Below are 56,676 nucleotides of genomic sequence, written 5' to 3'. Positions count from 1 at the left end.
GATCGATCTGACGCTCGAGCGAATGCTGCGCATCCTCGATGCACTCGAGCATCCAGAGCGCAAACTGCCGCCGGTGATCCATGTTGCCGGCACCAACGGCAAGGGCTCCACGGTCGCATTCCTGCGGGCGATGCTGGAAGCGGCAGGCCTGCGCGTTCACGTCTATACCTCGCCGCATCTGGTGCGGTTCAATGAGCGTTTTCGTCTCGGCAAGGTCGGCGGCGGCGTGCTCGCCACCGACGAGCAGTTGCGAGCGGCGCTCGATCGCTGCGAGCGCGCCAATGGCGGCGTGCCGATCACGATTTTCGAAATGGAAACCGCGGCGGCGTTCTGCCTGTTCGCGGATCATCCGGCGGATGTGCTGTTGCTGGAGGTCGGGCTCGGCGGGCGGCTCGATGCGACCAACGTGATCGACAAGCCGGTCGCGAGTGTCATCACGCCGATCGGCATGGATCATCCGGAATTTCTCGGCGATACGCTGGCCAAGATCGCCGGCGAGAAAGCCGGCATCATCAAGAAAGGCGTGCCGGTGATCTGCGCCGAGCAGCACGCCGAGGCTGAGATTGTCATCGAAGCTGTTGCGAAGAAGCTGCGAGCGCCGCTTCATGCCGCGACGCAGGATTGGCACGTCAGCATCGAGCGCGGGCGGCTGGTCTATCAGGACGAGCGGGGATTGCTCGATCTGTCGGCGCCGCGCCTGTTCGGGCGTCATCAGTTCGGCAACGCTGGTCTTGCGATCGCGACGCTGCGCGCGATCGAAGAATTCAAGATCGATCAGGCCGCGTTCGAGCAGGGCATCGCGCGCGCCGAATGGCCGGCGCGGATGCAGCGCCTGGTGTCCGGCGCGCTGGTCGCGCAGGCGCCGAAGGATTCGGAAGTATGGCTCGACGGCGGCCACAACGCCGATGGCGGCCGGGTTGTTGCCGCAGCGCTGGGCGATCTTGAGGAGCGGGTGTCACGCCCGCTGGTGATCGTAACCGGGATGATGGGTAACAAGGATGCCGGTGGCTTCCTTGCCAATTTTGCCGGCCTGACCCGGCATATCATCGCAGTGCCGATTCCCGATCAGGACAACGCGATGGCGCCCGATATCCTCGCCGACGCCGCGCGCCGTCTGGGGATGCGTGTCGAGATCGCCGAAAGCGTCGAAGCCGCACTGCGCCGGATCGCGGCGCTGGCCTATGAGGTGCCGCCGCGCATCCTGATCACCGGTTCGCTTTATCTCGCCGGGCACGTACTGGCGGAAAATGGCACGCTGCCGACATAAGTTCAGCGCGACAGTTATTCTGCAGATAATTTGATGAATCGTCATGGCCGGGCCTGACGATGCCTTTGTGAAAATGCGCAAAACAAAACGGCCGGTGTTTCCACCGGCCGTTCGAAAAATTCTCGCGAAGCGAAATCAGACCGCCGCGGTGATCCACTGCTGCAGCTTCTGCTTCGGCGCGGCGCCGACCTGACGCGACGCCATTTCACCGCCCTTGAAGATCATCAGGGTCGGGATCGACATTACGCCATACTTCGACGCGGTCTTCGGGCTTTCGTCGACGTTGAGCTTGACGATCTTGACCTTGTCGCCCATCGCGCCTGCGATCTCGTCGAGCGCCGGTGCGATCATGCGGCACGGGCCGCACCATTCCGCCCAGAAATCGACGACGACCGGGCCGTCCGCCTTGAGAACTTCTGCGTCGAAATCGGCGTCGGAAACCTTGCCCACACTCATGTCATGCCTCGTTGGATGAAAAGCGCGCGATGGGAATCGCGCGCCGGGAACGTAGGACCAACCTATGAACGCACTTCTGCCGGGTCAAGGTTGGTCACGATGACATGATAGCGGGCCAGCTCCGCGTGCAGCGCCGGAGCCAAAATCTCCATCATTTCAGGGCCTTCGGCCCAGAGAAGAAAACAACGCACCGGTCGGCCGGGATAGAGCCCGGCGAGAACCTGCCGGTAAAGCGCGAGCTGGCGGACATAGTCGCGCGGCGCGTCGTCGGCGGTCCGGGGCAGCGTGTGGTTGGTCTTGTAATCGACGATCAGGATTTCGCCTGGCGTCACCACCAGCCGGTCGATCTGGCCCGCAACCAGCGCCGGCGGCCGGTCGATTCGCTGCACCCGACCGGCAATTGAGACCTCGGCGCGGCTACCAAGGGCGAACAGCGCCGCAAAGCGAGGATCGTCGATCAGTGCGATGATCTGCGCGGTGAGCGCAGCGCGATCGTTGCTGCTCCAGCCATCCGTGTCCGGTACGTTGCGTTCCAGAAACTGGTCCGCCGCCTTGCGCCGCTTTTCGATTGCAATGTCCGGCAGCGATTGCAGCAGCCGATGCACCAGTGTGCCGCGCTTGAGCGCGCGGGCGCGGGCCTCGCGGGTTTCGCCCTTGCGCTGCCCGCGCGGTTCGTCCTCGTCGACATCCGATGGCCGCAGCAGGATATCGGCCGGCGTGTCCTTCACGGCGCGGGCACGCAACCATGTTGGCAACGACGTTGACATTGCTTCCGGCGGCAGCGACCCGATGACGGGCTCAGACATCGTGTCAGCGAGATGCTGGTAGCGCTTCACAGTTCCGTGGCGCGTTTCGATCTCGGTCACGGCGAGGTCGGAGGCTTCGAGGCCCTTGGCGATCAGGTCGTACCACGACAATGGACGCACATCCTTGCGATTGCCGGGTTGGACGCCGCCGACGATCAGGCGATCGGCGGCACGGGTCATCGCGACATAAAGCAAGCGGCGATATTCGTCCTCGGTTTCCTCCTTCATCGCCGCGCGTGCAGTGGCGACGGTGGCCGGATCGTCGGCCTTCTTGCCAGCCCAGACCACGATGCCGGGAGCGCTCGGCGCGGCATTGCCCTGCGGCAGGCGCACGAGATTGAGGCGCTGGGTGTCGGCGGGCGATGACGTGGTGTCGATCAGGAACACCACGGCCGCCTCAAGCCCTTTGGCGCCATGCACGGTCATCACGCGAACCTCGTCGCGCGCGATTTCCATGTCGCGCTTCACCTCGGTGTCGGCCGCTCGAAGCCAGGCCATGAAGCCCTGCAGCGACGCCGGTGCCTTGGTTTCATACGTCAGCGCCAGTTCGAGGAATTCGTCGAGCGCGTCATTGGCCTCAAGTCCGAGCCGACGCAGGATTTTCGCGCGGCCGCTGTCGACGTCGCCGCCAAGCAGCCAGGCAAAGAAGGCGAACGGCGTTGTCTGTGCCGCTTGCGCAGTGCAGACCTCGAGCCGGTCGTGAGCCTCCTTCAGGCGCGCGTCCTCCGCCGCATGGTGAGCGAGCGCATCGCGCAGCGTACCCTGTCGATCCGGTGCAATCCTCAGAAGGTCGTCATCAGTCAGCCCGAACAGCGGGCTTTTCAGCGCCACGGCCAGCGCGAGATCGTCATTCGGCAACAGCAGCGCGTCAGCGAGATTCATCAAGTCGATGACCGCGATGTGTTCAGTCAGTTTCAGGCGGTCGGCGCCGGCGACCGGAATTCCCGCACGCTTCAGCGCTTGAATGACGGCGTCGAACGCGGTGCCGCGCCGCCGGACCAGAATGAGAATGTCGCCGAAACTCAACCGCCGCTGCCTGCCGGCCGAGCCGGTCATCGTGCCGGCGGCGATCAGTGCGGCGATCTCGCTTTGCACGCGCGCCGCCAGCCGGACCTCGGGATCGGATTCCGACAGTGTATCGAACGGCGCATCCCAGCCTTCGATCTCGCGCGCCTCGGCGGGCTGCTCCAGTTGCCACAGGTCGATCATGCCGGGCGCGGCATCGGTCAATGCCATGTGCGGCGGCATGCCGCCGGTATCGGTGGTGATGCTGCGATAAATCAGTTGGTCGCGGAATGTGCTTTCGACTGTCTTCAGCACGCTGTTGCCGGAGCGGAACGAGTAGGTGAACGACACGCGCTCGAAAGCGAGGGCGGCGGCCTTGAAACGGCGCTCCAGATCGCTCCGCCGATTATCGAACTCGCGCGGCTTGGCGCCCTGGAACGAGAAGATCGATTGTTTCTCGTCGCCGACCGCGAAGATGGTGCGCCTGACGCCATCGCGGGCACCGATACCCGTGGTGAATTCGGCGATGATGCGCTCGACAATATCCCATTGGCGGGGACTGGTATCCTGCGCTTCGTCGATCAGCACGTGATCGACGCCGCGGTCCAGCTTGAAATGAACCCAGGCCGACGACACGCTGTTGAGCATCTCCAGCGTCTTGTCGATCAGATCGTCATAGTCGAGCAGCCCGCGCGCTTGCTTCTCCTGCCGGTAGTTGGCGGCGACGGCGGAGGCGATGGTGAGCAAGGCGCGGGTGCGGTCGCGCTGATTGATGGCGCGGCGCTTTTCGAGAAGTGCGATGACCCGTTCGCACTCACGATCGAGCCGTGCGGCGAGGCCGGGGTATGGGTCGCTGATCTTCTTCGTCACCAGCGATTTTCGTGGCTCCATCTTGTCGGTCAGGAAGACCGTCAGGTAGCGCTCGATCTGATCCTGGCCTGTCGTTGCCAATGCTGCGCGAAGCCGGGTGGCCTGTTTGCCGTCATTCGCGCCTCCGGTTTCAAGGGTGGCCGCAACGCTCGCCCACTCGCTGCATGGCAGATGTGGTCCGTCGAGAATGTCATTATCGATATCTTCGAGACGGTCGCCGGGCCCGACGCCGAGCGTCTGTGCGACCTGAACCATCGCGGCGTCGATCGAGCCGGCACTGTCAGACCACGCCATGAAATGCTCGCGGCTCAGGCATGCCTCGCGCACGACGTCCTGAAATGTGACATCGGCGGCCTGCGTCATCGCCAGCGTCAGCGCGCGGCCGAGCGGTGAGTCTGGCGTGTTCGCGGCCTCCAGCAGCACGCCGAGATTGGCGCGCTCCATCATGTCGTTCTGGTCGCGATCGTCGAGCACCGCGAAACGCGCCGGCACATTGGCCTCGAACGGAAACTGTTGCAGCAGCCGCGTGCACAGCGCGTGGATGGTTTGCACTTTAAGCCCACCCGGCGTTTCCAGCGCGCAGGCGAACAGTTCTCGGGCGCGCTTGCGTGTCGCGACGTTCGGGCGTGCCGCGCCGGTAGCGAGAATCGCAGCGTCGAGTTCGGCGTCGTTCAACGCCACCCAATGGCCAAGGGTTGAGAAAACGCGCTCGGCCATGTTGGCGGCGGCCGCCTTGGTGAAGGTGATGCAGAGAATCTTCTCGGGTGAAACGCCAGCCAGCAGCAGCCGGATCACGCGATGGACCAGGACGTGGGTCTTGCCTGCCCCGGCATTGGCGGCGACGAAGGCGGAGATGTCGGGATTCGACGCCTGTGCCTGCTTGGCGGTGATGGCGTCTGGAATGTTGCTGCGCGGAGCCTTCATTCGGTGCCTCCGCCCGAACCGCCGGTTGCCGACCATTCCTTGATGCGCGCCAGATCGTCATAGCGGCCGTAGCGGTTCGACCACATAGACAATGCGAGCGAACGGTAAGGCTCGTCCTCGTTCTCGAATTTACGGATCAAAATTTCGAGTTTTCGCAGCGCCTGATCCGCAGCCTCGTCGGGGAATTGCGAGTCGTCGGACGATCTCATACGCAATTCCAGCACGCGCTCATCGCCCGGCGGGTTGTTGCCGCTGAGTTTCACATAGACCAGCTCGCTGACCGAAGAGGCCGCCGGAATATTCCTGAAGCCGCCTTGTCGCAGGATCGCGGCCTCCAGTGTGAGCTGCGGTGACAGGCCCATGAACACCTGCTTGCCGGTCGGCGGCTGTCCGGTCTTGTAGTCGACAATGGCATAGGTCCGGTCGCTGCGGTGTTCGATACGGTCGGCGCGCGCGGACAGTTTGAATTCGCGCCCATCGTCGAGCGGAATAGGGATCGTGCCGTAGATTTCAGCGGCGGCTTTCGTCATCTCGGTTCGCCGCGCGACCTCCCAGCCAGCGAACCACGCCGCGATGCGCTGGAAGCGCGGCCACCACAGCGCCCGCGCCTCGGGGCGCTCCATCAGCGGCGCGAAATGTCTGGCACCGATCTCGATCAGTGCGCCGGGAATATCGGTTGGCAGGGCGTCTGAAAATTCCTGTGTGAATTCGCCGAGCGCCTCATGGATCGCGGAGCCGCGGTCCGCCGCCGACAGCGGCATGTCGACCGGATCGAGCGGCACCAGTTTCAGGATACGCTTGGCAAAAATGGTATAGGGATCGCGCAGCCAGTCCTCGATCTCGGTGACGGACATCGTCAACGGCCGCAAATCGCGCTTCGGTTTCGGTGCTGGCTGCGGGACCGGCGTTACGGTCTCGGGATGATCCAGCGCATCGGCAAAGCGCGTGTAGTCATCGCCGCGCCGCGTGACGGCCTTCCAGCGCTCTTCTCCGGCCACGGCTTCGAGGCGATGCAGGAAGCGCGACGCCACCGCCGGTGCGCCGCCGGATTTGGCCGCATGGGTCAGAATCACTTCGTCGGTGCCGAGCAACTGCGCGAAATCGTGCGCCGACAGGCCGATGCGGCGTTCCGGCAGATCGAGACCGAGTTCATGGCGCATCGGGCGGCTCAGCCAGGGATCGATGCGCGGTTGCGGCGGCCACACGCCTTCGATCAGGCCGCCGAGAATGACGCGGTCGCAATGGGTGAGACGGGCTTCGAGCAGACCGTAGATGCGCAAGGTGGCGCCCGGCGCCTGCGCGCGCCGCACAATGCGGTCGGCGAAAGCGACGCGGAAGACTTCCGGGTAATCGCCGAGAGACACGGCAAAGCCATGGCCGGGCGTTGTTGCTTGATCATCAGGTGTGGCCGGCAGCAGATCGGCGAAGGCCGCGTCAAGCTTGTCGCCGTCCGGCCCCTCGAAGGCACACGCGGTGCCGGTGTTGTCGGTGGAGAGCGCCGCAACTACGGCGCGGTGGCGGGCGGCGAGCGCTGCGAAATCGATCGGCTTGCCGTCGCGAGTGTCTTCGAGCGGCTTGAGCGCAGTGGCGAGCGCGTCGATCAGGGTCTGCGCTCTATCCAGCCGGTCGTCGTCGAGTTGCGCGCGCGGTTCCGAGCGATGGATCGCCGATGGTTCCTTGCGCCTGAGTTTCGCAAGTTCATCGCGAAATCGCGAAAAATCGCGGGCAAGCCCGATGCTGCCCGCTTGCGGCCGGGTGCCGCGCAGCAGCGCGATTTCGAGGGTATGGATCGCATCCCGGCATGCGCCGTCCGCAGCGCCCAGCCGCAGCAGCGGATGCTTGAGCAAGGCGAGCAACGGCGCGGGTGCGAGATTTTCGGCGACGGTCTGCGCCGCCAGCCGCGCGAACAATCCAGCCGGGGTATCCATCAAGCTGTCGCCGCCGGAATCGTCGAAGTCGAGCGACCATCGGCCGAGCGCGGCCATCACGCGCCGTGCCAGCGCGCGATCCGGTGTCACCAGCGCCGCCGAGCGCTTATTTTCGTGTGCCTCGCGCATCGCTATCGCAATGGCCAGTGCTTCCATCTCTGGATTGGGCGCCCCGATCACGGTGAGATTATCGATCCCGTGCGAAATGCGTGCAGCGATGTCGGGTTTTGCTAACTGCGTCGACCATTGCGCACTCGACGTCGCCGGCCGCATCGCCTCCGACACCAATGTTTCACGGCCCAGCGGTGCCACCAGCGGCCTCACGTCCTTCCGGGTCATGCCGAAGCGCGCCAGCAGGCCATGCAGGGCAAACTGTGGATGGCTCGACAGCGGCGGTGTGAGGGATTTTCCCGTCGCGTCGCGCGCGCCGCCGATCGATTGCCACGATTCGTCGTCGAGTTCGGTGTCGAGACCCGGCAACACAACCGCGCCTTGAGGAAGCTGCGCGATGGCGTGGAGGAATTTTGCTGTCGCCGGCATCGAACCGGTGGAGCCTGCGGCAATCACCGGCCCGGTCTGCCGCGCCTTTAGCCGCGCCGCTTCCGCCTCGATCAACAGGTCGCGCCGCGCCGCCGGTTCGATCTTGCCGGACGCCGCGAGAACGCCGGGCCAGACATACTTCGCGATCCGCAGGAACTCGAGAGTCTTCTGCCAGTAGACATCGAGATCGTCGGGCACGAGACCGTCGAGCGCGCGCCAGTCGACGCCGCGTGTCGCCATGTCGTCCATCAGCCGCGCGAGATCGTCGGCCAGCGCCAGCGTTGAGGCCGGGCCGCCCGCCACCAGTGGAGCCGGGGCCGGATCGTCGGGCTTGAGCTGTTTCGCCCACGCAGCCACCAGTTGCGCCAGAGTCAGGCGACGCTCCAGGCCGTCGAGCGCCGGCGGAATGTCGAGGGCGGAGAATCCCGGCTGGCTCTGCGCCTGCGCGAATTCGATCTCGTCCTCGTCGAAGCTGCCGAGGGGGACGATGCGCGGCAGCAGCACGGCTTCGGTCTTCATCACGTCGAGGAAAATTTCGCGCGCCATGCGCCCGGCGCGCCGCGTCGGCAGATACAGCGTCACGTCGGCGAGCCGGTCGGGGTTCGCGCGCACGTCGAAGCCGTCGATCAGCCGCCCTTCGACAAGGGCGGTGATGACCGTGTGCAAAAACGGAGCTGAGGAGGGAACATTGAAAACGTGCATGAACGTCCCGATTCGATCAGGGCGCATCATGGCACGTGCGAGGTGCGAAGTGGGAGTATCGAATTACGCCGCGCTGGCGAGAAGGGCTGCCTCGGCGGCGCCGACAGCGTCCGGCGTGCCGACATGCATCCACACGCCCTCAAGCCGCAACCCGAACAGGCGCTCCTGTTCGTTGGCGCGATCGAAGATTTTGGTCAGCGAGAATTCGCCCTGCGGCGCGTCCTTGAAAATTCCGGGCGCCATGATCGCAGCGCCGGCATAGACGAACGGCACCACCTGATGCTCCTTGCGCTTGCGCAAGGTACCATCGGTCATCATGGCGTAGTCGCCGGCGCCGGCATAGCCGATGCTGCTCGCGGTCGGCGCCATCAGCAGAAGGATATCCATTTTCGCTGGATCGAAGGCCTCGGCGAGGCGCGCCAGATTTGGCTGGACGCTATCGATCCACATCGTGTCGGCGTTGAGATGAAAAAACGGTGCAGAGCCGAGCAGGGGCAGCGCCTTGACCACGCCGCCGCCGGTGCCGAGGACCACGTCGCGCTCGTCGGAGATGATAACGCGGGGCGCGTCGCGCGAGGCGACATGCCGGATGATCTGGTCGGGCAGGTAGTGCACATTGACCACGGCGGTTTTGACATCGACCTCCCGGAGCCGGTCGAGCACATGATCGAGCAGCGGCTTGCCTGCCACCTCAACCAGCGGTTTTGGCCGATGGTCGGTCAGCGGCCGCATCCGCACGCCGAACCCGGCGGCGAGGACCATGGCAGTTGTCGGTTTGACGGGCATTGTCGGGAATTTCTCACACAGCGTCACGGGCCACATCGGCGGGTGACGATAGCATCCACCGGGCGGCGGCGCATCGGCGCCTGTCTATCGGCCGAATGTGACGGTGGTGCGACTCGGCCGTTTTGAAGAATCTCGCGGTGAAATCAGACCTCGACGACCTGCGCGCCGGTATTCCGCCGGACCTTTTTCTTGCCGTCCGCGGGCTTCAGGAAACCGACGCCGATCTGTTCGCCATTGACCCAGGACAGCTCGCAGCGCCGATAGGCAAGGCCGGTCGAGGACAGCAGCAGGAAGAATTCCTTGAGGTTGAGGCCTTCCACCGAACCGTCGACCGTGAGCTTGGCGCCGGTTTCGGAAATGTCCTCGACGAGGCATTCACGGCGCCATGTGCCGTCGATGCCCATCATGTGCGCGGAGAATCCCCGTTCGAAAACCACGCGCTCGCCTCGTTGCCTTTCAGCCATTCTCGCTGCTCCAGCCAGTTGCTACGGTCTCCGGCGGGCAGTGCCGGGAAATTTGGGGCAAGGTAGCGGTGAGATGATGAACAGCGGGTAAAAAACGATGTTGTCAGGGCGCTGCGACCGGCGGCGGAACGTGGGCGAGGCTCCATTCCTTGAGCCGGGCCAGCGACGGATGGGCAAAAGCGCGGCTGAGATAGGTCCAGATCCGCGGCTGGTGCCGCAGATAATGCGGCTTGCCGTCGCGCCGGTTCAACCGCGCGAAAGTTCCCAGCAGTCGCGTATTCCGCTGGGCGGACATCGCCGCGTAGGTCTCGGCGAAGGCGGAGGGATCGAATGACGGGTCAGCGGCCCGCCGTCCGGCGACATAGCGCGCCAGCATCGCGAGCTCGATCGATTCCGGAACGTCGATGCGCGCGTCCTGCAGCAGCGACACGAGATCGTAGGCGGTGGGGCCGATCACGGCGTCCTGAAAATCCAGCACGCCGACCTTCCCGATGCCCGGCCGGTCGTCGAGCCAGATCAGGTTGGGCGAATGGAAATCGCGCAGCATCCAGGTCTTGGGCGCGGCATCGGCCTTGGTCAGCAGTTCACGCCAGATCAGGATGAATTCGGCGTGGGCGCGCGGCGGCAATTCGACATCGCGATCGGGAAGATACCATTCGAGCATCAACCCGACTTCGGTCATCATGGCTTCGAGGTCGAAGTGCGGAATGTCATAGTCTGCCTGCGGCGCAAGCGGCAGGGTCTCGGGCAGCGCTTCACTGTGCAGCGTTGCCAGCATGTCGACCGCCGCCTGATAGCGCGAAGCAATCGGCGCCGGTGGATCTCCCGTGATGAAAGTCGCGGTGCCGAAATCCTCGGTGATGAGAAATCCCGAATCGAGATCGGCATCAAGGATGGCGGGTGCGGAGAAACCGCGATCGCGCAGTCCGTTGGCCATGGCGACGAACGGCCTCACGTCCTCGGCGAGATGCACCGCCGCGCTGTAGCTTTTGCCGTCATAGATCGCCGGTCCGTCGGGCCGTGGCGGCGAATTCATCAGGATCAGCGACGAGTCGCGGCCGATCAGACGTGCGTAGGAGCGTGTCGACGCATCGCCCGGCATCCGCCGGCGCTTCGCCTCGGCGTGGCCCGACATGTTGATGAAGCGCCGCAGCGCGATCAGCCGCGTAACCTTGGGCGAGGCGTCGCCGAAGCCGGTGATTTCCGCCGCGCGTGCCGAGGAGCCAAGTGAGGGCCGATGGGTCAGCGCGATGTCGATGCGGCTACGCGGCAGCATGTTCGGCGCGCGCTCGGGCCATTCGATCAGACAAACAGTGTCTTCGGGCAGCGGCGCCAGCCCGATCTCCTCGAGCTCGGACGGATCGCTGATCCGGTAGAGATCGGCATGCAGCACCGGATAGGCGGACAGCTCGTAGGTTTGGGCGAGGGTGAAAGTCGGGCTTGGCACCTCGAAATCGTCGTCGCCGGCGAGATAGCGGATCAGCGCCCGCGCGGCGGCGGTCTTGCCGGCCCCGAGATCGCCCGACAAGGTGATGACATCGCCGGGGCCGATCAGCAGCGCCAGGTCGGCCATCAGTTGCGCGGTGGCGGTTTCGTTCGCGAGCGCAACCGAGAAGGTCGATGGGTCGCTCATTCGGCGGCGTTGCGGTGTGCGGTCTGGTCGATGGGGAATTCGCAGGCGACAGTGGTGCCCTGTCCGACAACGGAATCGACCCGCACCTTGCCGCCGTGCAGCTCGACGAATGAGCGCACCAGCGACAGGCCGAGACCCGCGCCGCGATGGCGCGAACCGTTGGCATGACTTTCGAACCAGTCGAACACCTTGTCCTTGACCCCCGCCGGAATGCCGGGTCCGGAATCCGTTACCGAAAAGATGACGCGGTCATGGCTGCGCTTGGCGCTCAGTGCGATCGTGCCGTTCTGTGGTGAGAATCCAACCGCGTTGGCGAGCAGATTGTACAGCACCTGCACGATACGCCGCTCGTCGGCGACGAAGGTTCCGATTGTCGGATCGATGTCGACGCTCAGCGCGATGTTTTCGCGCGCCAGCCGATCCTGAATGCCTGCGGCTGCATCTTCGACGGTTTTACGCAGGTCGACCGGGCCGAGATCGAGCGTCATCGCGCCGGCGTCGATGGTCGCGAGGTCGAGGATGTTGTTGATGATCGCAAGCAGCGCGTTGGTCGAGGTCGTGATGTAGCCGAGATATTCGCTCTGCTTCAGCGACATCGGGCCGGTGGCGGGGTCGTTGAGGAAATGCGCGAAGCCGATGATCGTGGTCAGCGGCGAGCGCAGTTCGTAGGACACGTGATGGACGAAATCGACCTTCATCTGGTCGGCGGTCTCGAGCGCTTCGTTTCGTTCGCGCAGCGCGCGCTCGACATTCACGGTGTCGGTGACGTCCTGGAACGTCAGCATCGTCGCGCCGTCGGGCAGCGGGATCGTCATGCAGTCGAGCACGCTGCCGTCGCGGCGCTCCAGCCGCAACTGCACCGACGAGCGATTGTCGATGCCGGTGATCGCACCGCGCAGCGCCTGCCAGGCCGCGTCGTCGTCGAACAGCGGCCGGCACCATTGTTCGATGGTTTCGATATGCGGCTGCTGCGTTAGTTCTTCAGCGGACAGCTTCCACATCCGTGCGAACGGCGGATTGAACAGCCGCGCCCGGCCGTTGCCGCCGAACACCGCCACCGCTTCAGCGAGGTTGTCGAGGGTTTCGCGCTGGACCCGTAACAGGCCGTCGTTCTGGCGCTGCAGTTTCAGGCCTTCGGTGACGTCGTCGAACAGATAGGTCACGCCGCCTTCGGGATTAGGCGTGGTGACGATGCTGATGGCGCGGCCGTCGGGCAGATACCAGGTGTCCTTTGTCGGCTCGACCGCACGATAGGCCTCGTGAAGCCGGTTCTTCCACGCGCGGAAATCCTGCTGCTCGGGAATTTTGCGCGCGGCGCGCAATTTTTCCAGCACACTCGAATCGTCGGGATTGGAATCGAGGAAGGCGGGGTCGAGATCCCACAGCCGCCGGTAAGAGTCGTTATAGAAGGCAAGCCGCTTGTGGGCGTCGAACACCGCAACGCCGGACGACAGCTGGTCGAGCATTCGCCGATGGGCTTCCGCCATCCGCACCAGCGCCGCGCCCAGCGCATCGGCTTCGGTGGCGTCGATGGCCATGCCGGCGCTGCCGCCGGCAACATTGAGGGCGTGAACATCGAAGATCCGGCGCTGGCCGCTGATCGCGACTGGAACCCTGGCGTGGTAGGGGCGGCCCTCGGCGAGCGCGCGCGCCATCTCGCCGCGGTCGGCGCTGTCGAGCAATTCGAGATTGCGTGTCATCGCGTCGGGAACGTTGGCCGCTTCGGTCGCCTGAGCATAGGCGGCATTCGCGAACGCCAGACCGCCGGTGGCGTTCTTCGCCCAGATCGGCATCGGTGCGACGGCGGCAAAGGCGCGCAGCGCGTCCGTCTCTTCAAGCAGGCGGCGATGACGGATGGTCATTTCCGCGAGTTCCAGCCGGACGCTGGAGAGTTCGCGAATCCTGACGATGGCCTGTCCACCGATGGCGCGGCCCATTGCTTCGATGGTGCGGCCCGCCGATGTGGTGAGATTGAGCAGGAAACCTTCGCCGGCCTCACGCAACGCGTCGATCGCGTGGTCGATTGCCAGGGCCTGCTCGGGCTGCAGCCAGGTTCCAAAGGCGAGGATGCGCTGCGGCGGGTGGGCCGCGCCCTGCGGCACCAGCAAAGCGACGTCGCCTGAAATGTCGGGCCGGTCCTCGCCCGCGGCCCACGAGATTAGCACCTGCGGTTCGGCAAACAGCAGCGCGCGGAACCGGTCGGATTCGGATTGCAGAGTCTGGTTCTCCGCGCGCAACTGCGATTCGATTTTCGCGGCGCGGACGCGGGTGCGCATCAGCAGAATGGCGGCGACCACCGAAAAGCCGAGCACGGACGCCGCCACGGCGAGTGCTGCGGCTTCCTGACGATGCAGCCCGGCAAACAACGCCATCGTGGTGTCGATCATGCCCGGTTCGGCGGCGTCGGCGGGTGATGTTATCGCGGCAAAGGCGGTGGCTGCGGCGAGACGGGCGCACAGGCGCGCGGTGCCGCCATGCACGATCGAAGTGCACGACAACAGGGTTCGACGCATCGCCCCTATCACGCCCGACATGGAGTGGTCCCAACCGCAATTCGCGAATCGAAAGACAATATCCCCAAGAGGACTCACCGGGTAAGAGTCCAGACCGTGAACGTGAATCGCGAGCGGTAATTAAGCGGGGCGTTAACGCTTGGTGCAGCGCATCCGGTCAATTTGAGGCAGGTTTTAGCGGCCGGTGGAACCGAAGCCGCCGCTGCCGCGCTCGGTCGGCGCGATCGAGGTCACGGCCGCCAGTTGCGCCTGAACCACCGGCGCGATCACTATCTGCGCGATGCGCTCCCCGCGCCGGATCGTGAAGGTGTCCTTGCCGTGGTTGATCAGCAGCACGTTGACCTCGCCGCGATAGTCGGCGTCGACCGTGCCCGGCGAATTCAACACCGTCACGCCGTGCTTCGCCGCAAGCCCCGAACGAGGCCGCACCTGCGCCTCAAAGCCGGAGGGCAGCGCGATGACCAGTCCGGTTGGGACCATGGCATATGTTCCCGGCGCCAGGTCGAGCGGTGCATCGTGCGGGATTGCGGCCAGCAGATCGAGGCCGGCGGCATCCGCGCTTTGATAGGCCGGCAGCGCAAGGCCATCGGCATGGGGCAGTTGCCGTACGTCGACAACGACGGGAACGCTCATGGGGCAGGGTCCTTCATCGCAGGGTCTTTCGTCGATTGGGCGATGCGCGTGACCAGCGCGGCGGCGACTTCGTCCTTGGTCATCACCGGCCACGAGTCGATGCCGTCGGCGGTGACGATATGCACGGTGTTGCGATCGCCGCCCATCACGCCGCTTTCGGGGGACACGTCATTGGCGACGATCCAGTCGCAGCCTTTGCGCTTCAGCTTCGATCTTGCGTTATCGAGCAGGTTTTCGGTTTCCGCCGCGAAACCGATGACGAGATCGGGGCGGTTTTCGGCGCGTCTGGCGATGGTTGCCAGAATGTCGGGATTTTCCACCAGCTGCAGCGGCGGCATCCCGGCCGATGTTTTCTTGATTTTCTGCGTCCCGGCATTGGCGACGCGCCAGTCGGCGACGGCGGCGGCGAAGATCGCAATATCGGCGGGCAGCGCCTGTTCCGCCTGCGCCAGCATGTCCTGCGCCGATTCGACATGGATGACATTGACGCCGGCCGGAGCGTCGAGATCGACAGGGCCCGACACCAGCGTCACGTCGGCGCCGGCTGCTGCTGCCGCGGCTGCGATGGCATAGCCCTGTTTGCCGGAGGAACGGTTGGCGATGTAGCGCACCGGGTCGATCGGCTCGTGCGTGGGGCCTGCGGTAATCAGGATCGATTTACCCGCGAGGCTTTGCGTCTGCGGCGGCCGCAGCATGACGTCGGCGACGTCGGCGATTTCCACCGGCTCCGCCATGCGGCCGACGCCGGCCTCGTTGGCCTCCGCCATCTCGCCGGCATTGGGGCCGATGAAAGCGATGCCGTCGCGCGACAACTGCGCCACGTTGCGCCGGGTGGCGGCGTTGCTCCACATCAGCGGATTCATCGCGGGCGCGACCAGCACCGGGCGATTGGTCGCGAGCAGGATCGCGGTCGCCAGATCGTCGGCGTGGCCCTGCGCCATCTTCGCCATCAGGTCGGCGGTGGCCGGCGCGACCACGATCAAATCGGTATCGCGAGCGAGGCGGATATGACCGGCATCGAATTCGCTCTGGGCGTCGAACAAGTCCGTGTAGCAGCGCTCATCGGCCAGCGCGCTCGCGGTCAGCGGCGTGACGAATTGCTGCGCGGCGCGGGTCATCACGCAGCGCACGTGAATGCGGCGCTCCTTGAGCCGCCGGATGAGGTCCAGCGCCTTGTAGGCGGCAATGCCGCCGCCGATGATCAGCGTGACGCGCGGCAGTTCAAGAGCAGTTCCCTGCGTGCGCCGGACTGTCCGGGGGGCAGCCATTGCCGGCGCGGCCTCGCGGCCCTCGGCGGCTTCACGCAGGATGACGCGGACTTCGTCCTCCACCGAGCGGCCGTGGCGGGCCGCCCGCAGCCGCAGGGCGGTTTTCAGATCGTCGTCGAGCTTGCGGACGGTCAGACTGGCCATGGCATCCTCAGAGTGCTCATGGCCCATACCACATGATATCATCGCCATCAAATATTGATTGCAATGCAATCAATTCAGGATTGCAAGGTCACGATCAAAATCCCGAGGAAACTCAGCGCGATGACCCAGAGGGCGGCGGCGACCCAGCGGGTTTTGCGGGCTTCGGCTTGGCCGATTTTCTCGATGGTTTCGGAAGACAGCACCAGCCCGTCGCGGGTCATGGTCTCGAATTGCTCGAGCACGGCCACCGAACGGGCGGCGATCGACGGCAGGCCGGACAGCACGCGGCCGAGTTCGCCGGCGCCGCCGAGCGCGCCCTGGATCTTGCCGAGCGGACCGAGATTGCGTTCGATCCATTCGCGCACGACGGGATCGGCGGTCTTCCAGATGTCGAGCTTGGGATCGAAGCCGCGCGCGACGCCTTCGACCACCACCATCGTCTTCTGCAGCAGGATCAACTCAGGGCGCGTGCGCATGTCGAACAGCCCGGTGACTTCGAGCAGCAGCGTCAGTAGCTTGGCCATCGATATTTCGTCAGCGGCGCGATTGTGGATCGGCTCGCCGATGGCGCGGATGGCTTGCGCGAAATTTTCCACCGAATGATGTGCCGGCACGTAGCCGGCCTCGAAATGGACTTCGGCGACGCGGCGGTAGTCGCGCGTGATGAAGCCCAGCAGAATCTCGGCGAGGAATTGCCGCTCCTTCATTCCGAGCCGGCCCATGATGCCGAAATCGACCGCGACCAGCCGGCCGGTGTAGTCGACGAACAGGTTGCCGGGATGCATGTCGGCGTGAAAGAAGCCGTCACGCAGCGCATGGCGCAGGAAGCTCTGGATGATCTTGCGGCCGAGCACGGGCAGATCGACATGAGCCGATTCGAGCTTGGCGCGATCATTCAGCGCGATGCCGTCGATCCATTCCATCGTCAGCACGTGGTGACTGGTGCGATCCCAGTCGACAGTCGGCACGCGGAAGTCGGGATCGTCGATCGTGTTCTCCGCCATCTCTGACAGCGCCGCGGCCTCGAGCCGCAGGTCCATTTCCATCGCCACCGAGCGCGCCAGCGTCTCGACGATCTCCATCACCCGCAGCCGTCGCGCCTCGGACGAAATTGCTTCCATCTTGCGGGCGGCATATCGGAACGAACTGAGGTCATAGCCGAAGCGCGCGGCCACGTTCGGGCGCAGCACCTTCACCGCGACGGCTTTGCGCGTACCATGGTCATCGACCTCGGCGCGATGCACCTGCGCGATCGACGCGGCAGCCACAGAATCTCCGAATGACACAAACGCCGAGGAAATCGGCCTTTCCAGCGAGGTCTCGACGACCTTGAGCGCTTCTGCCTGTGGAAACGGCGGCAGCCGGTCCTGCAAGCTTTCGAGATCGCGTGCCATCGTGACGCCAACGACATCCGGGCGTGTGGCGAGAAACTGGCCGAGCTTGACGTAGGTCGGGCCGAGCCGCGTCAGCGCTCGTGAAAACCGCGAGCCGCTTTTGGCGTCACGCCGCTCGATCAACCGGGCTATACGGATCGCGGCCTGCGCCGCAGGCGGCAGTGGCGACGGATCGACCAGCCCGAACACGCCTTCGCGCGCGAACACGAAGCCGGCGCGCGCGAGCCGCACGATATGAGCCAGCGATGAGATCACAAACGCCAGCCCGAATGCAGTGCGACGATGCCGCCGGACATGATGTCGTATTTGACGCGCGAGAAGCCGGCGTCGCGGATCATCTGTGCGAATGTTTCGGGTTTCGGAAACTGGCGGATCGATTCGACCAGATACCGATAGGATTCAGCGTCGCCGGTGACCGCGCGACCCATTTGCGGAATCACGTTGAACGAGAACATGTCGTAAAGCTTGTCGAGGCCCGGCACCGTAACGGTCGAGAACTCGAGACACAGGAAACGCGAACCGGGTTTGAGCACACGATAGGCTTCCTTGAGAGCCAGCGGAATGCGCGGCACGTTGCGGATGCCGAAGGCGATCGTATAGGCGTCGAAGCTCTTGTCGGCGAAAGCCAGCGCCTCGGCGTTGCCTTCGACGAATTGCACCTGATGTTCCAGATGGCGGGCGACGGCGCGCTCGCGGCCGACCGCAAGCATGTCGCCGTTGATGTCGCAAACCGTCGCCTCGAAGCCCAGTCCCGAGGCAGCGGCCGCGCGGAACGCGATATCGCCGGTACCGCCGGCGACATCGAGCAGCGCGAACGGAGCGTCGCTGCGCGGCGGATTGAGCGTACTGATCATCACGTCCTTCCAGACGCGATGCAGCCCGCCTGACATCAGGTCGTTCATGAGGTCGTAGCGCCGCGCGACGCTGTGAAAAACGTCGTTGACCAGCGTCTGCTTGTCGCCCAGGGGCACGTCCCTGTAGCCGAAATGTGTCGTGTCGTCCGGCCGTTCCATGATGTCCCGGTCTGTGAAATTCGCTTTTGCGGCGGGACCATAGCGCGCCGCGTCGCGCCGCGCTACATACCCTGTCGTGAAGCGCGAACCTTGCTCCGCGAGGTGTCAAGGTTAACGCCGCAACGCTGAGCAAGTTGCCGGGGATTTTCGATGGCGATCCAGTTCAATCGTGTGATTCCGACCCTGCGCATGTTCGACATCGCCAAGGCGCGGGAGTTCTATCTCGATTATCTCGGCTTCGTGGTCGATTTCGAGCATCGCTTCGAGCCGAAACTGCCGCTGTTCATGCAGGTGTCGCGCGGCGATGCCCGGCTGTACCTCAGCGAGCACCATGGCGACGGCTCGCCCGGCTGCCATGTCACCATCGAAATGACCGGCGTCGCCGAATACCATGCCGAGCTTGCGGCAAAGAACTACAATTACATGCGGCCCGGTCTCGAGCGGCAGCCATGGGGTGCCACCACCGTCACCGTCTACGATCCGTTCTCAAATCATATTACGTTCAGCGAGCCGTCGCCCGCCTAGCCTTGCCAGGAATCTTCAATGCCCGAATTGCCCGAGGTCGAAACCGTCCGCCGCGGCCTGCAGCCGGTGATGGAGGGCCAGCGGATCGCGCGGGTCGAGACCCGGCGCGGCGGCCTGCGGTTTCCGTTCCAGAAGGATTTCGTCGCTCGGCTCGACGGGCAGACGGTGACGGGGTTGGGGCGCCGGGCGAAATATCTGATGGCAGATCTCGCGTCCGGCGACGTGCTGCTGATGCATCTCGGCATGTCGGGTTCGTTTCGAGTCGCGCTCGCGGACGGCGAAACGACGCCGGGCGAGTTTCACTATGCGCGCAGCGAAGATCGCACGCACGATCATGTGATCTTTCACATGGCAACGGGTGCGGTGATTTCGTTCAACGATCCGCGCCGCTTCGGATCGATGAAGATCGTGCCGCGTGCGGAGATCGAGCAAGAGCCGCTGCTGCGCGGGCTCGGCCCCGAGCCGCTCGGCAACGAATTCGACGCCGCGATGCTGGCGCGCGCCTGCGCCGGCAAGAAGACATCGTTGAAAGCGGCGCTGCTCGATCAGCGCGTCGTCGCCGGGCTCGGCAACATCTATGTCTGTGAGGCACTGTTTCGCTCGCATCTGTCGCCGCGCCGTCTTGCCGCGACGCTGGCGACAAAAAAGGGCGAAACCACCGATCATGCAAAGCGGCTGGTAGGCGCGATCCATACCGTGTTGAACGCGGCGATCGAGGCGGGCGGATCGTCATTGCGCGATCATCGCCAGACCGATGGTGAACTCGGCTACTTCCAGCATTCGTTCCGGGTCTATGATCGTGAAGGCGAGAAATGCCCGACGCCGAAATGCAAGGGCACCATCAAGCGCTTCGTGCAGAACGGCCGGTCGACGTTCTGGTGTCCGACCTGTCAGAAGTGATGCTCTCTCCTTCTCCTCGCTTGCGGGGAGAGGTGAATTCTCCACTACTTTCGCACGCAGATAATCCGCAGCACCGAGGCTTTCGGATCTGAGCGTCCCGTTGCTGCCGCGACATGGTGTGCACGCAGGAACACACCCACGGTTGTCGCGCTCACCAGTGACGATTGACCGGTGGATGCCGCTGGCCCTGCGACGACCGTCGGCTTCAGCCGTGCCACGCCGGCAAATGTACCATCCGCATTCGTCACCGGCGCGCCGGCGAATCCGGAATCGGGAGTGGGTGACAGCGTGATGTTATCGCCGGCCGTTGTCGTTGTCGCTTTGAGCGAGGTGACGATGGCACGGCCGCCCTGATGCTCGGGGTCGGCGATGCCGGTGACGATCACGTCTGGCTTCGCGGCGTCTCCGCCTTCGATCGCCAGCGGTTTGAGGTCCGCCGCGCCGTAAATACGTAGCAACGCGAGTCCGTGCGCCTCGTCCTGCGCCACCCGGTCGGCATTGCCGCGACCGTTGACAACGATGGAGGTGCAGCCATCGACTGCCTCACGGCTGGCGAGGATCGCGCCGTCGGCGCTAACGATGATGCCGGTGGAATACTCGACCTTCGGAGGTGGCGGTGGTCCACCGGCCTGCAGGGAAAACGGATCGAACGCGCTCGACATCGCCACCACCACCGGCGCCATGGTGCCTTCGGTGGCTTGATCGTACAGTACGGTGAGAACGCGAACCTCGTTGCCGCGAGTCTGCCCGCGGATGTAGAATTTTTTCAGGCCCTGTGTTCCGGACAGGACGAAGAAATCCGGCTTCACCACGCTGTAGTCGATCTTGCGGGTCGCGACTTTTCGTTCGCGCGCGGCAACGGTCGCCGTGGTTGCACCGGCTTCCCTGCGGCGCTCCAGCGAGATCTGGATGGTTCCCGTACTGGATGCCCATGTGGTGCCGTCGGCGGTGCTGGTGATCTTCGGTGCCAGTTTGGCCGGCAAGCCGATGCGCGCGCCGGTGACGGGATCGGTGGTATATTTCCAGCCGACATTGGCGCGTCGTTTTCGCGCCGCGTCCGCCAGCGCCGCGCGCTCCTGTGGGTTGAGCACACCGGTTTGCTTGCCGCGGTGATCCTTCTGAAACGATTTGATCGCAGTGACCATGCGGCTACTGGCTTCGCCGTCGATCAGGCCGTTATAAGCACCTGTCCATGCCAGATCGGACTGGATCGATCGGCGGTCGGCCTGCGTCATCGCGCTGGCGGTATCGATCGGCGTTTGCAGCTTCGGCCGCGCCGCGCCGACGGTGCCGTCCGGAGAGACCGGGACAGTGGCTATCGGCTTGGGCTTGAGCGCGGTTGATTGAGCGGCCGGAGCGGTGTGGCCATGCGTGATGGCAACGAAGCCTGACGCCGCTATCGCGACCAGCGCGGGGGCGATCAACGATTTCATCAATATTCTCACGGCTGGACTCGAATTAAGTTAAACATACATGATGGGTCTGCAAAAGCACTGCGAAGGTTCGATGTCGGATCAACAAGCCATGACCACCAGCGCGATCGGTGTCGCGCACGACGCGGCCGCGTCATGCTGACGTCCGAGGAACTTGAGCGTTACGCGCGCCATATCGTGATGCGCGAAGTCGGCGGCCCCGGCCAGGCCGCGCTGAAGAAAGCGCGGGTGCTGGCGATCGGGGCCGGCGGCCTCGGCGCCCCGGCCTTGATGTATCTCGCCGCTGCCGGCGTCGGGACGCTCGGTGTTGTCGATGACGACACGGTGTCGCTGTCGAATCTGCAACGGCAGATCATTCACGCCACGCCGGATGTCGGACGGCTCAAGGTTGATAGCGCGGCGGATCGCATCCACGCGCTCAATCCGCATGTGATCATGCAAACTCACGCCATGCGGCTCGATGCATCGAATGCGCTTGCGATCGTCGGTGGCTACGACATTGTCGTTGACGGCTCGGATAATTTCACGACGCGTTATCTGGTGTCGGACGCCTGCTTTCTGGCGAAGAAGACTCTGGTCGCCGGCGCGCTCGGTGTGTTCGACGCCTCGCTGACCACCATCCGCGCGCATGAGAAGAATGCGGAAGGACAGATGAACCCGACCTATCGCTGCCTGTTTCCCGAACCGCCGCCGCCCGGCACCACGCCGACCTGCGAGGAGGCGGGGGTGCTTGGCGCGCTGGCCGGTGTGCTCGGCTCGATGATGGCGCTGGAGGTGATTCGCGAAATCGTCGGGTTTGGCGAGAGTCTGGTGGGGCGGCTGGTGATGATCGATGCCCGCGCCATGCGCTTCGAGACGCTGCGTTACGCGCGCGATCCGTCAAACCCGCTCAACGGCGACAAGCCGACGATCACCGATTTGAGCGCGCATCGTTAGCGAGCGCGCGCCGGTCTTCACACCATATTGGGTAAAATGCGATCCGGCGGCTTGTGGCCGTCGAGGAACGTGCGGATGTTGATGATGACCTTGTCGCCCATCTCGACGCGGCCTTCGATGGTGGCCGATCCCATATGCGGCAACAGCACCACCTTGCCGGCCTTGGCGAGCCGAACCAGCTTGGGATTGACCGCGGGCTCGTGCTCGAACACGTCCAGCGCCGCGCCCGCAATCTCGCCGCCCTCGATCAGCTTGGTCAGCGTCGCTTCGTCGATCACCTCGCCGCGCGCGGTATTGACGATATAGGCGTCCTTGCGGATTAGCTTGAGCCGCCGCGCCGACAGAAGATGGAACGTGGCCGGGGTGTGCGGGCAGTTGACCGAGATGATGTCCATGCGGGCCAGCATCTGGTCGAGGCTGTCCCAGTAGGTTGCGCGCAACTCTTCCTCGATCTGCGGCGCGACCGGCTTGCGATTGTGATAGTGGATCTGCAATCCGAAGGCGTGAGCGCGGCGCGCGACGGCCTGCCCGATCCGGCCCATGCCGATGATGCCGAGGCGTTTGCCGCCGATGCGATGGCCAAGCATCCATGTCGGCGACCAGCCGGGCCAGTCCTTGCCGTCGGTGATGATCGCGGCGCCTTCCGTTAACCGCCGTGGCACTGCGAGGATCAGCGCCATCGTCATGTCGGCGGTGTCCTCGGTCAGCACTTTCGGTGTGTTGGTCACGGTGATGCCGCGCGCCATCGCGGCCGCGACGTCGATATTGTCGACGCCGTTGCCGAAATTGGCGATCAGTTTCAGCTTCGTCTCGGGCTGGTTGAGGATGTCGGCGGTGATCTCGTCGGTCACCGTCGGGACCAGGATGTCGGCGGTGCGCACTGCGTCGGCGAGCTGGTCCGGCGTCATCGGCGTGTCGTCGAGATTGAGCCTTGTGTCGAACAGTTCGCGCATCCGCGTTTCGGTGCTGTCCGGCAGCTTCCGCGTCACGACAACAAGAGGTTTTTTCTTAACCGACATTGCTTGCTCTCACGACACTTCCATCCGGCTGTTCAGTCCTCATTAACCGGGCTGTTCGAATGTACAAATTCGGTGCCGGTCGCGGGAGTTCTCTGGAGCTTTCAATTCTTGGCTTGCGGTCCTCTCTAGCAGAAGGCCGGGCCAAGACAAGAACCCAGCAGCCTGGCGCCGCCGACGGGGATCGAGGGATGTATGCCAGCGGGTAAATGCCCGTGGGGCATAAGGAATTACGGCAGGGACGGAAAATGGGGTTGAGGTCACATATCGTCGCGGTGGGGCTCGCGGTCGCGTTCTTGAATATGTCGAGCTGGAACGTACCCGGAGGTGCAGCGCACGCCGCCAAGGACCCCGCCCAGACGACCGCCAGCGGCCTGCCGGTGCCGCGTTATGTCAGCCTCAAATCCGATCGCGTCAATGTTCGCGCCGGTCCGACCATGGATCAGGATGTGAGCTGGATCTACACCCGCGCCGGGTTGCCGGTCGAAGTCACGGCGGAATGGGAGAACTGGCGGCGGGTCCGGGATTCGGAGGGTGCGGAAGGCTGGGTCTATCATTCCCTGCTGTCGGGGCGCCGTACGGCTGTCATCTCCATGAAGCACAAGGACGAACTCGCGACGTTGTACGATCGTCCGGATAAGGACAGCGCCGTGGCGGCACGGCTGCAGGCTGGTGTCGTCGCGCACGTGAAGCATTGCGGGAACGGCTGGTGCCGCATCGTCGGCAACAATTTCGACGGCTGGGTCGAGCAGCAGCGGCTGTGGGGCGTCTACGCCGACGAAAAGATCGACTAGGCGCGATCAGCGGAAGCCGAAACGAAAAACGCTCCCTTCCCGGAGCGTTCGACATTCAGGGATGGAAGGAACTTCAGCGCTTCTTGCGCAGGCGGACAACCATGTCGATGCGGCTGATTTCATAACCCTCGGGGACGTCCGGCATTTTCTGCAGGACCAGATGCGGGTCCGGAATGTCGACCAGCTCGTGGTTGCCCTCGAGATAGAAATGATGATGCGACGACACGTTGGTGTCGAAATAGGTTTTGGTGCCGTCAACGCTGACCTGACGCAGCAGGCCGGCCTCGGTCAACTGGTTCAGGGTGTTGTAGACGGTGGCAAGCGACACCGGCACCTTGGCGTGGGTCGCTTCCTCGTAGAGCATTTCCGCCGTCAGATGGCGATCGCCCTTGCCGAACAGCAGCCAGCCCAGCGCCATGCGCTGGCGGGTCGGGCGCAGGCCAACCGATTGCAACATCTCGTTGACGTCATGCCACGGGCAGCCGGTCAGAACCGGCGCGTGGCCATGGGTCAGATGCTCGGCGTTTGCCCGGTCGGCAGCGCCCTGGTCTTGATCGGTGGCAGTCATTGCACTCATCATCCAACTCTGAGGCGGCTCTCCAATCGAAGAACGCGCCGCCTTCCGCGAAACACGTCGCTTGCCTGACAATATAGAAAAGGATGCAGATACATGCAAGTTTTTCGCAACTGATCAATGGGTTCGGCAGGGCGATTTGCCCCGATTCGGGCGATTTCACCGGCTTTGACGCCCCGAGGGCGTATGTTAGAGGTCGCTCAGCCGCGCGTGTGGCGTTTGGGAAGGAAAAGGGATGCAGGATCGTCGGGGCAGCTACAATTACGAGGAGCTGCTGGCCTGTGGCCGCGGTGAACTGTTTGGTGCCGGCAATGCGCAGCTTCCGCTGCCCCCGATGCTGATGTTCGACCGTATCACCGAAATCAACGATACCGGCGGCGAATACGGCAAGGGGCTCGTGCGGGCGGAGCTCGACGTCAAATCCGACCTGTGGTTTTTCAACTGTCATTTCAAGGGCGATCCGGTGATGCCCGGTTGTCTCGGCCTCGACGCGCTGTGGCAGATGGTCGGATTCTTTCTCGGCTGGACCGGCGGCGCCGGGCGTGGTCGGGCGCTGGGCTTGGGCGATCTGAAGTTTTCCGGCCAGGTGCTGCCGCACATCACGAAGGTTGTGTACAACATCGATATCAAGCGGGTCATGCGTTCGAAGCTGGTTCTCGGTATCGCCGACGGGTGGCTTTCGTCGGATGGCGAGATTATCTATCGCGCCAAGGACCTGAAGGTCGGGCTGTTCCAGCAGGGCGCCGCATTGCAGCCCGGAAACTGATGCAAGGCTTCCGGCAGGACAGCTTCAGGCGACATGGTTTCACGAACTGGCGGGGCGGCCGATTCATGACACTTCAGAATAATCATCCGAACGCAGCAGCGAGGACGAGGCGATCATGAGACGGGTTGTCGTCACCGGGATGGGGATTGTCTCATCGATCGGAAACAACACGCAGGAAGTGCTGGCAAGCCTGTTCGAGGCGAAGTCCGGAATTTCGCGTGCGGAAGATTATGCCAAGCTCGGCTTCCGCTCTCAGGTTCATGGCGCGCCGACGCTCAATCCCGCCGAGGTGGTTGACCGTCGCGCGATGCGGTTCCTTGGCGAGGGTGCGGCGTGGAATCACGTTGCGATGGAGCAGGCGATCCGCGATTCGGGATTGGAGCCGTCGGAGGTTTCCAACGAGCGCACCGGCATCATCATGGGTTCGGGCGGGCCGTCCGCTCGCACGATCGTGGAAGCCGCGGACATCACGCGCGCCAAGGGGCCGAAGCGCGTCGGGCCGTTCGCCGTGCCCAAGGCAATGTCGTCGACCGCCTCGGCGACGCTCGCCACCTGGTTCAAGATCAAGGGCGTCAACTATTCGATCTCGTCGGCCTGCGCGACATCCAATCACTGCATCGGCAATGCCTATGAGACGATCCAGATCGGCAAGCAGGACGTGGTCTTCGCCGGCGGATGCGAAGAGCTCGACTGGACGCTGTCAGTGCTGTTCGACGCGATGGGCGCGATGTCGTCGAAATACAACGACACACCGGCCACAGCCTCGCGTGCCTACGATGTCAACCGCGACGGCTTTGTGATCGCCGGCGGTGCAGGCGTCGTGGTGCTGGAAGAACTGGAGCATGCCAAGGCACGCGGCGCACGGATTTACGGCGAGATCGCGGGCTACGGCGCGACGTCGGATGGCTACGATATGGTGGCGCCGTCAGGCGAGGGCGCCGAGCGCTGCATGAAGATGGCGCTCTCCACCGTCAAGGCCAAGATCGACTACATCAACCCGCATGCGACTTCGACGCCGGCAGGTGATCCGCCGGAGATCAAGGCGATCCGCAACGTGTTCGGCACTGGTGACGAGTGTCCGCCGATCTCGGCGACCAAGTCGCTGACCGGCCATTCGCTCGGCGCAACAGGCGTGCAGGAAGCGATCTACTCGCTGTTGATGATGAACAACGGCTTCATCTGCGAGAGCGCGAACATCCAGGAGCTCGATCCGATGTTCGCCGACATGCCGATCGCGCGCAAGCGCATCGACAACGTCAAGCTCGGTGCGGTGCTGTCAAATTCGTTCGGCTTCGGCGGCACCAACGCGACGCTGGTGTTCAAGCAGCTCGATGCATGATTTTCAAAGGACAGACTGATTGACGTCATGGCCGGGCTCGACCCGGCCATGCGCATTTTGATTGCGGTACGGACGCGGCCGCAATGTTGGTCGCGGGTTCAGCATAGAAGGAAAAGTTGAACATGCAGGGACTCATGCAAGGCAAGCGCGGGCTCATCATGGGTGTCGCCAACGACCACTCCATTGCATGGGGCATCGCCAAGGCGCTTGCCGCGCAGGGTGCGGAACTTGCCTTCACCTATCAGGGCGAAGCACTTGGCAAGCGGGTGAAGCCGCTGGCCGAATCGCTCAACGCCGCGCTGATCCTGCCGTGCGATGTGGAAGACATCGCCAGTGTCGATGCCACTTTCGCCGCCATGAAAGAAAAATGGGGCAGCATCGATTTCCTCGTTCACGCCATCGGATTTTCCGACAAGAACGAGCTCAAGGGCCGCTATGCCGACACCACCCGCGCCAATTTCTCGCGCACCATGGTGATCTCGTGCTTCTCGTTCACCGAAGTCGCCAAGCGCGCCGCCGCGATGATGCCAAATGGCGGTTCGATCGTGACGCTGACCTTCGGCGGATCGACCCGTGTCATGCCCAACTACAACGTGATGGGTGTCGCAAAGGCGGCGCTGGAGGCTTCGGTGCGTTATCTCGCCGCGGATTTCGGCCGCGACAGGATTCGCGTCAATTCGATTTCGGCGGGCCCGGTGCGCACGCTGGCCGGCGCCGGTATCGGCGATTCGCGCGCGATGTTCGCCTTCCAGCAGAAACATTCGCCGCTCGGCCGCGGCGTCACGCTGGATGAACTCGGCGGTACCGCGCTGTATCTGCTGTCCGACCTGTCCGGCGGTGTCACCGGCGAGACCCACTTCGTCGATTCGGGCTACAACATCATCTCGATGCCGCATCCGGATGCGTTGAAGGCAGAGGTTGCCGCGACCGACGACAAGTAATTACCCCGCGGCCAGCGCGGTCGCGCGCTGGAAGGCGGGCCGCGCCGAGCAGGCCTCGATGTAACGGTCGAACGACGGCCGCGTCGGCACCATCTTGAACAGTTTGACCGCAAAGTTCAGGCCGCTGCCGATGATGACGTCGGCGGCCGAGAACGTGTCGCCAAGAATCCACGGGCCTTTTTCCAGCGCCTTGTCGAGGACGTCGAACACCTGATCGGCGTCGCCCCAGGCGGCCGTGCTGGACGGCACTTCGAGCTTGGTGAAAATCTGGATCAGCGCCGGCTCGATGCAACTCGGTGCGAAAAACAGCCATTGCAGATATTTGGCGCGACGTGGGTCGCCGACAGGCGGCGCGAGCTTTGCGTCGGGATAGCGCTCGGCGACATAGGCGCAGATCGCGGCGGCCTCGGCGATCGACACATCGCCATCCTTCAGGGCGGGCACCTTGCCCATCGGGTTGATGGCGAGATACTCGGGCGTCTTCTGCGCACCGGTCGAAATGTCGGTCAGGACACGTTCGTAAGGCTGCCCCGTCTCTTCCAGGATCCAGAGCCCAGAGAAGGAGCGCGAACGCGGCGACCAGTACAGCTTCATCATGTGACCTCTCCGAACGAATCAGCGGGCGGGAATCACTATCAGCATTCTCCAGCAGAGCAACGACTTCGGCTGGAAGCGAGCATCAAGGCGCCGCGAAATAGAACAATTTTATGAAACGGCGCAGGCGATTGGCGCAGACCGCTCATGACTTGTGCACAGCGCAGCCGAACATTGGCGCGGACGGTAACTTGATGCCAGAATAAGGTTCCCGACGATGGTCGCGGGGCAACAGGAGAATGGAAAATGTCGTCGCGAGAACTTGCAGCTGAGTTCTTAGGAACGTTCGCATTGGTCACGGCAGTTTGCGGGGCGGCACTGTTTTCCGCGCCGAGCGCGGGTCTCATCGCTGTGGCATTCGCGGTGGGACTATCGGTACTGGCGATGGCTTATGCCGTCGGCTCGATCTCCGGTGGTCATTTCAATCCCGCGGTGACGATCGGGCTTGTTGCCGCCGGCCGCTTCGACGCTGGAAAAGCGCCGGGCTATGTCATCGCGCAGGTGATCGGCGGCGCTGCTGCTGCTGCGGTGTTCTTTGTTGTCCTCGGCGGTGCGCCAGCGGGCAAGTGGAACGATTTCACGGCGATCTCGAATATCTACGGCGGTACGACGCATTTTACGATGTTTTCTGCCGGTCTGACGGAAATCGTCATCACCGCGTTGTTCGTGCTGGTAATCGTAAGTACAACGTCGCCGCGCGCGCCTGCCGGTTTTGCCCCGCTCGCGATCGGTCTGGCGCTGGTGCTGTTTCACCTTGTCGCGATTCCGGTCAGCAACGCATCGCTCAATCCTGCGCGTTCGACGGCGACCGCGATTTTCGGCGGCGCCGAGGCCTTGAATTCATTGTGGCTGTTCTGGGTAACGCCAATCATCGGCGGCATTGTCGGCGGGTTGATCGGCAAATGGCTGCATGCCGAATATGTCGGCGGTCCGACCAATCAGTAATTCAGGCGACTCGATCGCAAAGAAAAAGGGCGGCTGAAAAGCCGCCCTTTGTTTTGGTGACAGTGCTGCGGATTACTCGGCGGCCGGTGCGCTCTCGGCCTTTTGCTTGGCCTCGAGGTCTTCGCCGGTTTCCTGATCGACCACCTTCATCGACAGGCGGACCTTGCCGCGATCGTCGAGGCCGAGCAGCTTGACCTTGACCTTGTCGCCTTCCTTGACGACGTCGGAGGTCTTCTGCACGCGGCTGGCGGCGAGCTGGCTGATGTGAACCAGACCGTCCTTCGGTCCGAAGAAGTTCACGAACGCGCCGAACTCCATCACCTTGACCACGGTGCCGTCGTAGATCTGGCCGACTTCCGGATCGGAGGTGATCGACTTGATCCACTTGATGGCCGCGCGGATCGATTCGCCGTTGGCCGACGCCACCTTCACGGTGCCGTCGTCTTCGATGTTGACCTTGGCGCCGGTCTTTTCGACGATCTCGCGGATCACCTTGCCGCCGGTGCCGATCACGTCGCGGATCTTGTCGGTCGGAATCTGCAGGACCTCGATGCGCGGCGCATGTTCGCCGAGCTCAGCGCGGGCGGCAGTGAGCGCCTTCGACATTTCGCCGAGGATGTGGATGCGGCCGTCCTTTGCCTGGGCGAGCGCCTGCTTCATGATCCCTTCGGTGATACCGGCGATCTTGATGTCCATCTGCAGCGAGGTGATGCCGGCTTCGGTGCCCGCCACCTTGAAGTCCATGTCGCCGAGATGATCCTCGTCGCCGAGAATGTCCGACAGCACGGCGAAACGGTCGCCTTCAAGAATGAGTCCCATCGCGATGCCCGCGGTCGGCCGCTTCAAGGGAACGCCGGCATCCATCAGTGCGAGCGAAGCACCGCAGACCGACGCCATCGACGACGAGCCGTTGGATTCGGTGATCTCCGACACCACGCGGAGGGTGTAGGGGAATTCGTGATGCGCGGGCAGCACGGGATGGATCGCGCGCCAGGCGAGCTTACCGTGGCCGATCTCGCGCCGCTTGGTGCCGCCCATACGGCCGGTTTCACCGACCGAGTAGGGAGGGAAGTTGTAATGCAGCAGGAAGCGCTCTTTGTAGGTACCCGACAGTGAGTCGATGTACTGCTCGTCCTCGCCGGTGCCGAGCGTGGTCACGACCAGCGCCTGGGTTTCACCGCGGGTGAACAGCGCCGAGCCATGCGCGCGCGGCAGCACGCCGACTTCGGCGACGATCGGGCGAACGGTGCTTTTGTCACGGCCGTCGATGCGCTTGCCGGTGTCAAGGATGTTGTTGCGAACGACGTTCGCTTCCAGCTCCTTGAACACGCCGGCGACGCGCAGCTTGTCGAAGCGCGGCTCCTGCCCTTCGGGGAAGAAGTGGTCCATGACCTTCTTCTTCACTTCGCCGACAGCGGCGTAGCGATCCTGCTTGACAGCGATGGCGTAGGCGGCACGCAGCTCGGTTTCACCGACGCCGCGCATTTCCTTGTCGATCGCTGAATTGTCCTCGGTCTTGACTTCGCGCGGCTCCTTGGCGGCCTTCTCGGCGAGCTGGATGATCGCGTTGACGACCGGCTGGAAGTGGCGATGACCGAACATCACCGCGCCAAGCATGATGTCTTCGTTCAGTTCCTTGGCTTCCGACTCAACCATCAGCACGGCGTCGGCGGTGCCGGCGACGACGAGGTCGAGCTGAGTATCAGCCATCTCGTCGAGAGTCGGGTTGAGGATATATTCGTTGTTGGCGAAGCCGACGCGGGCCGCACCGATCGGGCCCATGAACGGCGCGCCGGACAGCGTCAGCGCCGCTGACGAAGCGACCAGCGCCAGAATGTCGGGATCGTTTTCCATGTCATGCGACAGCACGGTGACGATGACCTGGGTTTCGTTGCGCCAGCCATCGGCGAACAGCGGACGGATCGGACGGTCGATCAGGCGGGAAACCAGGGTTTCCTTTTCGGTCGGGCGGCCTTCGCGCTTGAAGTAGCCGCCGGGGATGCGGCCGGCCGCGTAGGTCTTTTCCTGATAGTCGACGGTGAGCGGCAGGAAGTCGATGCCGTCCTTCGCGGACTTTGCGGCAACGACGGTGGCGAGAACGATGGTCTCGCCGTAGGTCGCCATCACGGCGCCGTCGGCCTGACGCGCGATCTTGCCGGTTTCAAGCTTGAGGGGACGTCCGCCCCAGTCGATCTCGACTGAATGTGAATTGAACATTGAATATGTCTTTCATGGGTTCGCGGAAGCATGAAAGCCATGAACACAAAAACCATGCGCAAGATTGCGGGGCGCTGTTCGCGTTGCGAGGTCAGCGCCCGGCGATCCTGCCATGGTCTTCATGCTGTGAATGGCTTCCATCCTTCCGATGGTGCGGGCCATCTTGCTATCTCGGCCCGCGCGACGGGCACCTTGCCCGTCATCGCCCAGCCGCCGGATTGCTGCTGGACGCAACTCTGATCCAGACCGGGCTCGATAAGCCTGTGGCTCGATCAGTGACTTGAGCATGAACCTGTCACGCTCCGGTGCGGACTTTCCGGTCCGCAGATGCTGAATGCGCGACCCCGTCGGGATCATGCAAAAACGCGCGCATGATGCGCGCGTCATCGTCCGTCAGCGGCGGATGTTGTGCTTCTCGAGAAGCGCCTTGTAACGCGCCTCGTCCTTCTTCTTGACGTAGTCGAGAAGGGAACGGCGCGTGGAGACGAGCTTCAAAAGGCCGCGGCGCGAATGGTTGTCCTTGCCGTGGGTCTTGAAATGCTCGGTGAGGTTGGCGATGCGTTCCGAAAGGATCGCGACCTGAACTTCCGGCGAACCCGTGTCGCCGGCCTTCTTTGCATTCGTCTTTATGACTTCCGCTTTACGTTCTGCGGTAATCGACATCGTCAAACACCTTCTTTGCGGCCGGAACTGGCAACCAGTCCGGTCAGGTTGAACACACGCTTGGGGATGAGTTCGCCATTGCCTAGTTCGGCGAGGGCCAGAAGCCGCCCGCCGACGGTGACATAGACTGTGCCGCTTGAATTGGGCGCATCCCGTCCGCGCAACAAAACCGCTTGGCCCCTGTGGAGCCTTGCGGCATCAGCCCGTGTGACGGCCAGTGCCGGGATGTCGTCCAGCGCGGTCTCAACGGGCAAAAGCGCGTCGGCGAGGCTGCCCTCGCCAGACGCGGCTCTATCGCATAAAGCCTCCAGTTGTTCCAGCGGAATCATGTCCGCTTCGTCGAACGGGCCGCACAAGGTGCGCCTCAGCTCGCAGATATGGCCGTAGCAGCCGAGAATCCGGCCCATGTCCCGGGCGATCGCCCGGACATAGGTTCCCTTGCCGCACTCGGCTTCGAATACCGTTTTGTTTCTATCCGATTGATCTGTAATGGTTAATTCGTGGATCTCGACCGGCCGGGGCTGTAATGCGACGGTTTCGCCATCGCGCGCGAGGTCGTAGGCCCGCTCGCCCTGGATCTTGATGGCCGAATATTGCGGCGGCGTCTGCTCGATGGTGCCGGTGAACTGCGGCAGCAGTGCCTGAATCGCTTCGATGGTCGGGCGGTCCGCGCTGGTCTGGGTGACGCGACCCTCGGTGTCGTCGGTGTCGCGTTCCTCGCCCCAGCACACCGTGAAGCGGTAGCGCTTGCGGCCGTCCATGACATACGGAACTGTCTTTGTCGCCTCGCCGAGCGCGATCGGCAGACCGCCGGAGGCCAGCGGATCGAGGGTGCCGGCGTGGCCCGCGCGTCTTGCATTGAACAGGCGCTTCAGCACGGCGACGGCCTGGGTCGAGGTCATGCCGACCGGCTTGTCGAGAACGACCCAGCCGTGGACGTCGCGACGGTCGCGCTTCTGCTGACCTTGCGGCCGCTTTCCATGCTGACGCGGCCGGTCATCGTGCGGTCGTCCGGCGTGAGGATTGCCGCGCGAATCGGCGTCCGCCGGCGCGGAAAAATTATTTTCCGAAAGCTCGTTATTGTCGCCGACGCGCGCGCCGATCGTGGTGGGAGGTGCGTTGCCGGTCATCAATTATCGTCCGAATCCGTCTTGAGGTCGCGTTGAACCGCAGGTGTTCTCAGTAATTTCTCGATACGTTCCGCTTCGTCGAATCGCTCATCGGTGCGGAAACGGATGTCAGGTGCAAATTTCAGGTTAACGCGATGTGCGATCTCGCCGCGCAGGTACTTCTTGTTGCGGTCGAGCGCTGCGATCACATTGTCGATGTCGCGGCCGCCGAGCGGCATCACGTAGATCGTTGCGAGCTTGAGATCGGGCGACATCCGCACTTCGGGCACGGTGATGATCTGACCTTCGAGCGCCTCGTCATGCACGTTGCCTTGCGACAGGATTTCCGCGACGGCGTGGCGCACCAGTTCGCCGACGCGCAACTGGCGCTGCGAACCGCCCGATGTGCCGCCGCGAGGGTCGCTATCCTTTTTACCAGTTGCCATTGTGGTCCTTGCCGAAAATTCAAATCGTCATGCCCGCGCTTGTCGCGGGCATGGACGTCTTTCTGGATATTGCTGGCAAGACGTGGATGGCCGGAACTTCAATCGCGAGGACGCACTTCGCGCTTTAGTTCGGCCATGACGTCTTTAGCTTCTGTCGAGACTCAGAGCACCTGCAAGACTTGGACTTACAGAGAGCGCTGAATGGTCTCCACGCGATAACACTCGATAACGTCGCCGACCCGCATGTCCTGGTAGGACTCGAAGGCCATGCCGCATTCCTGTCCGGACTGCACTTCCTTCACTTCATCCTTGAAGCGTTTCAGCGTCGAGAGCTTACCTTCATGCACGACGACGTTGTCGCGGATCAGGCGCACATTGGCGCCGCGTTCCACGGTGCCGTCGGTGACGCGGCAACCAGCGATCTTGCCGACCTTCGAGATGTTGAACACCTCGAGGATCTGCGCGTTGCCGAGCATGGTTTCGCGCAGCGTCGGCGCGAGCAGGCCGGACATCGCCTTTTTCACATCATCCACCAGATCGTAGATGATGTTGTAGTAGCGGATCTCGATGCCGTCTCTCTTCGCCAGAGCCGTCGCTTCCTTGTTGGCGCGAACGCTAAAGCCGATGATCGCGGCGTTGAAGCCTTCCGCCAAGGTAACGTCGGATTCGCTGATCCCGCCGACGCCGGCATGGAGAATGCGCGCCGCGACTTCATCGGTACCGAGCTTCTCCAGCGATCCGAGAATGGCTTCGAGCGAACCCTGGACGTCGGCCTTGATGACCAGCGGGAAGTCCTTGCGGCCCGTGGTCTTGAGCTGCGACATCATTTGTTCGAGCGAACCGCGCATGCCGGACAACGAGGCCGCTGATTTCTCTCGCTTTTGATGCGCACGATAGCTGGTGACTTCACGCGCCCGCGCTTCATTCTCGACCACGGCGAGACGGTCGCCGGCTTCCGGCGGACCGTTGAAGCCGAGCACCTCCACGGGCACCGAGGGTCCCGCCTCGGTGATGGTCTGGCCCTGATCGTTGATCAATGCACGAACGCGGCCCATCTCGGCGCCCGCGACAATGATGTCGCCGACGCGCAGCGTGCCGCGCTGAACCAGTACGGTTGCCACCGGGCCGCGGCCGCGATCGAGTTTGGCTTCGATCACGGTGCCTTCCGCCGGACGATCCGGGTTGGTTTTCAGTTCGAGAATTTCGGACTGCAGCGCGATCATCTCGAGCAGCTTGTCGAGATTGGTCTTGTTCTTAGCGGAGACTTCGACATCGACCACGTCGCCGCCGAAGGATTCGACCTGAACGTCGTGTTGCAGCAGTTCGGTGCGCACGCGCTCGGGCTTGGCGTCCGGCTTGTCGATCTTGTTGATCGCCACGATCATCGGCACCTTCGCCGCCTTGGCGTGATTGATCGCCTCGATGGTCTGCGGCATGACGCCGTCATCAGCTGCGACCACGAGGATCACAAGGTCGGTGACCTTGGCGCCACGGGCACGCATCGCGGTGAACGCGGCGTGGCCGGGCGTATCGATGAAGGTGATTTTCTTGCCGCTTTCGGGCGAGGTGACCTGATACGCGCCGATATGCTGTGTGATGCCGCCGGCTTCACCGCTCACCACATTGGCGTGACGCAGCGCGTCGAGCAGCGAGGTCTTGCCGTGGTCGACGTGACCCATCACGGTCACCACCGGTGAACGCGGGGTGGTGTCGGTCGAATCGTTGATCGCGTCGAACAGGCCTTCTTCCACGTCTGACGCGGCGACGCGCTTGACGGTGTGGCCCATTTCCTCGGCAATCAGCTGCGCGGTATCGGCGTCGATCACATCGGTGATCTTCACCAACTGGCCCTGCTTCATCAGCAGTTTGACAAGATCGACCGAGCGCTCGGCCATGCGGTTGGCGAGTTCCTGAATTGTGATCGCTTCCGGAATGATGACTTCGCGGACGAGCTTTTCTTTCGGCTCGTTCGATTGATGGCCTCTGGCGAGACGCTGGGTGCGACGGCGGAACGAAGCGATCGAGCGCTCGCGCACATCGTCGGCGTTCAGCGCCGTGGAGAGGGTCAGGCGGCCGCGCTGCTTGGCCGGGCCGGGCTTGGCGGTCGGTTTGGGCGCAACGACGGGGCGGGCTGCACCGCCGGGGCCACGGCGAATCTGACGCGGACCTTCGTCCTCGTCTGAGCCATCGGCCGGAACCGCGGCACGCGCTGCCGGAGCAGTCGCGGCTGGACGCGCGGTGGTCGTGGTCGCCGGAGCTGCAGTCTTGGTTTCTGCCTCGCCAAAGCGCTTCTTGGCTTCGCGCTCGGCCTTGGCCTTGGCTTCTTCTTCCTGGCGGTGGCGCTCTTCCTCGGCCTTCTTGCGGGCTTCGGCGGCTTCGCGCTCCTGCTGTTCCTTGTATTCCTTGGTGTTGCGGCGGGCTGCTTCTTCCTCGGCGAGGCGGCGCTCCTCGATCTCACGCGCGCGTGCATCGGCAAGCGCATTGGCGCGTGCGCTCTGTTCGTCTTGCGTCAAGGTGCGCAGGACAACGCCGGAGGTGCGCGCTGCGGGTTTTGCCGGAGCAGCAGGCGGTGCCGACGGCGCAGGCTTGGCCGGAGCGGCCGGCTTGGCGGTCACAGGCGCTTCCGCTGCAGGCGCGGGATCGCCGGCCAGCCGCCGCTTGGTTTTCTTTTCGACCACCACCGATTTGGTGCGGCCGTGGCTGAAACTCTGGCGCACGACGCCGGTCTCTGTGCGCGGTTTCAGCGACAGAGTTTTGGAACCGACGCTCAGCGTCTTGTCACCAGGGTTTTTCGTATCGGCCATTCAACAGTCCTAATCTCGTTCGTGTGCTTGAAAGCCAAGCGCCAGTTTTAAGCGTGAATATCAAGCGTCGGTCGTGCGCCCGTTCTTCGCGCCGTTCCCGTTCCCGGCAGGTTGCCGGAAGCGGTCGAGCGTTTGACAACGGGCTAAGAAGGTTTTGCTTGCCGGGCCCGCGAGCAGGGCAGCATGTACCACATTTGACCGCCCTAGGGCCAAATCCAATTCGTCCGTCGTTAATGCCCTGACGACTGGCAAATTCACCGTTTTTTCCGGATTTTCCCGGCTCAAAGCGGCCAATTTGGCATCCAGCTTGCGGATTCCGTCGTTCGCGCCGTCCGACGCATGGATCAGGGCCACCGCCTCGCCAGCCTCAAGGGCGGCTTCCGTTTTCGCATAGCCGCTGACCACCTGGCGAGCCTTACCCGCCATCGCCAGCGCCTCGGCCACGCCGCGCACCAGCATTGTCTCGGTATCGGCGGCAAGCGCCGGTGACACTTGAACCGGCTTCTTGAAACTTCTGGCGAAAACGCCGCGCCGGACGGCCTCGTCGACGGTCGCCCGCGACAATGACACCCACAGGCCCCGGCCGGGCAGCTTGCGCTTCAGATCGGCGATTACCTCGCCGGACGGCGAGAGAACAAAGCGGATCAGCTCGTCGATCGGCTGGACCTGCCGGGTGACCGCGCACATGCGTTCGGTCCCGGATTTTGTCCGGGGACCGTCGTCCATCTCTGTGAGATCGGCGATTGCAAGCATGCGCGGGTCATGTCCCTTAAGCCGGATTTTCTTCGGCGGCCTCGGCCTCCTCGGCCGGTTTCGCCAGATCGGCTTCTGAAATCCAGCCTGCGACGACGCGCGCCTGCATGATGATGGCTTCGGCGTCTTCGCGCGACACTTCCGTGGCGTCGAGGATACCGGCGTGCTTGACGGCCTCGCCATCCTTGCGTTCCACCCAGCCGACGAGATCGTCGGTGGCGCAGCCCGCGAGATCCTCGACGGTCTTGATGTCGTTCTCGCCGAACTTGACCAGCATCTTCGAGGTGACGCCCGGCACTGTCTTCAACGCATCGTCCACGCCGAGTTCCTTTCGCTTGGACTCGAGTTCGGCCTCGAGTTGTTCGAGATATTCGCGGGCGCGGCTTTGCAACTCGCTGGCGGTCTCTTCGTCGAAGCCCTCGATGCTCGAGAGTTCGCGCGGATCGACCAATGCCAGTTCCTCGACCGAGGAGAAACCTTCGGACGCGAGCAACTGGCCCACGACCTCGTCGACATTGAGCGCTTCCATGAACACCCGGGTCGAATTCTCGAAGTCAGCCTGACGGCGCTCGGATTCTTCCTGCTCGGTGAGAATGTCGATGTCCCAGCCGGTCAACTGCGAGGCAAGACGAACGTTCTGCCCGCGACGGCCGATCGCAAGGGATAATTGGGTATCCGGAACGACGACTTCAATGCGTTCGCGGTCCTCGTCGATGACCACTTTCGCGACTTCCGCCGGCGCCAGCGCGTTGACGACGAAGGTGGCGATGTCCTGCGACCACGGAATGATGTCGATCTTCTCGCCCTGCAACTCGTTGACCACGGCCTGCACGCGCGAGCCGCGCATACCGACGCAGGCACCGACCGGATCGACCGAGGAATCGCGGGAAATCACGCCGATCTTCGCGCGCGAGCCCGGATCGCGGGCCACCGCCTTGATTTCAACGATGCCGTCATAGATTTCCGGCACTTCCTGCGCGAACAGCTTCGCCATGAACTGCGGATGGGTGCGCGACAGAAAGATCTGCGGGCCGCGGGTTTCGCGGCGGACGTCGAAGATATAGGCGCGGACACGGTCGCCGTTGCGGAACACTTCGCGCGGAAGCATTTCGTCGCGGCGCACGATCGCTTCACCACGACCGAGGTCGACGATGACGCTGCCGTATTCGACGCGCTTGACGATGCCATTGACGATCTCGCCGATGCGGTCCTTGAATTCCTGATACTGGCGGTCACGCTCGGCTTCGCGGACCTTCTGCACGATCACCTGCTTGGCTGACTGCGCGGCGATGCGGCCGTATTCCAGCGGCGGCAGGGTGTCGGCGATGGTGTCGCCGACCTGGGCGCCCGGATTGGCGCGGCGTGCATCGGCGAGCGAAATCTGGTTCGACGGATTTTCGACCTGCTCGACCACCAGCATGTGGCGCGACAGCCGCAACTCGCCCTTCTTGGCGTCGATCTCGGCGTGCACGTCGGTCTCCGAGCCGTAGCGAGCGCGGGCGGCCTTGGCGATCGCGTCTTCCATGGCCGCGATCACGATCGACCGGTCGATCGACTTCTCGCGTGCGACGGCGTCGGCGATCTGCAGCAGTTCAAGCTTGTTGGCGCTGACAGCGGCCATGGCTCAGTCTCCTTCGTGGTGGTCCGTTGTGCCTGCGCGCTTCTTCTTGTCAGCGGCGAGGCGATGTTCCTTGGTGTTCTTCGGTGCGGCTTTCGGCTTCGGCTTGTGGCTTTTCGAAAGGTCGCGTTGTTCGCGGGCTTTCTTGGCGTGCGCCGGCGGCTCGGGCACGATTCCTGAGCTTTCCAGGATCTCCCGTTCCGCGTCGCGGCCGCGGCGCATCGATTCCGCGATCAGCTCGTCGGTCAGAACCAGCCGCGCGTCTGAAATATCTTCCATGGTCAATAACACATCGCGGTCCTGACCTTCGCGCACATCATCGCGAATGAGCCGGATGCCGGCACCCTCGACGCCCTGCAGGATGCCGCGAAACCGCTTGCGGCCGTCATGCGGCACGGCCATGTCGATTTTCACCAGATGGCCGGTATAGCGCTCGAAATCGGAACGGCGCACCAGCGGCCGGTCGATGCCGGGAGACGAAATTTCGAGGCGATAGGCGCGCTGGATCGGGTCAGCGACATCCATCACCGGGGACAGCGCCTTCGAGATCGCCTCGCAATCCTCAATCAGCATGGTTCCATCAGGCCGTTCCGCCATGATCTGGACGGTGCAGCCGGCCTCGCCGGAGACGCGGATGCGGACCAGCCGATAGCCCATTCCCTCAAGCACCGGTCCCGCCACGGCCGCGACGCGCGCACCCATGCCCGGCTCGACCACCAGACGTGGTTCGGCAATCAGGTCAGCGCCGTGAGAAGCGGTGGTTGGGTCGGTCATGTCCGGTCGGTGTGGTCGCAGGTGCTCTGTTGTCGGATATCGTTGGCTGTCTGTCGGGGTTCCCGATGAACCCCACGGTCTGGAAGCGGTCCGGGTTTTGGGACGGCATTTGGCCCGTCCGGCCACCAAGTAATAAAAAAGAGCGGGTCCCGGCGGGGCCCACTCTCCTACGCGATCCGTATGAGAATTTATAACTGACGCGAATATAGCGGTTTTCCAGCACCCCGGCAAGGGCCGAGAGAGCGCCGGAACCGCTGGACGCGTCCGGCAGCTAACCCTTCCTTCACACCGGCTGCCTAAATTCGTGCCAGGTTTCCCGGGCCCGACTTCATGGCAGCAGCCTCTTCTCTATTTCCCGAACTCGACGACATCGTCAGAAATGGCAGCCCAGAAGCCCGAGCGGCGGCCATCGCCCGGATTTCGGACCTGTTTCTGCGCGGTGCCGCGCACTTCGAAGCGCAGCATGTCGCGATCTTCGACGATGTTCTCACCGGACTCATCTCCACGTCCGAACGCGAAGCGCGCGCTGCTCTCGCCGGACGCTTGTCCGAGCTCGGCAATGCGCCTCCGGGGTTGATGCGCCATCTCGCCCGCGAGGATGAGATCAAGATCGCCGGACCGGTCCTCAGCCGCTCGCCGCAAATCGACGATGCGACGCTGGTCGAGGTCGCGCGCATGAAAGGCCAGGCACATCTGGCAGCCATATCGACGCGGGCAACGTTGCCGACGGTTGTGACCGACGTCATCGTTCGCCGCGGCGATCGCGATATTGTGCGCGCGGTGGCGCAAAACTCCGGTGCCAGATTTTCCGCCAGCGGCTATTCCGGATTGATCAAGCGTGCGGCCGACGACGGGATTCTGGCGCTGACGGTTGGGCAGCGCGACGACATCTCGCCGTCGTCGCTCAAGGATCTGCTGACGAACTCGGTTGACATCGTGCGCCGCCGCTTGCGGGAGGCCGCGAAGCCGGACCGCAAGGTTGCGATCAGCAAGGCGATGGTCGAAATTTCGGGCGCGCCGAAAGCGCAACTTGCCCAGCGCGATTTCGCACCGGCGCAACGTGAGATCCTGGCGCTGCACCATGCCGGTGGATTGGACGAGGCGGCGCTGCTGCGTTTTTCGCGCGAGCACAGATACGAGCATGCGGTCGCGGCCCTGTCGGTGATGTCGGGTGTACGGATTTCAAGTGTCGATCAGCTGGTGCTGGGCGATCGCTACGATCCGATTCTCATCCTCGGCAAATCGATCGGCCTCGAATGGGCGACGGTGCGTACCCTGATCGTGCTGCGGCTCGGTCCCGGCAAGACGCCATCGGCGCCGGACATCGAAGAGGCGCGGGTGAATTTCGAGCGCCTGTCGCCGACCACCGCTGTGCGGGTTCTGGCTTTCTGGCGTGCGCGGGAAGCCGCCAAGTCTGTCTGATCTGCAAAGTCTGTCTGATCTGCGTCTAACCTGATCGCTTCCCGCGTCGGAAAATCAGGTACGCCGCCTTTCGGCCTTCGCGTGCGGCCTTGGTGCCGTAACGCGTCATGGTATAGCCCGGCCACGGCTGCCGCCAATCATCGGCGCGCTCGGCGGTCCAGCGAAAATCCGTTGCACGCATCAGATGCGCCAGCGTCCACGCGCAATAGCTGTCGATGTCGCTGACGAAGCGAAATTCGCCGCCGTTCTTCAGGATCCGAGCCATCGCGCCGACGGTTGCGTCCTGCACGAAGCGGCGTTTCCAGTGACGGCGCTTCGGCCATGGATCGGGATGGATGAGGTCGATCCGTGCCAGCGATGACGCCGGTGCCCAGGCGACGAGTTCGGCCGCATCGCCGGCGAACAGGCGGATGTTGGTGATGTTATGCGCCTCGATCTGCGCAAGGATCTTCGCCATGCCGTTGACGTACGGCTCGCAGCCGATGAATCCGGTTTGCGGAAAGGCCAGCGCTTCGGCGATGAGATGTTCGCCGCCTCCGAATCCGATTTCGAGACGCACGTTATCGAGCGATGAATCGAATAGCGCCGTCAGATCGTCCGGAGCTGGTTGACCGATGTCGAGTGCAAGCCGCGGCAAGAGATGCGCGATGAGGTCGGCGTGATGGGGGCGGAGTTTGTGTCCCTTGCGGCGGCCGAAGAACGAGCCATGCGCGTGTGTGGCGGATGGATCGGCGGTGTCATCGGAAAGGGGAGTGGCGTGAGCTGTCATCTTTGATCCGCGTTCGCCGGCGGCGAGGAATGCACGCGAGCGCCGCTGCTTGTCTGTCAAAATATCAGCGGCGATCGGGAAGTTCGCGCGATGCCATCTGTTCGACGAGGTCGACGATGCTGCGGCGGAGCTTGGGATCGGTGATGCGCGTGAACGCGCGGGTCAAAGCCAGTCCTTCGGACGTGGCGAGAAAATCCGACACGTAAGCCGGCGATGGCGCTTCCGCCATGCCGGCGGCATTCGTCGTCGTTGTCGGGCCGCCCTCAAAGAAGAATGAAACCGGCACCTGAATGATGTCGGAAATCTGCTGCAGCCGGCTGGCACCAATCCGGTTGGTGCCTTTTTCATATTTCTGAATTTGCTGAAACGTCAGGCCCAGCGCTTCGCCGAGCTTTTCCTGACTCATGCCCAGCATGATACGGCGCATCCGCACGCGGCTGCCGACATACTTGTCAACGGGATTGGGCGTTTTCGTCGACATCACCGAAGTCTCTCTGCATTCCTGCTGGATTGCCGTCACTACTATTGCGAGAAACACTGATGGAATACGCCGTTTCCGCCGGTACCGTCAAACCTTTGTCGCGGATGTAATGAAGAATTTAGGTTAAAGCGTTGTCGCATAACTCGTTCGAGGGATGCCGCGAGGGATATTAGCCCGCTGCCATCATGCGAATTGGACTATTGCATTTTTCCAGCTTTACGTCGTCGGATGGCGACGAGCGCCGAAACCGCGGCGAGGATTGCAGCCGGAATGTCGCCGGTGCGGGTGAACGGCGGCGGCGAGATTGCCGCAGGCAATCCGGAATCCAGCACACTCTCGTTGCCGAGCGTCAGGTGAGCAACGACGCGGCCAACCGGATCGATCACCGCCGAGATGCCGGTGTTGGCGGCGCGCACTAGCGGCAGCCCTTCCTCGATCGCGCGCAGTCGTGCCTGTTGCAGATGCTGGTAGGGGCCTGAACTGATGCCGAACCAGCCGTCATTGGTGACGTTCACGATCCAGCCGGGACGTTCGCCACGCGGCACAATGGCGCCGGAGAAGATCGCCTCATAGCAGATTAGCGGCAGCACCTGCGGCGCGTTTGGAATCTCCATGACGCGCCGCCGTGTTCCGGGGATGAAGCCGCCGCGCATCTTGGTCAATTGAACGAAGCCGAGTTTTTCCATCGCGCTCTGAAACGGCAGGTACTCGCCGAACGGCACCAGATGCAGCTTGTCGTAAACCGACAGCACCGTGCCGTCGTTGCCGATGACGTAGATCGAATTGTAGGCGCGGGTGATTTTGGCGCCAGCCGGCAGATCAGGCGGGCGGACGGCGCCGGTGATCAGCGTCGTTCCGGGCGGCAGGAAGTCGGCGATCTGCGCCATCGCGTCGGCTTCACGCGCGAGGAAAAATGGAAACGCCGATTCCGGCCAGATCAGGACGGTGGTGTCTTTCACGCCGGTCGAATGAGGTCCGGTGGAACGGTCGGACAGCGCGAGATACTTTTCCATCACCGCTTTTTTCGCACTGTAATTGAACTTCACATCCTGCTGCAGATCCGGCTGCATCAGGCGCAGCTTCACCTTGTCGACAAGATGCGTGGGGTGCGACGACAACCGGACCGCACCATAGGCACCCATCGCGATCAGCACGGCGAGCGATGCGGCGAGCGGCAGCCACGGCCGCCGCGTGATACCGCGGTCGTCGATCAGGACGGCCGGGCTTGCGAAAATGGCGACAGCGAGAAACGTCAGGCCCCAGATGCCGATCAGCGAGGCCGTTTGCGCCAGTGCCAGCGGTTCGGTCAGCGCATAGCCGAACGTGTTCCAGGGAAATCCCGACAGGATGTGGCCGCGCAGCCATTCGCTCAAGGTCAGCGCGGCGGCGAGCGCGAGAATCCGGCTGGCGTCCCGCGTCCAGATCAGCCGCGCCAGCGCGAAGCCGAGCGCCATGAACAGCGCGAGCAATGCCGGCAGGCCCGCGACCGCGAACGGCAGCAGCCACGCGAATGTTTCGGCATCGACCAGAAAGGCAAATCCGATCCAGTACAGTCCGGCGATGAAATAGCCGAAGCCGAACCACCAGCCGCTGAGCGCCGCCGCCGGAATTCCGCCGAGCCGTCCAGCGCCGGCGCCGTCGATCAGCCAGATCATGACGGGGAAGGTGACGAACAGAATCGGCCACGCGTTGATCGGCGCCATCGCCAGCGCGGACGCAGCCCCGGCGACAAACGCAATCGCCGCGCGCTTCCAGCCCCAGGCGAGAATTGTCGCAAGGCCAAACGAGGCGAGAGGAGCGTTCACGAACTTCATGACGCGCGGCTGTCCGGCGGCCGGGTGTTCGCTTCGTTCGGCGTGGTACTGGCGGCATCCGCGGCCGCTTCCCGCCGTCGCAATTCGCGATGACGCAGGTTGGAGCGTTCCTTGCGCGTGCCGATGCGCACCCGCTTGACGCGGCGCGGATCGGCATCGAGCACCTCGATCTCGAAATCGCCGGGACCGGAGATGATCTCTCCACGGACCGGCAGTCGCCCCACCTGAGTGACGAGATAGCCGCCGAGCGTGTCGACCTCTTCGCCTGCTTCGCCGGTGTTGAATTCCGCGCCGACCATGGATTTCACCTCATCGAGGCTGGCGCGGCCATCCGCGATGAAGGAGTTGTCGCCCTGACGAACGATCGTGGGAGATTCATCGCCATCGTGTTCATCGTCGATTTCGCCGACGATCTGCTCAACGATGTCCTCGATCGAGACCAGGCCGTCGGTGCCGCCGTATTCGTCGACCACCAGCGCGAGGTGGATTCGCGTCGCCTGCATCTGCGCCAGCAGGTCGATGGCCGGCATTGACGGCGGCACATAAAGCAGCTTGCGCATCAGGCTGGCGTCCGACAGCTTCACGCTGAGATTGACCGAGCGCAGATCGAGCCCCGCGGGAAACGGCTTCTTGCGCTTGGCGTTGACGGCGGGATCGACCTTGGCCTTCACCGCCATGAACGACAGCAGATCGCGAATGTGGACGACACCTTCCGGATCATCGAGCGTATCGTTGTAGACGACGAGGCGCGAATGGCCCGCGCTTTCGAACACGCTCATCAGTTCGCCGAGCGAGATGTCGCGCTTGATCGCGACAATGTCGGCGCGGGGGATCATCACGTCCGCGATGCGCCGGTCGTGCAGCCCGAGGATGTTGCGCAGCATCGTGCGCTCGACGGTGGTGAAACTGTTTTCATCGGGCGTGGTGGCGTCGAGCACCACCTGCAGGTCGGCGCGCGCCGATCCGGCCTTCCAGCCGAACAGGGTGCGCAGCGCGCGCATCAGCCACATCTCGGATGGTGGGCGCAGGACCTCGCCGTGCTGCACCGGCACCGGCAATTGGTTCGCCGATGGCTGAGGACTTGGAGGGTTGTCGGAGTCTGACGGCACCTAGTTCATCCGGTCGTTGTGAGCATAAGGATCGGGAATGCCGAGGTGAGCGAGAATCTCGCGCTCAAGGCTTTCCATCGTCTCTGCTTCAGCATCGGTTTCATGATCGTAGCCGATCAGATGCAGGAAGCCATGGACGGCGAGATGGCTGAGATGATGCGCGAACAGCTTGTGCTCGGCGTCCGCCTCGGCGCGGGTCGTCTGATAGGCGATCGCGATGTCGCCGAGCATCCGCGGCGCATCGTCGGGGCCCGGCGCTGTTTCCGGCTGGAGCGCTGGAAACGACAGCACGTTGGTCGGCTTGTCGAGGTTGCGCCAGTTGCGGTTCAGGGTGCGGATGCCATCGTCGTCGGTCAGCATGACGGCGAGTTCCGCATCGGCGGTCGGGGCGTCGACCATGGCAGCTGCCGCTTCGATCGCGCGGTGAACGATCGTCTCGGCGTCGCTTTCACTCTGCCAGCAGTCCGCCGTGACGAGGACTTCGGTTGCTGGTGGGGCGAGGGATACCATCGGTCCAGTGTTTCTTCGCATCAGTTCAATCGGCGCGCGGTATCGGCATCACTTGCCCGGAACCGGGCGCTGCGGCGCGCCTTCATACGCGGCGACGATCCGCGCCACCAGTTCGTGGCGGATCACGTCTTCGGCGGTGAATTTTACCTGCGCGATGCCTTCGACGCCATCGAGCAATTTCGCCGCTTCCGCCAGCCCCGACGGCTGGCCGTTCGGCAGGTCGACCTGGCTCGGGTCGCCGGTGACGATCATCCGGCTGTTTTCGCCAAGACGAGTCAGGAACATCTTCATCTGCATCGATGTGGTGTTCTGCGCTTCGTCGAGAATGATCGCGGCGTTGGTCAGGGTACGCCCGCGCATGAAGGCGAGCGGTGCGATTTCGATCTCGCCGCTTTGCAGCGCGCGCTCGACCACACGCGCATCCATCAGATCGTAAAGTGCATCGTAGATCGGGCGCAGATAGGGGTCGACCTTCTCGCGCATGTCGCCAGGCAGAAAGCCGAGGCGTTCGCCGGCTTCGACGGCCGGGCGCGACAGGATGATGCGGTCGACTTCCTTGCGTTCGAACAGCTGGCACGCCTGCGCGACCGCGAGCCAGGTTTTCCCGGTTCCTGCGGGGCCGATGCCGAACACCAGTTCGTTGCGCTTGAGGGCGCGGATGTAGGAATCCTGCGCCGCGGTGCGGGCTCGCACCGGCCGCTTGCGCAGGTTGATCTCCTCGAAGGCGGATTTCGATGTTTTCGGTTCGGACGGCTTGGCGTCCGGTGCCCTGGGATTGAACTCGAACAGCGATCCCTGCGCCAGGACCGCGCGGATCGCGCCATCCACATCGCCTTGAGATACTTCGTGCCCGCGCGCGGCCTGCTCATAGAGCGTTTCGAGCACGCGCCGGGCGGCATCGCAGGTATCGCGCGATCCGGCAATGGTGATGTGATTGCCGCGTGAATCCGCGACAACGCCGAGCCGGCGCTCGATCAGTGCCAAGTGCTGTCCGTAAGGGCCGACCAGCGCCGACGCGGTGCGATTGTCGTCGAAGGCGACGACAATCTGCGTCTCATGCTGGGAAGGAAGGTCACGGTCGGTCTTGCGGCCGGGAGCGAGTGCAGGCGAATCCGATGCGCTTTTCGGCAAGGGTTCAGGCTCCCGTGGAGGCTAAGGAGTTGGAGGTGTGAGTTTGGGGCGGCTGCGCCGGCACGGCCAGCGCGCCGATCAGGCTGTAGCGTTCGAGGCTTTGGATGCTGACAGGCAACACCTGACCGACGATGTCGGGCGACGCCATGACATGCGCAGGTTGCAAGTAAGCGGTTCGGCCGACGATCTGACCGGGGTTGCGTGCGGGACGTTCGAACAGGACATCGACGGTCTTGCCGATGGCGGCAGCATTGAAGGCTGCTTGCTGGCTGTCGATCAAATCCTGAAGCCGCGCCAATCGATGATCCATCGTCGTTGTCGTCACCGTCTCCCGCATGTCCGCCGCCGGCGTTCCCGGCCGGGGCGAGTACTTGAACGAATAGGCGCCAGCGTAGCCGATTTGCGCCACCAGCGCGAGGGTCGCCGCAAAATCTTCCTCACTCTCGGTGGGAAACCCCACGATAAAATCCGAGGAGAAGGCAATGTCTTCGCGCGCATGGCGAAACCGGTCGATGACCCGGCGGTAGTCAGCGGCGGTATGCTTGCGGTTCATAGCCGCCAGAATCCGGTCGGAGCCCGACTGGACCGGAAGATGGACGAACGGCATCACCGCCGGAATGTCGCGATGTGCCTCGATCAGCGCGTCGTCGACGTCACGTGGATGGCTGGTCGAGTAACGCAACCGTGCGACGCCGGGAATCGTTGCAACGCGATGCAGAAGCTGGCCGAGCGACCAGGTCGCACCGTCCGGTCCCTCGCCGTGATAGGCGTTGACGTTCTGCCCGATCAACGTGATCTCGCGCACGCCATTGTCCGCGAGGCGCGTGATATCGTCGATGATGCGCGCGACCGGCCGCGACACTTCCATGCCGCGCGTATAGGGCACGACGCAGAAGGTGCAGAACTTGTCGCAACCTTCCTGCACGGTGACAAACGAGGAGATGCCGCGCGCGCGGATGGCGGTTGCCTTCGGTTGCGGCAGCGAGGCGAATTTATCCTCGATCGGGAATTCGGTTTCGATCGCGCGGCCGTCGCTTCGCGCGCGCGCCAGCAATTGCGGCAGGTGGTGATAGCTTTGCGGGCCGACCACGATGTCGACCGTGGGTGCACGGCGAATGATCTCCTCGCCTTCGGCCTGGGCGACGCAGCCGGCGACTGCGATATTCATGGCGCGGCCATTGCGCGCGGCTTCGTCCTTGACGACGCGCAAGCGCCCGAGTTCCGAATAGACTTTCTCGGATGCCTTTTCGCGGATGTGGCAGGTGTTGAGGATCACCAGATCGGCGTCATCCGGGTTCTGGGTCTCCACGAATCCTTCCGGCGCCAGCGTGTCCACCATGCGTTGTGCATCGTAGACATTCATCTGACAGCCGTATGACTTGATATGCACCTTGCGGGGCGTACTCATTGAACCCTTGAAGCGGCGGCGGAAACCGGACCGCCTGTTGCAGCATCAGATATAGGGAATGGCCCGCGAAATCCAGCGGCCGGAACGTTTGTGGAACAAGCTCAACCGAGCGGATTTCACTGCGGTTCGGGCACGGTTTCAGGGATCAGGGCCGGGAGTGCCCGCATATCCGCGATCACCGTTGCGGCGCCTGCCGCCAGCAGGTTGTCGGCGTCGCCGGGGCGGCAATGGCTGCCGCCGGTGAAACCGATCGCCGTCATGCCGGCCGCCCTTGCAGCGGTGACGCCGGATATGCTGTCTTCGATCACGAGGCAGCGGCCGGGTGCGACGCGCATTTGTTCCGCCACAAACAGGAACAGATCGGGCGCCGGCTTGCTTCGGGCGACCTGCGACGCGGAAAAGATGTGCGGTGAAAAGCGTGCATGGAGCCCGGCGCGCGTCAGTGTGGTGAAGATCTTGTCGTGCGCGCCGCTCGAGGCCACGCAGACAGGAATCGTAATGCCATCGAGCGCGTGCGCAATGTGCGGGATCGCGTCGACCGATGAGGCCAGTGCTGCCAGCAGGGCGTCACGCCGCTCGGCATCGTAGGCTTCGGGCAGTGGGCGTCCCAGTTCGCGTTCGATGTCGAGATTCGCGTCGCGCGCCGAGCGGCCGAGGAATCGCTGGCGGACCTGTTCCGCTGTGATGGGGTAGCCATGGCGCGTCAGCACCTCGGCATGGACGCGGCAGGAAATCACCTCGCTGTCGACCAGCACGCCGTCGCAGTCAAAGATGACAAGATCGTAATGTTTGGAATAGCTCAAGCGCCGTCGTCGTCCAGCGGGACGCAATAAAGCTCCAGCCGGTGGTCCACCAGCTTGTAGCCGAGCTTGCGGGCGATCTCGGCTTGCAGCTTTTCGATCTGGTCGGAGGTGAACTCGATCACCTGTCCGTCGCGCAGATTGATGAGGTGGTCGTGATGATTGTCCGGCACCGGCTCGTAGCGGGCACGGCCCTCGCGGAAATCGTGACGTTCGATGATGCCGGCATCTTCGAACAGCTTAACGGTGCGATAAACCGTTGAAATCGAGATCTTGTCGTCGACAGCGACGCAGCGCCGATAGAGTTCCTCGACATCCGGATGGTCGGCGGTTTCAGCCAGCACGCGCGCAATCACGCGGCGTTGCTCGGTCATGCGCATGCCGGTTGCAGCGCAGCGCGTCTCGATGTCCGTCGGATGTTGAGAGGGAACGGATTTCAGGGCTGTCATGATCTTATTTTGCCACCGTGCGCCGACTACGACAAGTCGCGCTTCATTACTAATGCGTTCAATTGCTCGCCGCCGGCATCCTTGTAATATCGTTCGCGGTGCCCGACGGTCTGGAATCCGGCCCGTTCGTAGAGCGCGCGCGCCGGGCGGTTGTTTTCCTCAACCTCCAGAAACACGGTCTTGAGGCCGTGGCCGGCGAGGTATCCAAGGTGTGTGCGCAGCAGATCGCGCGACAACCCGCGCCCGCGATATTTTGCGTCGATCGCGACTGACAGGATTTCCGCTTCATCCGCCGCGATGCGCGAAATGATGAAGCCCGCCATGTGTCCGCCGAGCCGCAGGCGATGGGCGAGTATATTGCGCTCGGATAGCATCTGCTCGAATTCGCCGGTACCCCAGCCGCGATGAAACGAGGCGCGATGCAGTGCGGACAGCGCCGATGCATCGCGTAATGTCGCGGGCTCGATCGCCCGCGTCGTGGTCGATGCCCGCGGCATGATGCGGGCAGCGAGATCGGACAGCCACGTCGCCATCAGCTTCGCGGCTCCGCGGCCCACTCCGACTTCGGCTTCGCGTCCGGCGCGCGCAAATAAAATGGCTTCGGCAATGCGGATGCGGGATCGGCCAGAGCACCGCCCCACGCCACCCAGGCGATGTCGGGTGCGGGCTGCGGGTCGACCAAAACCGGCTTTTCCGCCTGCGGGGGCCAGCGGTCGGCGATGATCTGTGCGGCATTGCCGACGATGCGCAAGGGGCCGAAACGCGCCGCGTCGAATGTCTCGTCGATCGGCGCCACGGTCGGATTCACCAGCGTCGATCCGTTACCCGTCACCACCTGATAATATACATGGTCATGACGAGCATCGATTGCGGCCAGAATCGCAGTGTCATGCTGTTCGCTGACCTGCGGCGCAGCATAGGCCGTCAGAGTCGTCAGTCCCACCACCTCCTTGCCGGCAGCCAGCGCCAGTCCGCGTGCCGCCGAGATACCGACGCGCAGGCCGGTAAAGCTGCCCGGCCCGGTGGTCACGGCGATGCGATCGAGCGCGTCGAAGCCTGCACCGAACTGCGCCATCACCCGCGCGATCAGCGGCATCAGCGCTTCAGCGTGGCCGCGCTTCATCGGCAGGGCTTCCTGCGCGAGGAATTTTCGCGTTCGGGTATCCAGCACCGCGGCGGCGCAGGAATCCAGCGCTGTATCGATTGCGAGAACAAGCATTCAAAAAAGCCAGCAGCCGCTAAAGCCCACCGCTTCCGACAGAATCAGAAGCGACGTTTTAGGTTTTTGTTTTGACGCGTTTTCTTCACGCGAACCGGTCCCCACTTCGCTTGACAACGCTATCTTCCGGCAACCTGCCGTCGAAACGCAAAAGGGGCAAGCGTTATGGCGCCTGCCCCCGCGAATTTCGGCCGATTTGGATCGGTCAGGCCATTTCCATCGGGCGAACCTCGACGACATCCGGCACGAAATGCTTGAGCAGGTTCTGGATACCGTGCTTCAGGGTCGCGGTGGACGACGGACAGCCGGCGCAGGAGCCCTTCATGTCGAGAAAGACGATACCGTCCTTGAAGCCGCGGAAGGTGATGTCGCCGCCGTCATTGGCGACCGCGGGACGAACGCGCGTCTCGATCAGGTCCTTGATGATGGCGACCGTTTCGGCGTCAGCCTCGTTGAAAAATTCCTCGGCGCTTGCGGTGTGTCCTTCGTCGCCATCCGCCAGCAGCGGCGCGCCGGACATGTAGTGTTCCATGATGACGCCAAGAATGGCCGGCTTCAGATGCTGCCAGTCGCTGTCGTCGCGGGTCACAGTCACGAAGTCGTAGCCGTAGAACACGCCGGTAACGCCGGGAATGTCGAATAGCTTGGCGGCCAGCGGTGAACGCTGGGCGGCGTCACGGTCGGTGAATTCCATGGTGCCGTTGTCGAGCACGGTTCGCCCGGGAATAAACTTCAGGGTCGCGGGATTTGGGGTCGCTTCGGTCTGGATGAACATAATGATCTCCGGCTCATCGCCGGTTCAAGGCCGGCGTGTTCGGGATTGAACAGGGCTCCTTTAGCAGATGGCGAGGCCAAAAGCACGAATCAAGAGCCTCAAAGCCACCTGTTCCCGGCAGCCCGGAGAGGGCCTTGAATACCGTCGCTATGAGAGCCCGTCGATGTCCTCGTCGGTCAGATTGCCGGGGATGACGGTGAGCGGGATCGGAAAGTTGCCGGCGGTTCGCGCCAATGTCGTGATGATCGGGCCGGGACCCTCGGCACCCACGGCGGCGGCCAGCACCAGCATCGAAATGTCGACATCCTTGTCGATGACGTCGAGAATCTCCTTGCCCGGATCGCCTTCACGGATAACCCGCTCCGGCGTAATCGCGGCGATGCCGTTGGCGCGGCCCGAGGCGCGGTCGAGCGCCGCGTTCGCGCTTTCCTCGGCTTCCGCGCGCATGATGTCGGCGACGCCGAGCCATTGCTGGTTGCGGTCTTCGGTTTCGATCACGCGCAGCATCACCACGCCACCGCCGATGCGCACCGCCCAGCGGCTTGCATAATACACCGCGCGATCGCATTCCGGAGTGTCGTCAACGATCACGAGACATTTTGGCTTGTGCCCCGACTCGTAACTTCGCCGTTTGGTGCTCATGCATCCCCTGGTGCTGAAACGAACCGGGCCTCATGCTGCCACGATGCACGTGCCAACGACAAGCCGCGAAAAGTGCTTGCAGTTGAATTCAATTGTGCCGTGGAACAAGCCGCTGCATTGCACGGCGGCCGCTCGCGCGGACTCATTTCGCGCGAATGAATCCGACGATGTCCTTCACCGCATTCATGGTTTCGGATGCAATGACGTTCGCACGCGACGCACCATCGGTCAGCACCGAATCGACATAGGCCGGATCCTGCGTCAGTTTTTTCATCTCGGCACCGATCGGGCCGAGCTTGTCGACGGCGAGATCGACTAATGCCGATTTGAAGCCGGAGAACTGTCCGCCGCCGAAATCGCGCAACACGTCCGTCTTGGCCTTGCCTGCGAGCGCGGCGTAGATGCCGACGAGATTGTCGGCTTCCGGACGCGTCTCGAGACCTTTTTCTTCCGATGGCAGTGGCTCCGGATCGGTTTTGGCCTTGCGGATTTTCTGCGCGATGCCGTCGGCGTCGTCAGTCAGGTTGATCCGCGAATAATCCGAAGGATCGGACTTCGACATCTTCTTGGTGCCGTCACGCAGCGACATCACGCGCGTCGCCGGGCCGGTGATCAGAGGCTCGGGTTGCGGGAAGAACTTGTCGTTGAAGCCGTGCGCGCCGATCGATTCCGAAAAATCGTTGTTGAATTTCTGCGCGATGTCGCGCGCCAGTTCGAGGTGCTGCTTCTGATCCTCACCGACCGGAACGTGGGTCGCGCGATAGACCAGAATGTCAGCCGCCATCAGGTTCGGATACGCATAGAGGCCGACGGAGGCGTTCTCGCGATCCTTGCCGGCCTTCTCCTTGAACTGGGTCATGCGGTTGAGCCAGCCGAGACGCGCGACGCAGTTGAACACCCAGGCGAGTTCGGCGTGGGCCGACACCTGGCTCTGATTGAAGACGATATGCTTCTTGGGGTCGATGCCGGCGGCGATGAAGGCTGCCGTCACTTCGCGGATGTTGCGCGTCAGTTCCGCCGGGTCCTGCCAGACCGTGATCGCGTGCATATCCACCACGCAATAGATGCAGTTGTGGGTGTCCTGCAGCTTCACGAAATTCACGATGGCGCCGAGATAGTTGCCGAGGTGAAGATTGCCCGTCGGCTGGACGCCTGAAAAAACCCGCTCGATCGTCATGTCTGCTGTCCCTTGAGGGAAATCCGATTGGTACGGCCGGTGCCGTGCCGGTGACTTGCCACGCGCGCTTTATCCGCGCAAGTCGCCGATCGCCTTGGTCCAGCGCACCACGCCGAACAGCTCCAGCAGCAGCGCATAGAACGAGATCCCGCCGGCGATAAGCCCGCCGAGAATAAAGAGCTGCGCGACGAGATCGGCCTGCGCGGTGACCGGGGAGACGAAGGTATTCGCAAGCGCCAGGGCGGCGCCCATTGTCGCGGCCGAAAATACGATACGCGGCAGCCGCCGGCGCGCCACGGCATCGAAGGAAAAGCCGAAGGTCGAAGCACCATTCCTGAGCAGCAGTGCTGCGCTGAACCAGCTTGCCAGCGCAATACTGGCGGCGACGCCGTTGGCGCCGAAGCGCGAACCGAGTATCGACGCCGCAACAACCGCGACCGCGACGCCGGCCAGCGTCGCGACCAGCGGCGTCATGGTGTTGTCGCGCGCGAAGAAAGCAGGCGCCAGCGTCTTGACCAGCACATGGGCCGGCAGGCCGAGCGCCAGCATCGCCAGTGCCGCCGCTGTGGATCTGGTATCGCTGGCGGTGAACGCGCCGTGTTCGAACAGCACCCGGACGATCATCTCGCCGAGTGCCATCAGGCCGAGGGTCGCAGGCAGGGCGAGGCCGATCGCAAGCTCCAGTCCGCGCGACTCGGTCTGCACCAGCGCATCCTTGTCACGGTCGTGGACCGCGCGGGTCATCGTCGGCACCAGAACGGTACCCATCGCGACACCGACGACGCCGACCGGCAATTCGATCAGGCGGTTGGCGAAATACAGCCATGACACGGCGGCGGGCGATGATGACGCGATGATCGCACCGGCGACGATCAGCAATTGCGGTCCGGAATTGGCGATCATGCCGGGCACTGCCTTGCGCAAAAAGCCGCGCATGTCAGCGTCGAACGCGATCCGCAGCGGCGAGGCGAGGCCGTCGCGGCGCGGCCGGCGCTGGATCAGGATGAGGGTTTGCAGGCAACCGGCGACACCCACTGTGCCGGCGATGACGTGCGATGCGAATGTTGCATCGTGCGGCCATATCATCAGGCCGATCATGGCGCCGATCAAAACGATATTGAAAAGCACGGGCGAGAAAGCGCTGAGCGTGAAGCGATGCTCGGCGTTCAGCACGCCCATCATCACCGAGACCGGGGCGACGAAAGCGAAATAAGGCAGCATCAATCGGGCGTCGGTGACAGCGAGATCCAGTGTCGGCTGACCATTGAATCCCGGTGCCAGCAGCGTCACGACCAGCGGCATCAACAGGCCGAGAATCGCGCCGATCGCCACCAGGATCAATGTGAGTGTTCCCATCACACGCCCGGCGAAGGCTGCTGCGGCGCTCTGACCGTCGGCTTCGCGAACCCGCAGATAGCCGGGTACCAGAGCGGCGTTCAGCGCGCCTTCGGCGAGCATCCGCCGTGCGACATTAATGAACTGAAATGCGACCAGAAAAGCGTCCGCGATGGCACCGGCACCGAGCAATGCGGCAATCAGCGCGTCGCGCACGAATCCCAGGATTCGCGAGGTCAGCGTGCCGGACGAGACGGTGACGAGATGGCGGATCATGGTCGAATTCTGATGTGGCTGCGCTTGCTGGCGAACGGTGGAACGTGATACGCCGCCGGACCACAAGAGCTAGCAGGATTATTGTGAATGACCACTGCAAAATATGATGTTCTCGGCATCGGCAACGCCATCTTCGACGTTCTGGTCCGGACGGAGGACGATTTCCTGCGAGCCCACGGCATGGACAAGGGCTCCATGGCGCTGATCGATGAAGCGCGCGCGGCAGCGATTTACAAGGCGATGGGACCGGCCACGGAAATCTCCGGTGGGTCGGCGGCGAACACTATTGTCGGCGTCGCTGATTTCGGTGCGCGGGCTGCCTATGTCGGCAAGGTCAAGGACGATCAGATCGGCCGCCTGTACATGCACGATATTCGCGCCGCCAAGGTGGCGTTCGATACAGCGGCAGCGGCAGGTGGTCCGGCCACCGGGTGTTCGTACATTCTGGTCACGCCTGACGGTGAGCGCACCATGAACACCTATCTCGGCGCGGCGCAGGATTTGTCGCCGAACGACATCGACCCGGCGCAGATCGCGGCCTCGTCTTTTGTTTATCTCGAAGGCTACCTGTGGGATCCGAAGGATGCCAAGGATGCGTTCCTCAAGGCGTCGAAAATCGCGCATGACAACGGACGCACTGTCGCGTTGACCTTGTCGGACGCGTTCTGCGTCGGTCGCTATCGCGGCGAGTTTCTCGATCTGATCCGCAGCAAGACCGTCGACCTCGTGTTCGCCAATGAAGCCGAACTGCAGTCGCTTTACGAAACCGATGATTTCGACAAGGCGCTGGTTCAGTTGCGCAACGATGCCAAGCTCGCCGTGGTCACGCGCAGTGAAAAGGGTTGTGTCGTGGCATCAGGCGACAGCACCATCGCAGTACCGGCATTCCCGGTGACGAAGGTGGTCGATACCACGGGTGCGGGCGATCTGTTCGCGGCCGGGTTCCTGTTCGGACTGGTGCGCGGTGTTAACCATGAACAGGCCGGGCGTCTTGGCGTGCTGGCGGCTGCCGAGATCATCCAGCATCTTGGCGCACGTCCCCAGACGTCGCTGAAAGCTCTTGCGCAGAAGCATGGATTGCCGGTCTAGCACTGCATTCCGGTCACGCCGGATTGACTTGAACCGGTCGTAGGTCGCCGCCATATCAACGGGAACAAACTCGGCCCTCTCGCGTTGCGATGGTTGCGGTTGATGTTTTTTGATCAGATTTGGAATATATCGAGGGTACAATGATTACCACCTGGGGCGAGTGGAAGCGCTATCCCAAAGCGGTGCGCGGTGAAAAGCTCGAAGCTCCGATCGGTCCCGGCATTTACGAAGTCAGATATGCCTCGACGGGTGCGCTGTTTGCGTTTGGCGCTGTCGACAACATTGCCCACGCGCTCTCGCAGCTCTCTACCGGTTCGCGATCGTTGAGTTCGTTCTTCATTCGCCGTGCGCCGGCCGAGTTGCCGGATCTGGAGTATCGCACCTGCGCGACAGCGACCAGGGCCGATGCCCGGATCGCAGAAGAGCGCATGATCGGCCGTCGCGAGGCCTACATGAAGGGCGCGGCCTGATCGTTTGCCGTTTATCCCGCGCTGTTGGTGTTCAGCACGTGCGGCTTGATGCGCAGCATCTTGCGGATACTTGAGGCTGCGGCAACGGTGCCCTTTTCCGCAAACGCCTCGTGATTGCTTTCGATGTCATCGAGCGCATAAAGATAGTTCACCATTAGTCCGTGGGACTGCTGCATCGCCTTGGCGGACGTATCTCCGAGGAAATTCAGCCGTTCGAGCCGAGCGCCGTTGCCGAGGTGGAATCGGGCCACGGGGTCGAGCAGCCGGCCGCGCGAATTTCGGGCCTCCACCAGATAGTGGGCCGCCG

At 63.3% G+C, this 56,676-nt stretch carries 51 protein-coding genes (2 of these 51 only partly in view); 12 read left to right on the top strand and 39 right to left on the bottom strand.

The features are described from left to right. On the top strand, positions 1–1,267 hold the 3' portion of the coding sequence (locus ASC80_RS18435) for a bifunctional folylpolyglutamate synthase/dihydrofolate synthase (protein ID WP_056300286.1). 50 nt of this gene lie to the left of the window's left edge; 1,267 of the gene's 1,317 nt are visible here — the last part of the coding sequence; the start codon falls outside the window, past its left edge; it ends in the stop codon at positions 1,265–1,267. Between the two features lie 135 nt (positions 1,268–1,402). Here ASC80_RS18435 and trxA read toward each other — a convergent pair whose 3' ends face one another. From trxA to ubiE, 11 genes are all read right to left on the bottom strand, one after another. Further along, a complete protein-coding gene (trxA, locus tag ASC80_RS18430) occupies positions 1,403–1,723 on the bottom strand; it encodes a thioredoxin (protein ID WP_056300284.1) in 321 nt (106 codons plus the stop codon). A gap of 62 nt (positions 1,724–1,785) precedes the next feature. After that, positions 1,786–5,328: a double-strand break repair helicase AddA gene (addA, locus tag ASC80_RS18425; RefSeq protein ID WP_056300997.1), complete on the bottom strand. Its 3,543-nt coding sequence runs from the start codon at positions 5,326–5,328 to the stop codon at positions 1,786–1,788. Beyond that, positions 5,325–8,498, bottom strand: coding sequence for a double-strand break repair protein AddB (gene addB / locus ASC80_RS18420; RefSeq protein WP_056300995.1), 3,174 nt, complete (start codon positions 8,496–8,498; stop codon positions 5,325–5,327). The genes addA and addB overlap by 4 nt, the downstream gene beginning before the upstream one ends. Positions 8,499–8,561: 63 nt before the next feature. Beyond that, on the bottom strand, positions 8,562–9,284 hold the full coding sequence (locus tag ASC80_RS18415; protein WP_056300281.1) for a nucleotidyltransferase family protein: 723 nt from the start codon (positions 9,282–9,284) through the stop codon (positions 8,562–8,564). A gap of 143 nt (positions 9,285–9,427) precedes the next feature. Further along, a complete protein-coding gene (locus tag ASC80_RS18410; protein WP_056300279.1) occupies positions 9,428–9,748 on the bottom strand; it encodes a PilZ domain-containing protein in 321 nt (106 codons plus the stop codon). Positions 9,749–9,851: 103 nt separating this feature from the next. Then, positions 9,852–11,381: a tRNA (adenosine(37)-N6)-threonylcarbamoyltransferase complex ATPase subunit type 1 TsaE gene (gene tsaE, locus ASC80_RS18405; protein WP_056300276.1), complete on the bottom strand. Its 1,530-nt coding sequence runs from the start codon at positions 11,379–11,381 to the stop codon at positions 9,852–9,854. Further along, entirely contained in the window at positions 11,378–13,915 is a 2,538-nt protein-coding gene (locus ASC80_RS18400) for a sensor histidine kinase (RefSeq protein ID WP_056300273.1), read from the bottom strand. Before ASC80_RS18400 ends, tsaE begins: the two co-directional genes overlap by 4 nt. Before the next feature lie 153 nt (positions 13,916–14,068). After that, complete coding sequence (gene dut / locus ASC80_RS18395) at positions 14,069–14,527, bottom strand: dUTP diphosphatase (RefSeq protein ID WP_056300270.1); 459 nt, start codon at positions 14,525–14,527, stop codon at positions 14,069–14,071. Further along, entirely contained in the window at positions 14,524–15,939 is a 1,416-nt protein-coding gene (gene coaBC, locus ASC80_RS18390; protein WP_056300993.1) for a bifunctional phosphopantothenoylcysteine decarboxylase/phosphopantothenate--cysteine ligase CoaBC, read from the bottom strand. The genes dut and coaBC overlap by 4 nt, the downstream gene beginning before the upstream one ends. 74 nt (positions 15,940–16,013) lie before the next feature. After that, complete coding sequence (gene ubiB / locus ASC80_RS18385; protein WP_056300268.1) at positions 16,014–17,588, bottom strand: 2-polyprenylphenol 6-hydroxylase; 1,575 nt, start codon at positions 17,586–17,588, stop codon at positions 16,014–16,016. Continuing rightward, the gene (gene ubiE, locus ASC80_RS18380; protein ID WP_056300266.1) at positions 17,585–18,346 is read right to left on the bottom strand and encodes a bifunctional demethylmenaquinone methyltransferase/2-methoxy-6-polyprenyl-1,4-benzoquinol methylase UbiE; all 762 of its coding nucleotides are present in this window, start codon (positions 18,344–18,346) and stop codon (positions 17,585–17,587) included. Before ubiE ends, ubiB begins: the two co-directional genes overlap by 4 nt. A gap of 150 nt (positions 18,347–18,496) precedes the next feature. Between ubiE and ASC80_RS18375 the strand changes: the two genes are divergently transcribed. Next, positions 18,497–18,871, top strand: a complete 375-nt coding sequence (locus ASC80_RS18375) for a glyoxalase superfamily protein (protein WP_056300264.1) — start codon at positions 18,497–18,499, stop codon at positions 18,869–18,871. A gap of 18 nt (positions 18,872–18,889) precedes the next feature. Further along, positions 18,890–19,771, top strand: coding sequence for a bifunctional DNA-formamidopyrimidine glycosylase/DNA-(apurinic or apyrimidinic site) lyase (mutM, locus tag ASC80_RS18370; protein WP_056300261.1), 882 nt, complete (start codon positions 18,890–18,892; stop codon positions 19,769–19,771). A 44-nt stretch (positions 19,772–19,815) separates the two neighbouring features. Here mutM and ASC80_RS18365 read toward each other — a convergent pair whose 3' ends face one another. After that, positions 19,816–21,204, bottom strand: coding sequence for a serine protease (locus tag ASC80_RS18365; protein WP_056300258.1), 1,389 nt, complete (start codon positions 21,202–21,204; stop codon positions 19,816–19,818). A gap of 135 nt (positions 21,205–21,339) precedes the next feature. Between ASC80_RS18365 and ASC80_RS18360 the strand changes: the two genes are divergently transcribed. Next, complete coding sequence (locus tag ASC80_RS18360) at positions 21,340–22,140, top strand: HesA/MoeB/ThiF family protein (protein ID WP_056300254.1); 801 nt, start codon at positions 21,340–21,342, stop codon at positions 22,138–22,140. Between the two features lie 17 nt (positions 22,141–22,157). On the opposite strand, the gene ASC80_RS18355 is transcribed toward ASC80_RS18360, so the two are convergent. Next, positions 22,158–23,159 carry a 2-hydroxyacid dehydrogenase gene (locus tag ASC80_RS18355; RefSeq protein WP_056300251.1) on the bottom strand — a complete coding sequence of 334 codons (1,002 nt, stop codon included), beginning with the start codon at positions 23,157–23,159 and terminating at the stop codon, positions 22,158–22,160. A gap of 299 nt (positions 23,160–23,458) precedes the next feature. On the opposite strand from ASC80_RS18355, the gene ASC80_RS18350 reads away from it, so the two are divergent. Then, positions 23,459–23,950, top strand: coding sequence for an SH3 domain-containing protein (locus tag ASC80_RS18350; protein ID WP_056300991.1), 492 nt, complete (start codon positions 23,459–23,461; stop codon positions 23,948–23,950). Between the two features lie 73 nt (positions 23,951–24,023). Here the strand turns inward: ASC80_RS18350 and irrA are convergent, their stop codons facing one another. After that, entirely contained in the window at positions 24,024–24,518 is a 495-nt protein-coding gene (irrA, locus tag ASC80_RS18345) for an iron response transcriptional regulator IrrA (protein ID WP_056300248.1), read from the bottom strand. 241 nt (positions 24,519–24,759) lie between these two features. Between irrA and fabA the strand changes: the two genes are divergently transcribed. The 3 genes from fabA to fabI all read left to right on the top strand — a co-directional run bounded on the left by fabA (position 24,760) and on the right by fabI (position 27,570). Next, positions 24,760–25,290 carry a 3-hydroxyacyl-[acyl-carrier-protein] dehydratase FabA gene (fabA, locus tag ASC80_RS18340; protein WP_056300245.1) on the top strand — a complete coding sequence of 177 codons (531 nt, stop codon included), beginning with the start codon at positions 24,760–24,762 and terminating at the stop codon, positions 25,288–25,290. Positions 25,291–25,405: 115 nt separating this feature from the next. Then, positions 25,406–26,629, top strand: a complete 1,224-nt coding sequence (gene fabB / locus ASC80_RS18335) for a beta-ketoacyl-ACP synthase I (RefSeq protein WP_056300242.1) — start codon at positions 25,406–25,408, stop codon at positions 26,627–26,629. A gap of 122 nt (positions 26,630–26,751) precedes the next feature. Then, positions 26,752–27,570 (top strand): enoyl-ACP reductase FabI, encoded by an 819-nt coding sequence (gene fabI, locus ASC80_RS18330; RefSeq protein WP_056300240.1) that lies wholly within the window; start codon positions 26,752–26,754, stop codon positions 27,568–27,570. Here fabI and ASC80_RS18325 read toward each other — a convergent pair whose 3' ends face one another. Beyond that, positions 27,571–28,167: a glutathione S-transferase family protein gene (locus ASC80_RS18325; RefSeq protein ID WP_056300238.1), complete on the bottom strand. Its 597-nt coding sequence runs from the start codon at positions 28,165–28,167 to the stop codon at positions 27,571–27,573. Positions 28,168–28,410: 243 nt separating this feature from the next. Between ASC80_RS18325 and ASC80_RS18320 the strand changes: the two genes are divergently transcribed. Beyond that, positions 28,411–29,109, top strand: a complete 699-nt coding sequence (locus ASC80_RS18320) for an aquaporin (protein ID WP_056300235.1) — start codon at positions 28,411–28,413, stop codon at positions 29,107–29,109. Positions 29,110–29,181: 72 nt separating this feature from the next. On the opposite strand, the gene pnp is transcribed toward ASC80_RS18320, so the two are convergent. From pnp to rimP, 8 genes are all read right to left on the bottom strand, one after another. Beyond that, entirely contained in the window at positions 29,182–31,326 is a 2,145-nt protein-coding gene (gene pnp / locus ASC80_RS18315) for a polyribonucleotide nucleotidyltransferase (RefSeq protein ID WP_056300233.1), read from the bottom strand. 393 nt (positions 31,327–31,719) lie between these two features. Then, positions 31,720–31,989 carry a 30S ribosomal protein S15 gene (gene rpsO / locus ASC80_RS18310; RefSeq protein WP_002717660.1) on the bottom strand — a complete coding sequence of 90 codons (270 nt, stop codon included), beginning with the start codon at positions 31,987–31,989 and terminating at the stop codon, positions 31,720–31,722. Positions 31,990–31,991: 2 nt separating this feature from the next. Then, positions 31,992–33,119, bottom strand: coding sequence for a tRNA pseudouridine(55) synthase TruB (gene truB, locus ASC80_RS18305; protein WP_056300231.1), 1,128 nt, complete (start codon positions 33,117–33,119; stop codon positions 31,992–31,994). Beyond that, complete coding sequence (rbfA, locus tag ASC80_RS18300) at positions 33,119–33,544, bottom strand: 30S ribosome-binding factor RbfA (RefSeq protein WP_056300228.1); 426 nt, start codon at positions 33,542–33,544, stop codon at positions 33,119–33,121. The genes truB and rbfA overlap by 1 nt, the downstream gene beginning before the upstream one ends. Positions 33,545–33,729: 185 nt before the next feature. Next, entirely contained in the window at positions 33,730–36,348 is a 2,619-nt protein-coding gene (gene infB, locus ASC80_RS18295; protein ID WP_056300226.1) for a translation initiation factor IF-2, read from the bottom strand. Between the two features lie 60 nt (positions 36,349–36,408). Further along, the gene (locus ASC80_RS18290) at positions 36,409–37,101 is read right to left on the bottom strand and encodes an RNA-binding protein (RefSeq protein WP_056300223.1); all 693 of its coding nucleotides are present in this window, start codon (positions 37,099–37,101) and stop codon (positions 36,409–36,411) included. 16 nt (positions 37,102–37,117) lie between these two features. After that, on the bottom strand, positions 37,118–38,722 hold the full coding sequence (nusA, locus tag ASC80_RS18285) for a transcription termination factor NusA (RefSeq protein WP_056300221.1): 1,605 nt from the start codon (positions 38,720–38,722) through the stop codon (positions 37,118–37,120). Between the two features lie 3 nt (positions 38,723–38,725). After that, on the bottom strand, positions 38,726–39,493 hold the full coding sequence (rimP, locus tag ASC80_RS18280; RefSeq protein WP_056300218.1) for a ribosome maturation factor RimP: 768 nt from the start codon (positions 39,491–39,493) through the stop codon (positions 38,726–38,728). Between the two features lie 330 nt (positions 39,494–39,823). Here rimP and ASC80_RS18275 point away from each other — a divergent pair, with 330 nt between their 5' ends. Further along, positions 39,824–40,915, top strand: coding sequence for a DUF2336 domain-containing protein (locus ASC80_RS18275; protein ID WP_056300215.1), 1,092 nt, complete (start codon positions 39,824–39,826; stop codon positions 40,913–40,915). Positions 40,916–40,940: 25 nt separating this feature from the next. On the opposite strand, the gene trmB is transcribed toward ASC80_RS18275, so the two are convergent. The 15 genes from trmB to murJ all read right to left on the bottom strand — a co-directional run bounded on the left by trmB (position 40,941) and on the right by murJ (position 54,810). Continuing rightward, complete coding sequence (trmB, locus tag ASC80_RS18270) at positions 40,941–41,684, bottom strand: tRNA (guanosine(46)-N7)-methyltransferase TrmB (protein ID WP_056300988.1); 744 nt, start codon at positions 41,682–41,684, stop codon at positions 40,941–40,943. A gap of 64 nt (positions 41,685–41,748) precedes the next feature. Next, positions 41,749–42,165, bottom strand: coding sequence for a helix-turn-helix domain-containing protein (locus tag ASC80_RS18265; protein WP_056300213.1), 417 nt, complete (start codon positions 42,163–42,165; stop codon positions 41,749–41,751). A gap of 197 nt (positions 42,166–42,362) precedes the next feature. Further along, positions 42,363–43,979 (bottom strand): apolipoprotein N-acyltransferase, encoded by a 1,617-nt coding sequence (gene lnt / locus ASC80_RS18260; RefSeq protein WP_056300210.1) that lies wholly within the window; start codon positions 43,977–43,979, stop codon positions 42,363–42,365. After that, positions 43,976–45,088, bottom strand: coding sequence for a hemolysin family protein (locus tag ASC80_RS18255; RefSeq protein WP_056300207.1), 1,113 nt, complete (start codon positions 45,086–45,088; stop codon positions 43,976–43,978). Before ASC80_RS18255 ends, lnt begins: the two co-directional genes overlap by 4 nt. Further along, positions 45,089–45,598 (bottom strand): rRNA maturation RNase YbeY, encoded by a 510-nt coding sequence (ybeY, locus tag ASC80_RS18250; RefSeq protein ID WP_156464443.1) that lies wholly within the window; start codon positions 45,596–45,598, stop codon positions 45,089–45,091. It lies immediately after the preceding gene. 48 nt (positions 45,599–45,646) lie between these two features. Then, positions 45,647–46,729 (bottom strand): PhoH family protein, encoded by a 1,083-nt coding sequence (locus ASC80_RS18245; RefSeq protein WP_056300202.1) that lies wholly within the window; start codon positions 46,727–46,729, stop codon positions 45,647–45,649. Between the two features lie 4 nt (positions 46,730–46,733). Then, positions 46,734–48,137: a tRNA (N6-isopentenyl adenosine(37)-C2)-methylthiotransferase MiaB gene (miaB, locus tag ASC80_RS18240; protein WP_056300200.1), complete on the bottom strand. Its 1,404-nt coding sequence runs from the start codon at positions 48,135–48,137 to the stop codon at positions 46,734–46,736. 116 nt (positions 48,138–48,253) lie between these two features. Beyond that, positions 48,254–48,940 carry an HAD family hydrolase gene (locus tag ASC80_RS18235; RefSeq protein WP_056300197.1) on the bottom strand — a complete coding sequence of 229 codons (687 nt, stop codon included), beginning with the start codon at positions 48,938–48,940 and terminating at the stop codon, positions 48,254–48,256. Next, positions 48,937–49,386 (bottom strand): Fur family transcriptional regulator, encoded by a 450-nt coding sequence (locus ASC80_RS18230; RefSeq protein ID WP_056300194.1) that lies wholly within the window; start codon positions 49,384–49,386, stop codon positions 48,937–48,939. The genes ASC80_RS18235 and ASC80_RS18230 overlap by 4 nt, the downstream gene beginning before the upstream one ends. A 26-nt stretch (positions 49,387–49,412) precedes the next feature. After that, complete coding sequence (rimI, locus tag ASC80_RS18225) at positions 49,413–49,883, bottom strand: ribosomal protein S18-alanine N-acetyltransferase (RefSeq protein ID WP_156464464.1); 471 nt, start codon at positions 49,881–49,883, stop codon at positions 49,413–49,415. A 35-nt stretch (positions 49,884–49,918) separates the two neighbouring features. After that, entirely contained in the window at positions 49,919–50,605 is a 687-nt protein-coding gene (gene tsaB / locus ASC80_RS18220) for a tRNA (adenosine(37)-N6)-threonylcarbamoyltransferase complex dimerization subunit type 1 TsaB (RefSeq protein ID WP_056300192.1), read from the bottom strand. A gap of 205 nt (positions 50,606–50,810) precedes the next feature. Continuing rightward, positions 50,811–51,380, bottom strand: a complete 570-nt coding sequence (locus tag ASC80_RS18215; RefSeq protein ID WP_056300189.1) for a NifU family protein — start codon at positions 51,378–51,380, stop codon at positions 50,811–50,813. 147 nt (positions 51,381–51,527) lie between these two features. Further along, positions 51,528–52,022 carry a universal stress protein gene (locus ASC80_RS18210; protein ID WP_056300187.1) on the bottom strand — a complete coding sequence of 165 codons (495 nt, stop codon included), beginning with the start codon at positions 52,020–52,022 and terminating at the stop codon, positions 51,528–51,530. Between the two features lie 142 nt (positions 52,023–52,164). Next, positions 52,165–53,199: a tryptophan--tRNA ligase gene (gene trpS / locus ASC80_RS18205; RefSeq protein ID WP_056300185.1), complete on the bottom strand. Its 1,035-nt coding sequence runs from the start codon at positions 53,197–53,199 to the stop codon at positions 52,165–52,167. Positions 53,200–53,268: 69 nt separating this feature from the next. Continuing rightward, positions 53,269–54,810, bottom strand: a complete 1,542-nt coding sequence (gene murJ / locus ASC80_RS18200; RefSeq protein WP_056300182.1) for a murein biosynthesis integral membrane protein MurJ — start codon at positions 54,808–54,810, stop codon at positions 53,269–53,271. Positions 54,811–54,897: 87 nt separating this feature from the next. Here murJ and ASC80_RS18195 point away from each other — a divergent pair, with 87 nt between their 5' ends. Further along, entirely contained in the window at positions 54,898–55,899 is a 1,002-nt protein-coding gene (locus ASC80_RS18195) for an adenosine kinase (RefSeq protein WP_056300180.1), read from the top strand. A gap of 140 nt (positions 55,900–56,039) precedes the next feature. Further along, positions 56,040–56,369 carry a hypothetical protein gene (locus ASC80_RS18190; protein WP_056300178.1) on the top strand — a complete coding sequence of 110 codons (330 nt, stop codon included), beginning with the start codon at positions 56,040–56,042 and terminating at the stop codon, positions 56,367–56,369. Between the two features lie 11 nt (positions 56,370–56,380). On the opposite strand, the gene ASC80_RS18185 is transcribed toward ASC80_RS18190, so the two are convergent. After that, a protein-coding gene (locus ASC80_RS18185) for a malonyl-CoA decarboxylase (RefSeq protein WP_056300175.1) crosses the window boundary here: on the bottom strand, positions 56,381–56,676 show its final stretch. Its footprint extends 1,099 nt past the window's final position; only the last 296 of its 1,395 coding nucleotides appear in the window; the start codon falls outside the window, past its right edge; it ends in the stop codon at positions 56,381–56,383.

The sequence above is a fragment of the Afipia sp. Root123D2 genome, from assembly GCF_001425835.1.
Taxonomy (GTDB): Bacteria; Pseudomonadota; Alphaproteobacteria; order Rhizobiales; family Xanthobacteraceae; genus Afipia.
Note: the sequence above shows the minus strand (reverse complement) of the source record. Positions and strands in the feature narration are given on the sequence as shown.

What these genes read in the sequence shown, in the direction of transcription:
- ASC80_RS18400 (WP_056300273.1), bottom strand. Translation starts at nt 13,915, where the DNA reads ATGTCGGGCGTGATAGGGGCGATGCGTCGAACCCTGTTGTCGTGCACT.
- ASC80_RS18275 (WP_056300215.1), top strand. Translation starts at nt 39,824, where the DNA reads ATGGCAGCAGCCTCTTCTCTATTTCCCGAACTCGACGACATCGTCAGA.
- dut (WP_056300270.1), bottom strand. Translation starts at nt 14,527, where the DNA reads ATGAGCGTTCCCGTCGTTGTCGACGTACGGCAACTGCCCCATGCCGAT.
- ASC80_RS18210 (WP_056300187.1), bottom strand. Translation starts at nt 52,022, where the DNA reads ATGAGCACCAAACGGCGAAGTTACGAGTCGGGGCACAAGCCAAAATGT.
- ASC80_RS18190 (WP_056300178.1), top strand. Translation starts at nt 56,040, where the DNA reads ATGATTACCACCTGGGGCGAGTGGAAGCGCTATCCCAAAGCGGTGCGC.
- ASC80_RS18325 (WP_056300238.1), bottom strand. Translation starts at nt 28,167, where the DNA reads ATGATGAAGCTGTACTGGTCGCCGCGTTCGCGCTCCTTCTCTGGGCTC.
- rbfA (WP_056300228.1), bottom strand. Translation starts at nt 33,544, where the DNA reads ATGGCAACTGGTAAAAAGGATAGCGACCCTCGCGGCGGCACATCGGGC.
- murJ (WP_056300182.1), bottom strand. Translation starts at nt 54,810, where the DNA reads ATGATCCGCCATCTCGTCACCGTCTCGTCCGGCACGCTGACCTCGCGA.
- trpS (WP_056300185.1), bottom strand. Translation starts at nt 53,199, where the DNA reads ATGACGATCGAGCGGGTTTTTTCAGGCGTCCAGCCGACGGGCAATCTT.
- nusA (WP_056300221.1), bottom strand. Translation starts at nt 38,722, where the DNA reads ATGGCCGCTGTCAGCGCCAACAAGCTTGAACTGCTGCAGATCGCCGAC.
- ASC80_RS18365 (WP_056300258.1), bottom strand. Translation starts at nt 21,204, where the DNA reads ATGAAATCGTTGATCGCCCCCGCGCTGGTCGCGATAGCGGCGTCAGGC.
- ASC80_RS18215 (WP_056300189.1), bottom strand. Translation starts at nt 51,380, where the DNA reads ATGTTCATCCAGACCGAAGCGACCCCAAATCCCGCGACCCTGAAGTTT.
- pnp (WP_056300233.1), bottom strand. Translation starts at nt 31,326, where the DNA reads ATGTTCAATTCACATTCAGTCGAGATCGACTGGGGCGGACGTCCCCTC.
- fabA (WP_056300245.1), top strand. Translation starts at nt 24,760, where the DNA reads ATGCAGGATCGTCGGGGCAGCTACAATTACGAGGAGCTGCTGGCCTGT.
- ASC80_RS18415 (WP_056300281.1), bottom strand. Translation starts at nt 9,284, where the DNA reads ATGCCCGTCAAACCGACAACTGCCATGGTCCTCGCCGCCGGGTTCGGC.
- mutM (WP_056300261.1), top strand. Translation starts at nt 18,890, where the DNA reads ATGCCCGAATTGCCCGAGGTCGAAACCGTCCGCCGCGGCCTGCAGCCG.
- ASC80_RS18195 (WP_056300180.1), top strand. Translation starts at nt 54,898, where the DNA reads ATGACCACTGCAAAATATGATGTTCTCGGCATCGGCAACGCCATCTTC.
- ubiE (WP_056300266.1), bottom strand. Translation starts at nt 18,346, where the DNA reads ATGGAACGGCCGGACGACACGACACATTTCGGCTACAGGGACGTGCCC.
- ASC80_RS18265 (WP_056300213.1), bottom strand. Translation starts at nt 42,165, where the DNA reads ATGTCGACGAAAACGCCCAATCCCGTTGACAAGTATGTCGGCAGCCGC.
- trxA (WP_056300284.1), bottom strand. Translation starts at nt 1,723, where the DNA reads ATGAGTGTGGGCAAGGTTTCCGACGCCGATTTCGACGCAGAAGTTCTC.
- tsaE (WP_056300276.1), bottom strand. Translation starts at nt 11,381, where the DNA reads ATGAGCGACCCATCGACCTTCTCGGTTGCGCTCGCGAACGAAACCGCC.
- rimP (WP_056300218.1), bottom strand. Translation starts at nt 39,493, where the DNA reads ATGACCGACCCAACCACCGCTTCTCACGGCGCTGACCTGATTGCCGAA.
- rpsO (WP_002717660.1), bottom strand. Translation starts at nt 31,989, where the DNA reads ATGTCGATTACCGCAGAACGTAAAGCGGAAGTCATAAAGACGAATGCA.
- ASC80_RS18350 (WP_056300991.1), top strand. Translation starts at nt 23,459, where the DNA reads ATGTCGAGCTGGAACGTACCCGGAGGTGCAGCGCACGCCGCCAAGGAC.
- truB (WP_056300231.1), bottom strand. Translation starts at nt 33,119, where the DNA reads ATGACCGGCAACGCACCTCCCACCACGATCGGCGCGCGCGTCGGCGAC.
- addB (WP_056300995.1), bottom strand. Translation starts at nt 8,498, where the DNA reads ATGCACGTTTTCAATGTTCCCTCCTCAGCTCCGTTTTTGCACACGGTC.
- ASC80_RS18320 (WP_056300235.1), top strand. Translation starts at nt 28,411, where the DNA reads ATGTCGTCGCGAGAACTTGCAGCTGAGTTCTTAGGAACGTTCGCATTG.
- lnt (WP_056300210.1), bottom strand. Translation starts at nt 43,979, where the DNA reads ATGAAGTTCGTGAACGCTCCTCTCGCCTCGTTTGGCCTTGCGACAATT.
- trmB (WP_056300988.1), bottom strand. Translation starts at nt 41,684, where the DNA reads ATGACAGCTCACGCCACTCCCCTTTCCGATGACACCGCCGATCCATCC.
- ASC80_RS18230 (WP_056300194.1), bottom strand. Translation starts at nt 49,386, where the DNA reads ATGACAGCCCTGAAATCCGTTCCCTCTCAACATCCGACGGACATCGAG.
- irrA (WP_056300248.1), bottom strand. Translation starts at nt 24,518, where the DNA reads ATGACTGCCACCGATCAAGACCAGGGCGCTGCCGACCGGGCAAACGCC.
- tsaB (WP_056300192.1), bottom strand. Translation starts at nt 50,605, where the DNA reads ATGCTTGTTCTCGCAATCGATACAGCGCTGGATTCCTGCGCCGCCGCG.
- fabB (WP_056300242.1), top strand. Translation starts at nt 25,406, where the DNA reads ATGAGACGGGTTGTCGTCACCGGGATGGGGATTGTCTCATCGATCGGA.
- ASC80_RS18355 (WP_056300251.1), bottom strand. Translation starts at nt 23,159, where the DNA reads ATGTCGGTTAAGAAAAAACCTCTTGTTGTCGTGACGCGGAAGCTGCCG.
- miaB (WP_056300200.1), bottom strand. Translation starts at nt 48,137, where the DNA reads ATGAGTACGCCCCGCAAGGTGCATATCAAGTCATACGGCTGTCAGATG.
- fabI (WP_056300240.1), top strand. Translation starts at nt 26,752, where the DNA reads ATGCAGGGACTCATGCAAGGCAAGCGCGGGCTCATCATGGGTGTCGCC.
- ybeY (WP_156464443.1), bottom strand. Translation starts at nt 45,598, where the DNA reads ATGGTATCCCTCGCCCCACCAGCAACCGAAGTCCTCGTCACGGCGGAC.
- ASC80_RS18375 (WP_056300264.1), top strand. Translation starts at nt 18,497, where the DNA reads ATGGCGATCCAGTTCAATCGTGTGATTCCGACCCTGCGCATGTTCGAC.
- ASC80_RS18410 (WP_056300279.1), bottom strand. Translation starts at nt 9,748, where the DNA reads ATGGCTGAAAGGCAACGAGGCGAGCGCGTGGTTTTCGAACGGGGATTC.
- ASC80_RS18360 (WP_056300254.1), top strand. Translation starts at nt 21,340, where the DNA reads ATGCTGACGTCCGAGGAACTTGAGCGTTACGCGCGCCATATCGTGATG.
- coaBC (WP_056300993.1), bottom strand. Translation starts at nt 15,939, where the DNA reads ATGGCCAGTCTGACCGTCCGCAAGCTCGACGACGATCTGAAAACCGCC.
- infB (WP_056300226.1), bottom strand. Translation starts at nt 36,348, where the DNA reads ATGGCCGATACGAAAAACCCTGGTGACAAGACGCTGAGCGTCGGTTCC.
- addA (WP_056300997.1), bottom strand. Translation starts at nt 5,328, where the DNA reads ATGAAGGCTCCGCGCAGCAACATTCCAGACGCCATCACCGCCAAGCAG.
- rimI (WP_156464464.1), bottom strand. Translation starts at nt 49,883, where the DNA reads ATGCCGCGGGCATCGACCACGACGCGGGCGATCGAGCCCGCGACATTA.
- ASC80_RS18290 (WP_056300223.1), bottom strand. Translation starts at nt 37,101, where the DNA reads ATGCTTGCAATCGCCGATCTCACAGAGATGGACGACGGTCCCCGGACA.